Origin of the sequence: Nocardioides sp. (genome assembly GCF_004803405.1) — a bacterium.
GTDB lineage: Bacteria > Actinomycetota > Actinomycetes > Propionibacteriales > Nocardioidaceae > Nocardioides > Nocardioides vastitatis.
In genome coordinates this window covers 1-54,812 of record NZ_SSXI01000180.1, presented here as the reverse complement: position 1 = coordinate 54,812, position 54,812 = coordinate 1, and the positions used below count along the sequence as shown (strand labels likewise).

The 54,812-nt window shown below is 70.5% G+C and carries 58 protein-coding genes, 1 pseudogene and 1 riboswitch (1 of these 60 running past the window's edge); of the genes and pseudogenes, 10 read left to right on the top strand and 49 right to left on the bottom strand.

All coding sequences use genetic code 11. The features are described 5' to 3' along the window. The 12 genes from argB to E7Z54_RS12735 all read right to left on the bottom strand — a co-directional run. Positions 1-518: the 5' portion of an acetylglutamate kinase gene (gene argB, locus E7Z54_RS12790; RefSeq protein WP_206056184.1), read on the bottom strand. Its footprint begins 418 nt before the window's first position; only the first 518 of its 936 coding nucleotides appear in the window; it begins with the start codon at positions 516-518; the stop codon falls past the left edge of the window. Positions 519-547: 29 nt separating this feature from the next. Further along, on the bottom strand, positions 548-1,699 hold the full coding sequence (argJ, locus tag E7Z54_RS12785) for a bifunctional glutamate N-acetyltransferase/amino-acid acetyltransferase ArgJ (RefSeq protein ID WP_136434247.1): 1,152 nt from the start codon (positions 1,697-1,699) through the stop codon (positions 548-550). A 29-nt stretch (positions 1,700-1,728) separates the two neighbouring features. Next, the gene (locus tag E7Z54_RS12780) at positions 1,729-2,130 is read right to left on the bottom strand and encodes an ACT domain-containing protein (RefSeq protein ID WP_136434246.1); all 402 of its coding nucleotides are present in this window, start codon (positions 2,128-2,130) and stop codon (positions 1,729-1,731) included. Continuing rightward, positions 2,127-3,182: an N-acetyl-gamma-glutamyl-phosphate reductase gene (argC, locus tag E7Z54_RS12775; protein ID WP_136434244.1), complete on the bottom strand. Its 1,056-nt coding sequence runs from the start codon at positions 3,180-3,182 to the stop codon at positions 2,127-2,129. The genes E7Z54_RS12780 and argC overlap by 4 nt, the downstream gene beginning before the upstream one ends. Before the next feature lie 55 nt (positions 3,183-3,237). After that, positions 3,238-5,721, bottom strand: coding sequence for a phenylalanine--tRNA ligase subunit beta (gene pheT, locus E7Z54_RS12770; protein WP_136434242.1), 2,484 nt, complete (start codon positions 5,719-5,721; stop codon positions 3,238-3,240). Positions 5,722-5,739: 18 nt separating this feature from the next. Beyond that, positions 5,740-6,852, bottom strand: a complete 1,113-nt coding sequence (gene pheS / locus E7Z54_RS12765) for a phenylalanine--tRNA ligase subunit alpha (protein ID WP_136434241.1) — start codon at positions 6,850-6,852, stop codon at positions 5,740-5,742. A 42-nt stretch (positions 6,853-6,894) separates the two neighbouring features. Next, positions 6,895-7,938, bottom strand: coding sequence for a sensor histidine kinase (locus tag E7Z54_RS12760; RefSeq protein WP_136434239.1), 1,044 nt, complete (start codon positions 7,936-7,938; stop codon positions 6,895-6,897). A 61-nt stretch (positions 7,939-7,999) separates the two neighbouring features. Continuing rightward, positions 8,000-8,815 (bottom strand): TrmH family RNA methyltransferase, encoded by an 816-nt coding sequence (locus E7Z54_RS12755; protein ID WP_136434237.1) that lies wholly within the window; start codon positions 8,813-8,815, stop codon positions 8,000-8,002. A 2-nt stretch (positions 8,816-8,817) separates the two neighbouring features. Further along, positions 8,818-9,204, bottom strand: coding sequence for a 50S ribosomal protein L20 (rplT, locus tag E7Z54_RS12750; protein ID WP_136434235.1), 387 nt, complete (start codon positions 9,202-9,204; stop codon positions 8,818-8,820). 26 nt (positions 9,205-9,230) lie between these two features. Further along, on the bottom strand, positions 9,231-9,425 hold the full coding sequence (rpmI, locus tag E7Z54_RS12745; protein ID WP_136434233.1) for a 50S ribosomal protein L35: 195 nt from the start codon (positions 9,423-9,425) through the stop codon (positions 9,231-9,233). Positions 9,426-9,446: 21 nt separating this feature from the next. Further along, positions 9,447-10,076, bottom strand: a complete 630-nt coding sequence (gene infC / locus E7Z54_RS12740; RefSeq protein ID WP_240769662.1) for a translation initiation factor IF-3 — start codon at positions 10,074-10,076, stop codon at positions 9,447-9,449. 365 nt (positions 10,077-10,441) lie between these two features. After that, positions 10,442-10,987 (bottom strand): SseB family protein, encoded by a 546-nt coding sequence (locus E7Z54_RS12735; protein ID WP_136434231.1) that lies wholly within the window; start codon positions 10,985-10,987, stop codon positions 10,442-10,444. Between the two features lie 35 nt (positions 10,988-11,022). Here E7Z54_RS12735 and E7Z54_RS12730 point away from each other — a divergent pair, with 35 nt between their 5' ends. Genes E7Z54_RS12730 through E7Z54_RS12720 form a run of 3 tightly spaced genes read left to right on the top strand, consistent with a single transcriptional unit; the run spans position 11,023 to position 13,730 of the window. Beyond that, positions 11,023-12,258 (top strand): amino acid deaminase/aldolase, encoded by a 1,236-nt coding sequence (locus E7Z54_RS12730; RefSeq protein ID WP_240769661.1) that lies wholly within the window; start codon positions 11,023-11,025, stop codon positions 12,256-12,258. 4 nt (positions 12,259-12,262) lie between these two features. Then, the gene (locus E7Z54_RS12725) at positions 12,263-12,814 is read left to right on the top strand and encodes a uridine kinase family protein (RefSeq protein WP_240769660.1); all 552 of its coding nucleotides are present in this window, start codon (positions 12,263-12,265) and stop codon (positions 12,812-12,814) included. Positions 12,815-12,827: 13 nt separating this feature from the next. Beyond that, positions 12,828-13,730, top strand: coding sequence for an aldose 1-epimerase family protein (locus E7Z54_RS12720; protein ID WP_136434228.1), 903 nt, complete (start codon positions 12,828-12,830; stop codon positions 13,728-13,730). 25 nt (positions 13,731-13,755) lie between these two features. Here E7Z54_RS12720 and E7Z54_RS12715 read toward each other — a convergent pair whose 3' ends face one another. Genes E7Z54_RS12715 through ribD form a run of 7 tightly spaced genes read right to left on the bottom strand, consistent with a single transcriptional unit; the run spans position 13,756 to position 18,701 of the window. Next, positions 13,756-14,208, bottom strand: a complete 453-nt coding sequence (locus E7Z54_RS12715; protein WP_136434226.1) for a PH domain-containing protein — start codon at positions 14,206-14,208, stop codon at positions 13,756-13,758. After that, complete coding sequence (gene hisG, locus E7Z54_RS12710) at positions 14,192-15,034, bottom strand: ATP phosphoribosyltransferase (protein ID WP_136434224.1); 843 nt, start codon at positions 15,032-15,034, stop codon at positions 14,192-14,194. The genes E7Z54_RS12715 and hisG overlap by 17 nt, the downstream gene beginning before the upstream one ends. Before the next feature lie 11 nt (positions 15,035-15,045). After that, positions 15,046-15,309 (bottom strand): phosphoribosyl-ATP diphosphatase, encoded by a 264-nt coding sequence (locus E7Z54_RS12705; protein WP_136434222.1) that lies wholly within the window; start codon positions 15,307-15,309, stop codon positions 15,046-15,048. 53 nt (positions 15,310-15,362) lie between these two features. Beyond that, positions 15,363-15,848: a 6,7-dimethyl-8-ribityllumazine synthase gene (gene ribH / locus E7Z54_RS12700; protein ID WP_136434220.1), complete on the bottom strand. Its 486-nt coding sequence runs from the start codon at positions 15,846-15,848 to the stop codon at positions 15,363-15,365. After that, positions 15,848-17,086, bottom strand: a complete 1,239-nt coding sequence (locus E7Z54_RS12695; protein ID WP_136434218.1) for a bifunctional 3,4-dihydroxy-2-butanone-4-phosphate synthase/GTP cyclohydrolase II — start codon at positions 17,084-17,086, stop codon at positions 15,848-15,850. Before E7Z54_RS12695 ends, ribH begins: the two co-directional genes overlap by 1 nt. Further along, on the bottom strand, positions 17,083-17,691 hold the full coding sequence (locus tag E7Z54_RS12690; protein WP_136434216.1) for a riboflavin synthase: 609 nt from the start codon (positions 17,689-17,691) through the stop codon (positions 17,083-17,085). Before E7Z54_RS12690 ends, E7Z54_RS12695 begins: the two co-directional genes overlap by 4 nt. After that, positions 17,691-18,701: a bifunctional diaminohydroxyphosphoribosylaminopyrimidine deaminase/5-amino-6-(5-phosphoribosylamino)uracil reductase RibD gene (gene ribD / locus E7Z54_RS12685; protein ID WP_136434270.1), complete on the bottom strand. Its 1,011-nt coding sequence runs from the start codon at positions 18,699-18,701 to the stop codon at positions 17,691-17,693. The genes E7Z54_RS12690 and ribD overlap by 1 nt, the downstream gene beginning before the upstream one ends. Positions 18,702-18,838: 137 nt before the next feature. Beyond that, a riboswitch (FMN riboswitch) is annotated at positions 18,839-18,967 on the bottom strand. Positions 18,968-19,066: 99 nt separating this feature from the next. Between ribD and E7Z54_RS23255 the strand changes: the two genes are divergently transcribed. Beyond that, positions 19,067-19,210 carry a hypothetical protein gene (locus E7Z54_RS23255; protein ID WP_168798303.1) on the top strand — a complete coding sequence of 48 codons (144 nt, stop codon included), beginning with the start codon at positions 19,067-19,069 and terminating at the stop codon, positions 19,208-19,210. 14 nt (positions 19,211-19,224) lie between these two features. Here the strand turns inward: E7Z54_RS23255 and E7Z54_RS12680 are convergent, their stop codons facing one another. From E7Z54_RS12680 to E7Z54_RS12665, 5 genes are read right to left on the bottom strand one after another with little or no spacing between them, the layout of a single operon-like run. After that, a complete protein-coding gene (locus tag E7Z54_RS12680; RefSeq protein ID WP_136434214.1) occupies positions 19,225-20,397 on the bottom strand; it encodes a lipid-transfer protein in 1,173 nt (390 codons plus the stop codon). Then, complete coding sequence (locus tag E7Z54_RS12675; RefSeq protein ID WP_136434212.1) at positions 20,394-20,792, bottom strand: MaoC family dehydratase; 399 nt, start codon at positions 20,790-20,792, stop codon at positions 20,394-20,396. Before E7Z54_RS12675 ends, E7Z54_RS12680 begins: the two co-directional genes overlap by 4 nt. Continuing rightward, positions 20,789-21,211, bottom strand: coding sequence for a Zn-ribbon domain-containing OB-fold protein (locus E7Z54_RS23250; RefSeq protein ID WP_168798302.1), 423 nt, complete (start codon positions 21,209-21,211; stop codon positions 20,789-20,791). The genes E7Z54_RS12675 and E7Z54_RS23250 overlap by 4 nt, the downstream gene beginning before the upstream one ends. Then, positions 21,208-21,774 (bottom strand): FAS1-like dehydratase domain-containing protein, encoded by a 567-nt coding sequence (locus tag E7Z54_RS23245; RefSeq protein WP_240769659.1) that lies wholly within the window; start codon positions 21,772-21,774, stop codon positions 21,208-21,210. The genes E7Z54_RS23250 and E7Z54_RS23245 overlap by 4 nt, the downstream gene beginning before the upstream one ends. Beyond that, positions 21,771-23,942, bottom strand: coding sequence for an acyl-CoA dehydrogenase (locus tag E7Z54_RS12665; protein ID WP_136434210.1), 2,172 nt, complete (start codon positions 23,940-23,942; stop codon positions 21,771-21,773). Before E7Z54_RS12665 ends, E7Z54_RS23245 begins: the two co-directional genes overlap by 4 nt. A 74-nt stretch (positions 23,943-24,016) precedes the next feature. On the opposite strand from E7Z54_RS12665, the gene E7Z54_RS12660 reads away from it, so the two are divergent. After that, positions 24,017-24,358 carry a hypothetical protein gene (locus E7Z54_RS12660; protein ID WP_136434208.1) on the top strand — a complete coding sequence of 114 codons (342 nt, stop codon included), beginning with the start codon at positions 24,017-24,019 and terminating at the stop codon, positions 24,356-24,358. Here the strand turns inward: E7Z54_RS12660 and E7Z54_RS12655 are convergent. Then, positions 24,333-25,739 carry a WS/DGAT/MGAT family O-acyltransferase gene (locus E7Z54_RS12655; RefSeq protein ID WP_136434206.1) on the bottom strand — a complete coding sequence of 469 codons (1,407 nt, stop codon included), beginning with the start codon at positions 25,737-25,739 and terminating at the stop codon, positions 24,333-24,335. The two genes, E7Z54_RS12660 and E7Z54_RS12655, sit on opposite strands and share 26 nt — an antisense overlap. An 81-nt stretch (positions 25,740-25,820) precedes the next feature. Here E7Z54_RS12655 and E7Z54_RS12650 point away from each other — a divergent pair, with 81 nt between their 5' ends. Beyond that, positions 25,821-27,098, top strand: a complete 1,278-nt coding sequence (locus E7Z54_RS12650) for an alpha/beta hydrolase (RefSeq protein WP_136434204.1) — start codon at positions 25,821-25,823, stop codon at positions 27,096-27,098. On the opposite strand, the gene E7Z54_RS12645 is transcribed toward E7Z54_RS12650, so the two are convergent. Beyond that, entirely contained in the window at positions 27,084-29,129 is a 2,046-nt protein-coding gene (locus E7Z54_RS12645) for an acyl-CoA dehydrogenase family protein (protein WP_136434202.1), read from the bottom strand. The genes E7Z54_RS12650 and E7Z54_RS12645 overlap by 15 nt on opposite strands. Before the next feature lie 56 nt (positions 29,130-29,185). Between E7Z54_RS12645 and E7Z54_RS12640 the strand changes: the two genes are divergently transcribed. After that, on the top strand, positions 29,186-29,863 hold the full coding sequence (locus tag E7Z54_RS12640) for a class I SAM-dependent methyltransferase (RefSeq protein WP_240769658.1): 678 nt from the start codon (positions 29,186-29,188) through the stop codon (positions 29,861-29,863). On the opposite strand, the gene E7Z54_RS12635 is transcribed toward E7Z54_RS12640, so the two are convergent. Genes E7Z54_RS12635 through E7Z54_RS12625 form a run of 3 tightly spaced genes read right to left on the bottom strand, consistent with a single transcriptional unit; the run spans position 29,840 to position 32,938 of the window. Continuing rightward, on the bottom strand, positions 29,840-30,979 hold the full coding sequence (locus E7Z54_RS12635) for a prenyltransferase (protein ID WP_136434200.1): 1,140 nt from the start codon (positions 30,977-30,979) through the stop codon (positions 29,840-29,842). The two genes, E7Z54_RS12640 and E7Z54_RS12635, sit on opposite strands and share 24 nt — an antisense overlap. Beyond that, a complete protein-coding gene (locus E7Z54_RS12630) occupies positions 30,976-31,695 on the bottom strand; it encodes a class I SAM-dependent methyltransferase (RefSeq protein ID WP_136434198.1) in 720 nt (239 codons plus the stop codon). The genes E7Z54_RS12635 and E7Z54_RS12630 overlap by 4 nt, the downstream gene beginning before the upstream one ends. Further along, on the bottom strand, positions 31,682-32,938 hold the full coding sequence (locus E7Z54_RS12625; protein WP_136434196.1) for a glycosyltransferase family 4 protein: 1,257 nt from the start codon (positions 32,936-32,938) through the stop codon (positions 31,682-31,684). The genes E7Z54_RS12630 and E7Z54_RS12625 overlap by 14 nt, the downstream gene beginning before the upstream one ends. A gap of 271 nt (positions 32,939-33,209) precedes the next feature. On the opposite strand from E7Z54_RS12625, the gene E7Z54_RS12620 reads away from it, so the two are divergent. Continuing rightward, complete coding sequence (locus tag E7Z54_RS12620) at positions 33,210-33,821, top strand: TetR family transcriptional regulator (RefSeq protein ID WP_240769657.1); 612 nt, start codon at positions 33,210-33,212, stop codon at positions 33,819-33,821. Between the two features lie 2 nt (positions 33,822-33,823). On the opposite strand, the gene E7Z54_RS12615 is transcribed toward E7Z54_RS12620, so the two are convergent. From E7Z54_RS12615 to E7Z54_RS12515, 20 genes are all read right to left on the bottom strand, one after another. Further along, positions 33,824-34,594 carry an SDR family NAD(P)-dependent oxidoreductase gene (locus tag E7Z54_RS12615; RefSeq protein ID WP_136434194.1) on the bottom strand — a complete coding sequence of 257 codons (771 nt, stop codon included), beginning with the start codon at positions 34,592-34,594 and terminating at the stop codon, positions 33,824-33,826. A gap of 13 nt (positions 34,595-34,607) precedes the next feature. After that, a complete protein-coding gene (locus E7Z54_RS12610) occupies positions 34,608-35,549 on the bottom strand; it encodes a 3-oxoacyl-ACP reductase (RefSeq protein ID WP_240769656.1) in 942 nt (313 codons plus the stop codon). Further along, positions 35,549-35,749, bottom strand: coding sequence for a ferredoxin (locus tag E7Z54_RS12605; RefSeq protein WP_206056183.1), 201 nt, complete (start codon positions 35,747-35,749; stop codon positions 35,549-35,551). The genes E7Z54_RS12610 and E7Z54_RS12605 overlap by 1 nt, the downstream gene beginning before the upstream one ends. Before the next feature lie 9 nt (positions 35,750-35,758). Next, the gene (locus E7Z54_RS12600) at positions 35,759-36,223 is read right to left on the bottom strand and encodes a pyridoxamine 5'-phosphate oxidase family protein (RefSeq protein ID WP_136434190.1); all 465 of its coding nucleotides are present in this window, start codon (positions 36,221-36,223) and stop codon (positions 35,759-35,761) included. Position 36,224: 1 nt separating this feature from the next. Further along, positions 36,225-37,229, bottom strand: coding sequence for an NAD(P)/FAD-dependent oxidoreductase (locus tag E7Z54_RS12595; protein WP_136434188.1), 1,005 nt, complete (start codon positions 37,227-37,229; stop codon positions 36,225-36,227). A gap of 46 nt (positions 37,230-37,275) precedes the next feature. Continuing rightward, positions 37,276-38,070, bottom strand: a complete 795-nt coding sequence (locus E7Z54_RS12590; protein ID WP_136434186.1) for a hypothetical protein — start codon at positions 38,068-38,070, stop codon at positions 37,276-37,278. Between the two features lie 10 nt (positions 38,071-38,080). After that, entirely contained in the window at positions 38,081-38,671 is a 591-nt protein-coding gene (locus tag E7Z54_RS12585) for a hypothetical protein (protein WP_136434185.1), read from the bottom strand. Continuing rightward, complete coding sequence (locus E7Z54_RS12580; protein WP_136434183.1) at positions 38,668-39,939, bottom strand: MlaD family protein; 1,272 nt, start codon at positions 39,937-39,939, stop codon at positions 38,668-38,670. Before E7Z54_RS12580 ends, E7Z54_RS12585 begins: the two co-directional genes overlap by 4 nt. Then, positions 39,936-41,267, bottom strand: a complete 1,332-nt coding sequence (locus E7Z54_RS12575; RefSeq protein ID WP_136434181.1) for an MCE family protein — start codon at positions 41,265-41,267, stop codon at positions 39,936-39,938. The genes E7Z54_RS12580 and E7Z54_RS12575 overlap by 4 nt, the downstream gene beginning before the upstream one ends. Next, positions 41,264-42,490 carry an MCE family protein gene (locus E7Z54_RS12570; RefSeq protein ID WP_136434179.1) on the bottom strand — a complete coding sequence of 409 codons (1,227 nt, stop codon included), beginning with the start codon at positions 42,488-42,490 and terminating at the stop codon, positions 41,264-41,266. Before E7Z54_RS12570 ends, E7Z54_RS12575 begins: the two co-directional genes overlap by 4 nt. Continuing rightward, positions 42,490-43,470 (bottom strand): MCE family protein, encoded by a 981-nt coding sequence (locus tag E7Z54_RS12565; RefSeq protein WP_136434177.1) that lies wholly within the window; start codon positions 43,468-43,470, stop codon positions 42,490-42,492. The genes E7Z54_RS12570 and E7Z54_RS12565 overlap by 1 nt, the downstream gene beginning before the upstream one ends. Then, positions 43,467-44,573 (bottom strand): MCE family protein, encoded by a 1,107-nt coding sequence (locus tag E7Z54_RS12560; protein WP_136434175.1) that lies wholly within the window; start codon positions 44,571-44,573, stop codon positions 43,467-43,469. Before E7Z54_RS12560 ends, E7Z54_RS12565 begins: the two co-directional genes overlap by 4 nt. Further along, the gene (locus tag E7Z54_RS12555; protein WP_136434173.1) at positions 44,570-45,886 is read right to left on the bottom strand and encodes an MCE family protein; all 1,317 of its coding nucleotides are present in this window, start codon (positions 45,884-45,886) and stop codon (positions 44,570-44,572) included. Before E7Z54_RS12555 ends, E7Z54_RS12560 begins: the two co-directional genes overlap by 4 nt. Positions 45,887-45,893: 7 nt before the next feature. Next, positions 45,894-46,733 carry an MlaE family ABC transporter permease gene (locus tag E7Z54_RS12550; RefSeq protein ID WP_136434171.1) on the bottom strand — a complete coding sequence of 280 codons (840 nt, stop codon included), beginning with the start codon at positions 46,731-46,733 and terminating at the stop codon, positions 45,894-45,896. Beyond that, the gene (locus tag E7Z54_RS12545; RefSeq protein ID WP_136434262.1) at positions 46,733-47,455 is read right to left on the bottom strand and encodes an MlaE family ABC transporter permease; all 723 of its coding nucleotides are present in this window, start codon (positions 47,453-47,455) and stop codon (positions 46,733-46,735) included. The genes E7Z54_RS12550 and E7Z54_RS12545 overlap by 1 nt, the downstream gene beginning before the upstream one ends. Before the next feature lie 372 nt (positions 47,456-47,827). Continuing rightward, positions 47,828-48,265: a VOC family protein gene (locus tag E7Z54_RS12535; protein ID WP_136434169.1), complete on the bottom strand. Its 438-nt coding sequence runs from the start codon at positions 48,263-48,265 to the stop codon at positions 47,828-47,830. An 82-nt stretch (positions 48,266-48,347) separates the two neighbouring features. Continuing rightward, positions 48,348-50,477, bottom strand: a complete 2,130-nt coding sequence (gene uvrB / locus E7Z54_RS12530; protein ID WP_136434167.1) for an excinuclease ABC subunit UvrB — start codon at positions 50,475-50,477, stop codon at positions 48,348-48,350. Positions 50,478-50,512: 35 nt separating this feature from the next. Next, entirely contained in the window at positions 50,513-51,229 is a 717-nt protein-coding gene (locus tag E7Z54_RS12525) for an SDR family NAD(P)-dependent oxidoreductase (protein ID WP_136434165.1), read from the bottom strand. 46 nt (positions 51,230-51,275) lie between these two features. Next, the gene (locus E7Z54_RS12520; protein ID WP_240769654.1) at positions 51,276-52,538 is read right to left on the bottom strand and encodes a phospholipase D-like domain-containing protein; all 1,263 of its coding nucleotides are present in this window, start codon (positions 52,536-52,538) and stop codon (positions 51,276-51,278) included. Between the two features lie 129 nt (positions 52,539-52,667). Further along, positions 52,668-53,606, bottom strand: coding sequence for a DNA-3-methyladenine glycosylase family protein (locus E7Z54_RS12515; protein ID WP_136434163.1), 939 nt, complete (start codon positions 53,604-53,606; stop codon positions 52,668-52,670). Positions 53,607-53,731: 125 nt separating this feature from the next. On the opposite strand from E7Z54_RS12515, the gene E7Z54_RS12510 reads away from it, so the two are divergent. Beyond that, positions 53,732-54,340 carry a TetR/AcrR family transcriptional regulator gene (locus E7Z54_RS12510; protein WP_168798301.1) on the top strand — a complete coding sequence of 203 codons (609 nt, stop codon included), beginning with the start codon at positions 53,732-53,734 and terminating at the stop codon, positions 54,338-54,340. A gap of 28 nt (positions 54,341-54,368) precedes the next feature. Next, positions 54,369-54,812: pseudogene (locus E7Z54_RS12505) on the top strand (ATP-dependent DNA ligase); the annotation flags it as partial.

Genomic DNA, 54,812 nt, shown 5'->3' with positions numbered 1-54,812 from the left:
ATCAGGTCGAGCACGGCCTCGGGCCGCACCTGCGCGACCTCGCCGACGAGGCCGAGGTCGACCTTCTCGCCGTCGACGACGGTGCCCGTCTGCTCGGCGGTGAACAGCCCGGCGTCCTCGCCGGACAGCCCGACCGCCAGCGGCCCGTGCTCGTTGATCAGGCCCACCAGCTCGCGCTGGACCTGGCCGACGAGCACCATCCGGACGACGTCCATCGCCTCCGGCGTGGTGACCCGCAGACCGCCGCGGAACTCCGACTCGATGCCGAGCCGGTCGAGCATCAAGGAGATCTGGGGGCCGCCGCCGTGCACGACGACGGGCCGGAAGCCGGCGAACCGCAGGAACGCGATGTCCTCGGCGAAGGCGCGCTTGAGCGTGTCGTCGGTCATGGCGTTGCCGCCGTACTTCACCACGACGACCTTGCCGTGGTAGGCCTTCAGCCACGGGAGCGCCGCCGCGAGGGTGGCTGCCTTGCCCGGGTCGGGCTTCCCCGGCTCGTGGGACTCGGTCTTGATCATCGTCGTCTGCTCCCGGCCCTCGTCCTGAGTCATGAGCTGTAGGCGCTGTTCTCGTGCACGTAGGCGTGGGTGAGGTCGTTGGTCCACACCGTCGCCCGGGCGTCACCGGCCTTGAGGTCGATGGTCACCGTGACCTGCCGCGGCGAGAGGTCCACCAGACCCGGGTCCTCGCCGGGTCCGCTGTTGCGGCAGACCCAGACGTCGTTCATCGCCACGTCGAGGTCGGCCGGGTCGAAGGCTGCCTTCGTGGTGCCGATCGACGCCAGGACCCGGCCCCAGTTGGGGTCCTTGCCGAAGACGGCGGCCTTGAACAGGTTGCTGCGCGCGACGCTGCGACCGACCTCCATGGCGTCTTCCTCGCTGGCGGCGTTGAGTGTGGTGATCGCGATCTCGTGGTCGGCGCCCTCGGCGTCGGCGAGCAGCTGCATCGCCAGCGACGTGCACGCCTCGACGAGCGCCGTGGTGAAGTCGGCGAGCGCGGGCTGGACGCCGGAGGCGCCACTGGCCATCACCGTGACCGTGTCGTTGGTCGACATGCAGCCGTCCGAGTCGAGCCGGTCGAAGCTGACCCGGGTCGCCGAGCGGAGCGCCTTGTCGAGATCCTCCGCGGGCACCACCGCGTCGGTGGTGAGCACGACCAGCATCGTGGCGAGCGCCGGCGCCAGCATGCCGGCGCCCTTCGCCATCCCGCCGATCGACCAGCCGTCACGCTCGACGACGACCTGCTTGCTCACCGAGTCGGTGGTCATGATCGCCTCGGCCGCGGCGTTGCCGCCGTCGGCCGACAGCAGGCCGTGCACGGTGTGCACACCGTCGATCAGCCGCTGGCGGTCGTTGGCGAGGCCGATCAGCCCCGTCGAGCACACCACGACGTCGACCGCCCCGAACCCGAGGACCGATCCGACCTCCTCGGCGACCCGGTGGGTGGTGACGAACCCGTCGGGACCGGTGTAGCAGTTCGCTCCGCCGGAGTTGAGGACGACGGCGCGAACGGTGCCGTCCTTGACGACCTGCTCGCTCCAGAGAACGGGGTTGGCCTTGCAGCGGTTGGCCGTGAAGACGGAGGCCGAGTCGAACCGCGGGCCCTCGTTGACCACGAGGGCGAGATCCGGGTTGCCGTTGCTCTTCAGGCCGATGGCGGCGCCGGCGGCGACGAAACCGGCGGGGTGGGTGACGCTCATGGGGGTGGTTCCTTCGAAGATGGGTCCGGTCAGGCGGGAACGGCGGGGGCGACGGTGTGCCCCGATCGTCGCCACGCCTCCTCGGCCCGGTCGGCGTCCGCGGTCCGCACCAGGATCCAGTCGGTGTCGAAGGTGGAGATCGTGAACACGCTGATGGCCTCCTCGGCCAGCGGGGTCAGCACCGCGACCAGCACGCCGGTCATGCCGAAGTCGAGCGGGCCGTCCACCGAGAACGCCGTGAAGGGCTTCTCGTGGCGTGCCTTCTTCGGGACGCTCCGGCCGGCGCACACCAGCGACGTCTCCTCCGCGGTCGCGGTGATCGAGAAGATCGAGGACGACTCGGCCCAGTCGGGGATCTCGGCACCGGGAGCCAGGCGCACGACGGCGAGGGTCTCGGGGAAGCGGAAGAGGCTGAAGGTCTGGTCGCTCATGGCGCGAGTCCCACCGTCGTCAGGCCAGCGGTCTCGTCGAGGCCGAGGGCGAGGTTCATGCACTGCACGGCGGCGCCGGCGGTGCCCTTCGCGAGATTGTCGATCGCGCCCACGGCGACGAGCCGGCCGGCAGTCTCGTCGATCGTGACCTGGAGGTGGACGGCGTTCGAGCCGAGCACCGCCTGGGTCTGCGGCCACCGACCGACCGGCAGGACGTGCACGAACGGCTCGTCGGCGTACGCCTTCTCGTAGGCGGCGTGGGCGTCCTCGGCCGTGATCGAGCCGGCCGGCCCCGCGAGCGGCGCCGAGCACGTGGCGAGGATGCCCCGCGACATCGGCACCAGCAGCGGCGTGAAGCTGACCCGCACGGTCTCGCTGGTGAGCCGGCCGAGGTTCTGGGTGATCTCGGGGGTGTGGCGGTGGACGCCGCCCACGCCGTACGCGCTGGTGTTGCCCATCACCTCGCTGCCGAGCAGGTGCGGCTTGGCGGCCTTGCCCGCGCCACTCGTGCCGGACGCGGCTACGACGACGACGTCGGGGACCACGATGCCCGCGGCCACCGCGGGCGCCATCGTCAGGGAGGAGATCGTCGGATAGCAGCCCGGCACCGCGACCCGGCGCGCGCCGCGGAGCGCCTCGCGGTGGCCGGGAAGCTCGGGCAGGCCGTACGGCCAGGTCCCGGCGTGCGGACTGCCGTAGAAGCGCGCCCACTCCCCCGCGTCCTCGAGCCGGAAATCGGCACCGCAGTCGATGACCACCACGGCGTCGTCGCGGGCCGCGAGCTCCTCCGCCAGCGCGCCGGACTGGCCGTGCGGCAGGCCGAGGAAGACGACGTCGTGGCCGGCGAGGACCTCGACGGTCGTCGGCTCGAGCACCCGGTCGGCCAACGGCAGGAGATGCGGCTGGAGCGAGCCCAGCGTCTCCCCCGCGTTGCTGCCCGCCGTCAGCGCGCCGATCTCGACGGTCGGGTGCCCGAGGAGCAGGCGCAGCACCTCACCGCCGGCGTATCCGCTGGCTCCGGCGACAGCGACCCGTACCTTGCTCATGTGCATGAATATACAGATGTCTGCATGTTCCTGCGAACTGGGGGCTGACCGAGCGCGCCGGTCAACGTTGGACGGCGCCCACTCGCTCGGCGGCGACCGCGACGGCCGCGTCCCGGGCGGCGCCCGCCTCGGCCTCGGTGAGCGTCCGGTCCAGGGCGCGGAACCGCAGCGCGAAGGCCAGCGACTTCTTCCCGCTGCCGATCTGCTCGCCCGTGTAGACGTCGAACAGCCGGACCGACTCCAGCAGGTCGCCGGCGCCCTCGCGGAGAGCTGCCTCCACCGCGGTGACCGGTACCCCGGCGTCGACGACGAGGGCGACGTCCTCCTTGGCGACGGGCATGGTCGAGAACACCGGCCCCGGGGGCACGTCGACCGCGGCGGCCATCAGGGCGTCGAGGTCGATCTCGGCCGCTGCGCTGCGGGCCGGCAGTCCGAACGCCTTGCACACGTTGGGGTGCAGCTCGCCGGCGTGCCCGATCTCGACATCCTCGATGGTGATCACGGCACAGCGTCCGGGGTGCCAGGGCATCCGGGCCGCCGCCGCGACGTCGACGGTCACGCCGAGGTCGTCGGCCAGGCGGCGTACGACGGCGAGCGCGTCGCTCCACCCGGCAGTCGTGCCGGGTCCCCACCAACCGGCACGGGTCCGTTCGCCGGCGAGGACCACACCGAGGTGCTGCGGCTGCACCGGCAGAGCCTCGACCAGCTTCTCCAGCTCGGCGTCGCTCGGGCGGGTGTGCACGCCGTAGATCGGTGCCGGCCCGTTGTCGGACGGGAACGCCACGGTGCCGGTCTCGAACAGCGCGACCCCCGGAGCACCGCGGCCGACGTTGCGACCCGCGGCCTCGAGCAGGCCCGGCAGCAGGGTGGTGGTGTAGGCCGGCTCCTCGGTGGAGAGCGGGTTCGCGAGGCCGATCGTCTTGCGCAGCGGGTCGTCGGCGGGCAGGCCGAGCCGGTCGAAGGTCGCCTCGCCGACGAACGGGAAGCTGATCACCTCCACGCAGCCGGCTCCGGACAGGACCCGGCCGATGCGCCGCCGGAGGCGCTGGGTGCGGGTCAGCCCACGGCCCGTGGCGCGGCGCGGGAGAACGCTCGGCACCTGGTCGTAGCCGACGATCCGGACGACCTCCTCGACGAGGTCGTAGGGCGCGTTGATGTCGGGCCGCCAGGTCGGTGGGACGACGTCGATCGAGCCCTGCTCGTGCTCGGTCACCGACGCGCCGATCGCGCGGAGCTGCTCGACGGTGGTCATCGCCGAGATGGCGATGCCACTCAGGCGAGCGGGCAGCTCGGTGGCGATGGTGATCGTCGGGCGCTCCGGAGCGGAGCCGACGAGGGTGAAGCCCGGCTCTGCGATCGCCCCGCCGTGCTGGACCAGGAGCTCGACGACGCGATCGGCCGCGACGCCCGGGAGCAGGGGGTCCACGCCGCGCTCGTTGCGCTTGCCGGCCTCGGAGATCAGCCGGTGGCGCTTGCCGGTGCGGAACATGGACACGGCGTCCCAGTGGGCGGCCTCGATCAGGATCCTGGTGGTGGTCGCCGACATCTCCGTCGTGGCCCCGCCCATCACGCCGGCGAGGCCGATCGGCCCGGAGTCGTCGGTGATCACGAGGTCCTCGGTGGACAGCTCACGGACGGTGTCGTCGAGGGTCGCGAGCCGCTCGCCATCGTGCGCGCGGCGGACGCCGAGCGCGCCGGCGACCCTGTCGGCGTCGTAGCCGTGGATCGGTTGGCCGAGCTCGAGCATCACGTAGTTGGTGATGTCGACGGCCAGCGAGATCGACCGCATGCCGGCCTGCTCGACGCGGTGCTTCATGAACTCGGGGGTGGGACGGGTGGGGTCGAACCCGCTCACCAGGCGGGCGGCGAAGACCGGGCAGCCGACCGGGTCGTCGACGTTGACCTCCCATGCCTTCCCGTCGACGTCGGGCAGCGGGCGGTCGGCCGGGTCCCGGAACGGGACGTCGAAACCAAGGGCAGCCTCACGGGCGATGCCGCGCAGGGACAGCGCGTAGGCGCGGTCGGGGTTGATCTCGAACTCGACGACCTCCTCGCCCAGGCCGAGCAGGTCGAAGGCGTCGTCCCCCGGGCGGCCGGCGTCGGGCGGCAGCACGATGATGCCGGCCCCGTCCCCGGTGAGGCCCAGCTCCGGGGCGGAACAGATCATGCCGGCGGAGACATGGCCGTAGGTCTTGCGCGCGGAGATCTCGAAGCCGCCGGGCAGCACACCGCCGGGGAGTACGACGACCACGAGGTCACCGGGCTCGAAGTTGTGGGCGCCGCACACGATGCCCTGCGGCTCACCCGTCCCGTTGGCGGCGCCGACGTCGACGGTGCACCAGTTGATGACCTTGCCGTTCTTCTGCGGCTCGGGCTCCTTGGTCAGCACCCGGCCGACCACCAGCGGGCCCTGGATCTCGGCTCCGGCGGCGACGATGCCCTCGAGCTTGAGCCCGAGCGCGGTCAGCCGGTCGGTGAGCGCCTCGGTCGAGACCTCGGCGGGCAGGTCGACGTACTCCCTGATCCAGGAGACGGGGGCCTTCATGTCGTTGCAGCTCCCTTTCTAGAGTTCGGAGCCGAAAGCGGTGGTGAACCGGACGTCGCCCTCGAACAGGGCACGCAGGTCCTCGAGTCCGTGCCGGAACATCAAGGTGCGGTCGATGCCCATCCCGAACGCGAATCCGGAGTAGCGCGACGAGTCCACGCCGCAGGCCTGCAGCACCCGCGGGTTGACGATGCCGCAGCCACCCCACTCGATCCAACCCTCGCCGCGGCAGGTCCGGCACGCACCGGACCGGTCGTCGTCGAGGCCGGAGCCGCGGCACACGAAGCAGATCAGGTCGACCTCGGCCGAGGGCTCGGTGAACGGGAAGAACGACGGCCGGAACCGGGTCGTGATGCCCTCGCCGAACATGCTGGTCGCGAAGTGGTCCAGGGTGCCCTTGAGATGGGCCATCGAGATGCCCTCGTCGATGGCGAGGCCCTCGACCTGGTGGAACATCGGCGAGTGGGTCGCGTCGTACTCGTCGGTGCGGAAGACCCGACCGGGGCAGACGACGTAGATCGGGGGCGTGCGCGTCAGCATGGTGCGCGCCTGCACGGGGCTGGTGTGGGTGCGCAGCACGATGTGGTTGTCGGCCGGCTCGGTCCAGAAGGTGTCCTGCATGGTGCGCGCCGGGTGGTCCGGGCCCAGGTTGAGGGCATCGAAGTTCAGCCACTCGGCCTCGATGACCGGGCCCTCGGCGACCTCCCAGCCCATCGCGACGAAGATGTCGGCGATCAGCTCGGCACCGGTGGTGAGCGGGTGCCGGGCGCCGACCGGGTCGCGGTCGGTCGGCAGCGTGACGTCGACGGACTCCTCGACGAGGATCCGCGCCTCGTGCTCGGCCTCGAGCTCGGCCTGGCGCTTCGCGAGAGCCTGGCTGACGGCGCCGCGGGCCTGGCCCACGCGCTGACCGGCCTCCTTGCGAGCCTGGGGCGGGAGCGCGCCGATCTCGCGGTTGGCGAGGGCGAGGGGCGAGCGGTCGCCGGCGTGCTGGGTTCGGACCGCCTTGAGCTGCTCCAGGTCGGCGGCAGCGGCGATCGCGGCCAGGGCAGCGTCGCGCGCCGCCTCGACCTCTGCAGGGCTCACGGCGGCGACCTCCACGGGGTCGTAGTCGGTGTTGGGGCCGGACATCGGGCTCAGTCTAGGAACCGACCGCCCCGACCGACGAACCGGTCAGCCTGTCGAGTCGGTGCCGGGTCCGTGCACGGGCCAGGTGGTGACGATGCGGGCGCCTCCTCCGGGCCGGTCGTCGACCATGACCGTCCCTCCGTGCGCCTTGACCAGCCCGTTGACGATGTAGAGCCCGAGGCCGGAGCCGCCCGCGCTCCCCGCGGTCCAGAACTTGGTGAAGATCCGCTTGCGCAGCTCGGCCGGGATGCCCTCCCCCTCGTCGGTCACCGTGACTGCCACGTACGACGGGTCGTCGGCCCAGATCCCGACCCGGACCCGCACCTCGCCGTCGCCGTGGCGCATCGCGTTCTCGACGACGTTGATCAGCACCTGGATCAGCTTGTCCGGATCCGCGTCGACCTTCGGGAGGTCCTCGTCGATCTCGAGCAGCACCGGGGTGGAGCTGACCACGGTCAACGACTCCACCACCCGGGTGGCCCTCAGCCCGACGTCGGTGGGGCGCTTGTGGAGCTGGAGGCGCCCGGTGTCGATGCGGGCCACGTCGAGGAGCTCGGTGATCAGCCGGCTCAGCCGGTCCGCGTCGGCACCGGCGGTGGTGAGCATCAGCTTCTTCTGCTCGTCGGTGAGCTTGTCCCAGCGGTTCAGCAGCGCGTGCACGAAGCCCTTCACGCCGGTCAGCGGCGACCGGAGCTCGTGGGCCAGGGTCGCCACCAGGTCGGAGCGGTCGCGGTCGAGGCGTGCCCTGCCGCGACCGGAGCGCAGCGAGATCGCCACGGTCTCGACCGGTCCCACGCGCTCGCCGCGGTGCAGCCGGGCGGTGACCAGCACCTCGGTGCCGTCCGGCAGGAGCCAGGTCTGCTCGGGGACCGCCGTCCGGGTCCGGAGTCCGACGTAGGGGTCGTTCGCCACGGTCCACGCCTCCCCGTCGTGGTCTGAGAGGGCGAGCACGTCGCCGAGGCGCTTGCCGAGCGCCTCGACCGGGTCGACGTCGAGCATCCGAGCGGCGACCGCGTTGACCGCGGTCACCCGGGCCTCGCCGTCCGCGACCACCACGCCGTCGGGCAGCAGGTCGATCGCGTCCGTCATACGGGCCCTCCACGGCCTCGGACAGCGATGCGCGGCAGAGGTGAGGAACGCTGCGGGGTGCTCACGCCCTCATCATGGCCCGCGCGCTGGCGTAGAGACAGAGCGCGGCCGCCGTGGCGAGATTGAGCGACTCGGCGCGGCCGAGGATCGGGATGGACACGACCCCGTCGGCCAGACCGGTGAGGCCCTCCGGGAGGCCGTGCGCCTCGTTGCCGAACAGCCACGCGGTGGGACGGGTGAGGACGTCGTCGGACTCGAACAGGTCGAGCTCTCCCCTGCCGTCCGCGGCCAGCACCTGGTAGCCGGCGGCCTGAGCCGCCCGGATCGCCGCGGCCGGGTCGCGCTCCACGGCGAACGGGAGGTGGAACAGGCTGCCGACCGAGGCCCGCACGGTCTTGGGGTTGTAGGCGTCCACCGAGTCCCCCGCCAGTACGACGCCGGCCGCGCCTGCCGCGTCGGCGCACCGGATGACGGTGCCGGCGTTGCCCGGATCGCGGATGTCTGCGCAGATGGCGAGCAGGCGGTGGTCTCCGGACCGGCTCTGCGCGACCGCATGGTCGGTGCGCATCAGTGCGTCCAGGGGGCGGTCGATGAAGCGGCAGACGGCGACGACCCCGGCCGGGGTCACACTGTCGCTGAGCCCGGCCATCGCGCGCTTTTCGACCAGGGTGACCGCGACCCCGGCCAGCAGGGCGTCGTACTCCTCCGCGGCGCGGGGGGTGGCGAAGACCTCGACGACCCGGTCGGGCGCCTCGAGGGCGCCCTCGACGGCCTTCGGGCCGTCGGCAAGGAAGAGCCGCCGCTCGGAACGGACCGAGCGGCGGCTGAGCTTCCTTGCTTCCTTGACCCTGGTGTTGCCAGCGGTCAGGGGGTCCATCGTCAGGCGCTGACCTTGGGCGCGTTGACGTCGTCCGGCAGCGCCTCCTTGGCGGTGGCGACGAGGGCCGAGAACGCGGCCGGCTCGTTGACGGCCAGGTCGGCGAGGATCTTCCGGTCGACCTCGACGCCAGCCAGGTTCAGGCCCTGGATGAAGCGGTTGTAGGTCATCCCCTCCGCGCGGGCGGCCGCGTTGATCCGCTGGATCCACAGGCGGCGGAAGTTGCCCTTGTTCTTCTTGCGGTCGTTGTACGAGTAGACCAGGGAGTGGGTGACCTGCTCCTTGGCCTTGCGGTACAGACGCGAGCGCTGGCCGCGGTACCCGCTGGCCCGCTCGAGGGTGGTACGACGCTTCTTCGCCGCGTTGACTGCGCGCTTGACGCGTGCCATCTCTTATCTCCTTCTAGCGCTGGGGCTCAGCGGCCCAGCAGCTTCTTCGCGCGGGGAACGTCGTTCTTCGCGACCTCGGTCGTGCCCGACAGGCGACGGGTGACCTTGGAGGCCTTCTTCTCGAGGTTGTGGCGCTTGCCGGCCTTCTCCCGGAGGATCTTGCCGGAGCCCGTGACCTTGAACCGCTTGCTGGCACCGGAGTGCGTCTTGTTCTTCGGCATCTGCTGCTCTCTCTCCTGTGCTCAGGCTTCGATCTCGGGGTCGAGGTTCTCGGAGCGACCCCGCTCCTTCTTCTGTGCCGCCGGCTTGACCGACGTGCGCTCCGCCTGGGCGGCGCGCTCCTCGGCTGCCTCGGCCTCGCGCTCGGCGCGACGCTCTTCCTTGGCTGCCTTGACCTCGGCCTTGGCCTCGGCCTTCTTCTTGTGCGGACCGAGGACCATGATCATGTTGCGGCCGTCCTGCTTCGGCGAGGACTCGACGAAGCCAAGCTCCTCGACGTCCTCCGCCAGCTTCTGCAGCAACCGGAAGCCGAGCTCGGGGCGGTGCTGCTCGCGACCACGGAACATGATGGTGATCTTGACCTTGTCGCCGGCCTTGAGGAAGCGCACCACGTGACCCTTCTTGGTCTCGTAGTCGTGCGCGTCGATCTTCGGGCGGAGCTTCATCTCCTTGATGACGACGTTGGTCTGGTTCCGTCGTGCTTCACGGGCCTTCTGGGCGTTCTCGTACTTGAACTTCCCGTAGTCCATGAGCTTGCAGACGGGGGGCTTCCCCATCGGCGCGATCTCCACCAGGTCCAGGTCGGCCTCCTGCGCGAGCTTGAGGGCCTGGTCGGTGGGGACGATGCCGACGGTCTCGCCGTTGGGTCCCACGAGCCGGACCTCGGGTACCCGGATCCGGTCGTTGATGCGCAGCTCGGTGCTGATGTGTCCTCCAAATTCGTCTGGTCGGGAGCCCGCCCCTTGCTCTGTCCGCGTGGCCTCGGCCTCGCGGGCCCAAAACGAGAAACGGCTCCCGCTGTCCAAGCGGAAGCCAGTCACGAGCCCCCCACCCGACGAATCCAACGTCAGGAGTCTGGCTCTCCATGGACCGGACCCGACGACCTGGCGGCCGATGCGGGTGGGAGACGATGGTGCCGGTCCCCGCTTGTGGGATCTGCCGGCCCGGCCCCCGCTGCGGCAGGCTGGTCCGACGGATCGGTCAACACCTGATCCTATCCCGACTGTTCCCGCGCGTGCTAATCGCCGGGCGAGTCATCCGGCGCGGCGCCGAGCCACGCCCAGCCGTCGTCCGCGAGGTGCACCGGGCGCCACCCCGCCGCGATCCGCGCCAGGTCCTCGTCGGCGACCACGAACGTGTGCGGACCGGCGACGTCGACGACCAAGGCGTCGGCGCCCTCCTGGACCGCAGTCGCCGCCGCCAGGTGCGCCGCGACCGGGACCGGACGCGCCTGGGGGTTCCACGCCGCGAGCGCCGCCTGGTCGGTGAACGCGAGGAGCGCGAGGCGGCCGTCGGCACCGGTGAGGAGCACGGCCGCCATGTCGCTGGTCTTGTCCCGGGCGAGACCGTCGTCACCGGTCTCGACCTCCCCCAGCACGGCGACCACAGGCACCAGCAGCCGGGATCCGGCGAGCTGCGCCAGCACGGCGGGGTACATCGCCGACCCCTCGTCGTACGCCCGGAGCGCCGCCGCGAGCGCCGGGTCCGCCGAGCCGTCGTCGTCGACGTACTCCGAACCTTCGAGGCGGCGCTGATCAGGTCGCTCCTGCGGCGGTTCGTTCACCGGACAAGCATGGCACCCGTGGAACGATGGCTCGCGTGCATCACTCGTCCATCGCGCGCAACCGCCTTGCCGCGCGGCTGAACGACGCGGTCCGATCGCACCCGGAGCCGCAGTCGACGCCGATCTTCGCGGTGGACCTCGACGCGTTCGACGCCAACGCCGAGGACCTGGCGCGCCGCGCCAACGGTGTCCCGATCCGGGTCGCCTCCAAGTCGATCCGGGTCCCCTCGCTGATCCGCCGTGCGCTGGGGATCGACGGCTTTGCCGGCGTCCTGGCCTACACGCTCGCCGAGGCGCTGTGGCTCGAGGAGCACGACGTGTCCGACGACATCGTGGTCGCCTACCCGACCGTCGACCGGGCCGCCCTCGCCGCTCTCGTGGCCTCGCCCCGCGCCGCGTCGAGGGTCACGATCATGGTCGACGACCTCGCACACCTCGACCTGGTCGACAGCCTCCGCGCCTCGACCGCCGTGCCGGTCCGGGTGGCGGTCGACATCGACGCCGGGCTGCGCTGGGGCGGCCAGCAGGTCGGCCCCAAGCGCTCGCCCCTCTACGACGTCGGGTCGGTCACCGAGCTCGCCCGCACCGCGATCGACCGCAAGGGCTTCCAGCTCGTCGGCGCGATGACCTACGAGGGCCAGGTCGCTGGCGTGCCCGACTCGGTGCCGCACCAGCGCGCGAGATCAGCGGTGGTTCGCCGGCTGAAGCAGATGTCGGTCGCCCAGCTCCAGGTCCGTCGCGCGTCGATCGCGGAGGCGCTGGCCGGGCTGCGCGGGTACGGCGACTTCGCGGGCCTGCAGTTCTGGAACGCAGGAGGCTCCGGCTCGATCGAGTCCTCGGCGGCAGACCCGGTCGTGACCGAGGTGACGGCCGGCTCCGGACTGCTGGCCCCGACGCTGTTCGACCACTACGAGTCCTTCACCCCCGTGCCGGCCGCCTTCTTCGGCCTGCCGGTGACGCGCAGGCCCTCGGCACAGGTCGCCACGGTGCACGGAGGCGGCCTCATCGCGTCCGGCCCGACGGGCAGCGACCGGGCCCCCACGCCGTGGGCGCCCGCGGGCCTCGGCCTCACCGGACTGGAGGGCGCGGGCGAGGTGCAGACGCCGCTCACCGGCAGCAACGCGGCGACGTTGGCGATCGGCGACCTCGTGTGGTTCCGGCATGCCAAGTCCGGGGAGCCCTTCGAGCACGGCAACGAGGTGCTCCTGGTGGAAGGTGACCGCGTGGTGGAGACGGCGCTGACCTACCGGGGCCATGGCCTCGCCTTCTGACCCGGTGGCCGGTCCGGCCGCGATCGCACGACGGGTGCTCGCCGAGACCCTGGAGCGCCCCGCGACCCTCGGCGACGGCCGGCTGGTCTGCATCGACGGTCTCGCCGGCGCCGGGAAGACGAGCGTCGCCCGCGAGCTGGCGCGGCTCGCCCCGGAGGCGGTGGTGATCGGCACCGACGAGATGCTGGAGGGCTGGCGCGGGCTGCCCGGCCTCGGCAGCAGCGTCGAGGCACTGCTCCGACCGCTCGCCGAGGGCCGCCCGGGCCGCTGGCGTCGCTGGGACTGGCTCGCGGACGGTTGGGCCGAGGAGCGCGAGGTCGCGCCGGGCCCGTTGCTGGTGCTCGAGGGCGTGGGGTCCGCCGCGGCGTCGTACGACGAGCTGGTGACGTACCTGGTGTGGGTGGAGGCGGACCGCGACGTCCGGTTGGCTCGCGGGCTCGCCCGGGACGGCGAGCAGATGCGCAGGCACTGGCTGACCTGGCTCGACGACGAGGCGGCGCTGCACGAGCGCGAGGACTCCCGCGGACGGGCCGACCTGATCGTCCGAACCTCCTGACTAGGGTGAGGACGTGAGCGCTCCCAGCGGGAAGCAACACGTCATCGAGGCCGGAGGCTACCGCGCCGTCGTCACCCAGGGCGGCGGTGCGCTGAGGGAGCTGAGCCACCAGGGGCGGCCCCTCCTGCACGGCTTCGCCGAGGACGCGATGCCGGACGGCGGGCGTGGCCAGCTGCTGATGCCGTGGCCAAACCGGATCGGCGACGGCCGCTACCAGCGCGACGGCAGGACCCACCAGCTGGCGCTCACGGAGCCCTCGCGGGGCAACGCCTCCCACGGCCTGGTCCGCTGGGTCTCGTGGTCGCTGGTGGCCCAGCGCGCCGACCGCGTCGAGCTGTCGTACTTCCTGCCGGCGCAGACCGGTTACCCCTGGGCACTCGACCTCACCGTCACCTACGAGGTCGGCGCGAGCGGGCTCCGGGTGACCCAGTCGGCGACCAACCTGGCCGCCGCCGAGGCGCCCTACGCCTCGGGCGCACATCCCTACCTTCTCGCTGGGGTCGGTCCCTGCGACCGCTGGGAGCTCGGCCTTCCTGCGGCCACGCGGCTCCTGACGGACGAGCAGCGGCTGCTTCCGATCGGACGCGAGGACGTCGGCGGGACGGAGTGGGACTTCCGCACGCCGCACGACATCGGACCCGCCGTCCTCAACCACGCGTTCACCGACCTCGAGCGCGACGGCCGGGGCGTGGCGACGACGACGCTGGTCGGACACGGGGGCGCGGTGGCGCTCTGGGTCGACGAGCACCACCGGTGGCTGCAGGTCTACACCGGCGACGACACCGGCACGCCGCGCGCCTCGTTGGCGGTCGAGCCGATGACCGCTCCGCCCGACGCCTTCCGGTCCGGCGAGGACCTGGTGGTGCTCGACCCCGGACAGTCGTTCACGGCGAGCTGGGGCATCCGCGACCTGTAGCCGCCCGGGTCCCGCTCGAACCGGGTCAGCCGCTGCGCGCCGCGACCAGCGCCTTGAGAGCGAGGACCGCGTGCTTGGCCCGGGCGCCGTCGGAGGCGTGGATCCCCATCACCGGCACCGTCGTGCCGTCGCTGATGTCGAGCGAGGGCCACGGCGCGCCGACCGGCATCCGCAGCGCGATCACCTCCGCCCATTCATAGGACCGCGTGCGATAGCCGTTGACCACGGTCAGGCCCTGGGCGGTGGCGACCACCCGGGACCGGGCGAGCGCGTTGAGCAGAGCCAGCCCGAGCAGGACGAACCCGATCACCGTCGCCTTCTGCAGGAAGCCCACCGAGTCCTTGGTCTGCTGGTCGAAGGTCATCCAGAGCCACGCGAATGCTCCGACCAGCAGGGCACCGAACACCATGGCCGCCATCCGGGGGCCGAACGGGCGGTAGGTCTGAGGCAGCTCGGGGAGCTCAGAGCCGGCAGGCATGGATATCCGTGGTGAGGATGCCTCGGGCACCGAGGTCGTAGAGCTCGTCCATCACCCGCTGGGCCCGCGCCCGCGGGACCATCGAGCGCACGGCGACCCACCCCTCGCGATGAAGCGGGCTCACGGTGGGACTCTCGATGCCGGGCGTCAGCGCGACGGCCTCCTCGACCCTCTCGGCACGGATGTCGTAGTCCATCATCACGTAGGTGCGGGCGACCAGGACGCCCTGCAGCCGGCGGGTGAAGATCTCGAGCCCTGCGGGATCGCTGCCGTTGCGGGTGATCATTACTCCCTCCGACTCCAGGATCACCTCGCCGAAGACCTCGAGACCGGCGCTGCGCAGGGTGCTCCCGGTCTCCACGACGTCGGCGATCACGTCGGCGACGCCGAGCTGAATGCTGGTCTCCACCGCGCCGTCGAGGCGCACCACCGAGGCCTCGATGCCGCGGTCGGCGAGGTACCGGGCCACGACGCCGTCGTACGACGTCGCGATCCGCTTGCCGGCGAGGTCCTCGACGGTGGTGGCCGTGCCGGGACGTGCCGCGAATCGGAACTTGGAGCGACCGAAGCCGAGCCGAAGCGACTCCGTCGCGGTCGCCTCGGAGTCGAGGAGCAGGTCTCGTCCGGTGATGCCGGCATCGAGGGTCCCCTCGCCGACGTACAGCGCGATGTCGCGGGGGCGCAGGTAGAAGAACTCGACGTCGTTGTCCGGGTCGAGCTTGGTGAGCTGCTTGGAGTCCGTGCGCTGCGCATAGCCGGCCTCGCGCAGGATCGTCGAGGCGGCCTCGGACAGTGCCCCCTTGTTGGGGACGGCGATCTTCAGCATGGGTGCGTCTTTCAGAGGTGGGCGTAGACGTCCTCGAGCGTGAGTCCGCTCGCGATCATGAGGACCTGGGCGTGGTAGAGCAGCTGGCTGATCTCCAGGGCCGTGGCCTCGGGACCTTCGTGCTCCGCGGCCATCCACGACTCCGCGGCCTCCTCGATCAGCTTCTTGCCGATCGCATGGACGCCGGCGTCGAGCGCGCGGACGGTGCCGGAGCCCTCAGGACGGGTCCGCGCCTTCTCGCTGAGCTCGGTGAACAGCTCGTCGAACGTCTTCACGGGGGGTCAGCCTACGGCGTGACCACGGCAGGACCCGCGCCGGTCTCACCCGATCAGGTGGCGTAGCCGCGCCGGATGCGCTTGAGGGTCGCTGCCGTCTGCAACGCCGCGGCCGCCGCCTCGTAGCCCTTGTCCTCCTTCGAGCCCTCCAGCCCCGCCCGGTCCAGCGCCTGCTGCTCGTCGTCGCAGGTGAGCACGCCGAACCCGATCGGCACCTGGTGGTCGAGCGCCACCCGGGTGAGTCCGTCGGTCGCGGCGTTGCAGACGTAGTCGAAGTGCGGCGTGCCGCCGCGGATGACCACACCCAGCGCGATCACGGCGTCGTACGACGGCGCGAGGGCCGCGGCCGTCACCGGTAGCTCGAACGTGCCGGGCACCCGGACGATGACCGGCGCCTCGACCTTGTGGTCGGCGAACGCCCGCTGGGCGCCGGCGATCAGCCCGTCCATCACCGGGATGTGCCAGCTCGCGGCGACGACCGCAACCCGCAGGTCGTGGCAGTCGACGGGCTCGATGTCGGGAGCGCCGTGCCCAGCCATCAGTTCACTCCTTCGAGGTTCGGGAGGTGGTGGCCCATCCGGTCCCGCTTGGTGAGCAGGTAGGCCAGGTTGTGGTCGTTGGGGTGCGGAGTCAGGGAGACCCGCTCGGTCACCTTGATGCCGTAGTCCTCGAGGTCGCTGACCTTCGTCGGGTTGTTGGTCAGCAGCCGCACCTCGGTCACGCCCAGGTCCTTGAGGATCTGCGTCGCCGCGCCGTAGTGGCGAGCGTCGGCCGGCAGCCCGAGGTCGAGGTTGGCGTCGACGGTGTCTCGGCCGCCGTCCTGCAGCTGGTAGGCCTGCAGCTTCGCGACCAGCCCGATCCCCCGGCCCTCGTGTCCGCGGAGGTAGACCACCACCCCGCGGCCCTCCTCGACGATCCGGCCGAGCGCCTCGTTGAGCTGCGGACCGCAGTCGCACCGATCGCTGCCGAACACGTCGCCGGTGAGGCACTCGGAGTGGACGCGCGTCAGCACCGGCCCCTCCTCGGACAGCGTCGCCGGGTCGCCGTACACGAGAGCGACATGCTCGCTGTCGTCGACCGTGATCGTGTAGCCGATGGCGGTGAACTCACCGTGCCTGGTGGGCAGCCGGGTCTCCGCCTCGCGCAGGACGTGTCGTTCGGTGCGGCGGCGGTAGCGCACCAGGTCCTCGATGGAGATCATGGCCAGCCCGTGCTCGTCGGCGAACGCGCGCAGCTGCGGGGCACGCTTCATGGTGCCGTCGTCGTTGACCACCTCGACCAGCACACCGGCCGGCGTCAGCCCGGCCATCCGGCACAGGTCGACCGCGGCCTCGGTGTGACCGCGGCGGACGAGCACGCCGCCCTCGCGGTAGCGCAGAGGGAAGACGTGCCCGGGGCGGGTCAGCTCCCACGGCTCGGTCGCCGAGTCCGCGAGCACCCGCACCGTGTGGGCGCGATCCGCCGCGGAGATCCCGGTCGTCACGCCGTCACGAGCGTCGACCGAGATCGTGTACGCCGTGCGCATCTTGTCGCGGTTGTGCGGGGTCATCAGCGGGATCTCGAGCCGGTCGAGCATCGGTCCCGGCATCGGCGCGCAGATCACGCCGCTGGAGTGTCGGATGGTCCAGGCCATCAGCTCCGGCGTCGCCTTGCTCGCGGCGAAGATGATGTCGCCCTCGTTCTCTCGGTCCTCGTCGTCGACGACGACCACAGCCCTGCCCGCCGCGATGTCGGCCACGGCGCGCTCGACGGGGTCCAGACGGACCTTCTCGGTCATTGCTTCTCCTGCTGTGTGTAGGCCCGTACGAGCTTCTCGACGTGCTTGGCGATGACGTCGACCTCGAGGTTCACCCGGTCGCCGGGGGCTCGGGAGCCGAGCGTGGTCCGGACGAGGGTCTCCGGGATGAGGCTGACGGTGAACGTGTCGTCCCTGGCCTCCACGACGGTCAGCGAGGTGCCGTCGACCGTGATCGATCCCTTGTCGACCAGGTAGCGGCCGAGCTCGGGAGGCATCGCAATCTCGACCACCTCCCAGTGCTCGCTGGGGGTGCGGGCGACGACCTCCCCGACGGCGTCGACGTGACCCTGGACGATGTGTCCTCCGAGGCGCTTGTCGACGGTGACCGCGCGCTCGAGGTTGACCCGGTCACCGACGGCGAGGCCGCCGAGGCTGGTCTTGGCGAGCGTCTCGGCCATCACGTCGGCCGTCCAGGTGGAGTCGGTGCGCTCCGCGACGGTCAGGCAGCAGCCGTTGACGGCGATCGAGTCGCCGAGGCCGGCGTCGGTCAGCGCGATCTCGCAGCCGATCGTGAGCCGGATCGCGTCACCCTGGTCCTCGATGGCGGCGACGGTGCCGAGCTCCTCGACGATGCCGGTGAACATCAGCTCTCCTTCCGGGGCGTGAGGACCAGGCGCACGTTGGCCTCGGGACCCTTCCCGATCACGGTCGTGTCGACGAGGTCGAAGCGCAACGCCTGGTCGATGCTCTGGATTCCGAGCTGCCCGACGGCCGTCCTGCCGTCACCGAGCAGAGCCGGCGCGACATAGGCGACGACCTCGTCCACCAAGCCGGCCTTGAGGAAGGCGGCGGCGAGCGTGGGCCCGCCCTCGAGGAAGACGTGGTGGCGCTCGTGGTCGTGATAGAGCGTCGCGAGCGCCTGTGCTGGGTCGCGGGTGCGAAGGTGCACGGTCGGCGCCTGGTCGTCGAGGATCCGGCGATCCTCGGGCAGGTCGCGCTCCCCCATCACCGCGCGAAGCGGCTGCACGGGCAAGGGCTGGTCGTCATCGTCGCGGACCGTGAGCTGCGGATCGTCGACCTCGACGGTGTTGGTGCCGACCAGCATGGTGTCGCACAGGCCGCGCAGCAGGTGGGCGTCGCGACGCGCCGGCGCGGAGGAGACCCAGCGCGACGAGCCGTCCGCTGCGGCGCTCCGGCCGTCCAGGGTGGAGGCGAACTTCCAGGTCACGAACGGCCGGCCGTGCACGTGCGCGAAGGTCCACGACCGGTTGAGCGCCACCGCGTCGTCCACGAGCATGCCGGCGTCGACCTGGATCCCCGCCTCGGCCAGTGCCTCCAGTCCGCCGCCGGCGATGGGATTCGGGTCGCGCTGGGCGACCACCACACGTCGTATCCCGGCGGCGATGAGGGCCTGCACGCACGGACCGGTGCGGCCGGTGTGGTTGCAGGGCTCGAGCGTGACGACGGCCGTCGCGCCCAGGGCACGGTCGCCCGCGGCCGCGAGCGCTTCGACCTCCGCGTGCGGCGAGCCCGCGCCGCGGTGGTAGCCCTCCCCGACCACGGTGCCGTCCGGTGCGAGGAGCACGCAGCCGACGCGCGGATTCGGGTGGAGAGGCACCCCGGGGCTCGCCGCTAGCGCGAGGGCACGCCGCATCGCGTCGTAATCATGGGTGAAGGCCCCCCTGCTGTCGCTCACCGTCGTCCTTTCGTCCTGGCGCGGACTCCGGGGTCGTACGGCGGCGGGGATGCGGCGCCGTCGACGTCGAGACGTCGCAGCCGCACCACCGACGCACGCGTGCACTTCCCATCCGGACTTTGACCGTCGGTCCAGGAGTTCCACCTGGTCAACCGCCCCCTTGCGGGGGCGGGTCGCGGACTGTCACCGCCGGTTCGGAGTTTCACCGACCCCAGAGCACGCGAGCTCTTGGTGTCATCTTCGCACAGGGGCCGGGAGGATCCGCTGTGGTACCGCTCACTTTCCGGACAGCCGTCCGGCTCACCCCGGGTTATCGTCGAGAGGTGAGCGCCGCGTGGTTCGCCGTCCCTGCTGGACTGGGCGTGCTGCTGTGGCTTGCGACCGACCAGTTCATCTTCCTCGTCGTCGGCGCGCTGATCGGGGCGGCCCTGGCGTTCGGGTTCCAGGCGAAACGCGGAGGCGAGTGACCCGACCGCCCCCTTCAGGCGGAGAGGATCAGCCCGCTCGTCGGAACGCCCGTGCCGGCGGTGACGAGGACATGGTGCGCGTCGTCCACCGGGTTGACCGAGCTGCCGCGGATCTGGCGGACGCCCTCGGCGATGCCGTTCATGCCGTGGATGTAGGCCTCGCCCAGCTGACCGCCGTGCGTGTTGATCGGGAGGCGGCCGCCGACCTCGATCGCACCGTCCCTGACGAAGTCCTTCGCCTCACCGCGACCGCAGAAGCCGAGCTCCTCCAGCTGCATGAGGACGTACGGCGTGAAGTGGTCGTACAGGATCGCCATCGGCACGTCGTCAGGGGTGAGACCGGACTGCTTCCACAGCTCGCGACCGACCACGCCGATCTCCGGGATCCCGATGTCGTCGCGGTAGTAGGACGTCATCACGAACTGGTCGCGCCCGGACCCCTGCGCGGCCGCGGCGATGTAGGCGGGCTTCTGCGGCAGGTCCGCGGCCCGCTCGGCCGAGACCACCACGATCGCGACCGCCCCATCGGACTCCTGGCAGCAGTCGAGCAGATGCAGCGGGTCGGCGATCATCCGTGACGCCTGGTGCTCCTCGAGCGTGATCGGCCGGCCGAAGAAGAACGCGGCCGGGTTGGTCGCGGCATGCCGGCGGCCGGCCACGGCCACCCGCCCGAAGTCCTCGGACGTGGCGCCGTACTCGTGCATGTACCGGCGGGCCTGCATCGCCACCGTCGCTGCGGGGGTGGAGAGGCCCAGCGGGTAGGTCCACGCGTTGTCCAGGCCGTTGGTGTTGACCTGCGCGGCCGCCCATCTCGACACCTGCCCGAAACGGTCACCGGAGCGCTCGTTGAAGCCTCGGTACGCGACGACCACGTCGGCCACGCCGGTCGCCACCGCCATGGCCGCCTGCTGGATCGTCGCGCAGGCGGCGCCGCCGCCGTAGTTGATCCGGCTGAAGAAGCGCAGCTCGGGGATGCCGAGCTCGCGGGCGACCGCGATCTCGGCGGAGCTGTCCATGGTGAAGGTGGTCAGGCCGTCGACGTCGGCCGGCGTCAGGCCGCAGTCGGCCAGTGCGTGCTGGACCGCCTCGACGGAGAGCTGGAGCTCGGAGCGGCCGGACTCCTTCGAGAACTCGGTCGCCCCGATGCCGACGATGGCGGCCCTGCCTGCCAGCGTGCGCGAGCTCATGCTGCGATCCTCACGGTGCCGATGACGTGGTCGCCCAGCGACACCCTGCCGACCACCTTGATCGTGGCCACCCCGTCGGTGATCTCGGTGACCTCGCCGCCGAAGGTGAGCGTGTCGTAGGGGTAGGCGGGCGCTCCCAGGCGGATCGCGATGCCCTCGATCTGCACCTCCGGGCCTGCCCAGTCGGTGACGAAGCGCTCGCAGAGCGCGGTGGAGGTGAGGATGTTGACGAAGATGTCCTTCGACCCGGCGGCCTGCGCGACGTCCCGGTCGTGGTGCACGTCTTGGAAGTCGCGGGTCGCGATCGCGGTCGAGACGACCAGTGTGGGCGTGATCGGCAGCGTCCACTCGGGGATCCGCTGTCCGACCTCGAGACCGGTGAGTACGCCGCTCATTGACGCTCCCCTTCCGGCCGCCGCCAGATCGGCAGCGTCAGCTCGTCGTCGATCACGTTCCAGTCCACGACCAGCCGCTCCCCGATCCTCAGCCCGTCAGGACCGTCGGCCGGGACCCCGGTCACCTCCGCGACCATCCGGACCCCCTCCTCGAGGTCGAGCAGCGCGATCACCAGCGGCAGCTGCTTGCCCGGCACCTGCGGCGCGCGGTGCACGACGTAGGAGTAGACGGTGCCCTCGCCCTTCGCCACCACCCAGCCGCGGTCCAGGGCGCCGCAGTTCGGACACGCCGGGCCGGGCGGATGGCGGAGCACGCCGCAGGCGTTGCACCGCTGGATGCGCAGCTCGCGGCTGGCCGTGCCCTCGAAGAAGTAGGAGTTGTCGCGGCTGACGACCGGCCGCACGACGTCGGTGCTCATGTGTCCTCCCTGGTGTCGCGACGGTCGCCGGGGCGATCTCCGGGATCGGAGGCCGGGACGAACTTGAGCACCCGGAACAGCATGGTGGCGACCCGCTCGGACGTCCCGTCGTCGTGCTCGACGTACCAGGTGCTGCGCGAGGTGACGAAGTAGCCGACACCCATGGCGGTCGCCTTGGGGCCGACCACGGAGTCGAGGGCGGTGGTGACCCGAAGCTGCTCCCCCACCCTCAGGTAGCGCTCGTAGGTCTGCTCGCAGTTGGTGCCGAGCACGGCCGTGAAGCCGGCATCGGTCAGCACGGTCATCATCGTATGCAGCGGGTCGTCCTCGCTGGGCCTGCCGCCGAGGCCGTACATCGTCCAGACCTGCGCCATCGACGGCGGCGCCTCACCGGCGGTGAACCGCGGGCTGTCGAGGCCGATCGCCTCGAGCCAGTTGTTGATCGTCGGCTGGTTGACCGGGTCGCGCGCGAACCGCTCGGCGGCCTCGCCCCACGACTTGATGCGCTCGGCCTCGGCCATGACCTTCTCGTGGACGGCGGGGTCCACCAGCTCCTCGCTCACCGGGGCACCCTCGGCAGGCCCAGGCCGAACATCGAGATCAGCTCGCGCTGCACCTCCTGGACGCCGCCACCGAAGGTGAGCACCAGGTTCCGCTTGGACTGGGCGTCGAGATAGTCGAGCAGCCTCCTGGTCTCCGGTTCCCCGGGGTCGCCGTGGCGGTGCACCAGGGAGATCAGGTCGGCCAGCAGGTGCTGCACCTGGTCGGCCGCGAAGACCTTCGAGGAGGACGCGTCCGCAACCTCGAGCTCACCCGACGCGGCGGCGTGCGCGACCTCCCAGTTGAGGAGCTCGTTGATCCGGAACACCGCCGTGGCCTTGCCGATCAGGTCGGCCACGTCGGGCTCGGCGCGTACGCCGGCGCGGTCGGCCCACCGGATCACCCGGTCCCGCAGGCCCTCGATCCGGCCGGCGGGGCCGAGCATCACCCGCTCGTGGTTGAGCTGGGTCGTGATCAGCTTCCAGCCCTCGTTCTCCTCCCCCACGAGCATGTCGACGGGCACCCGCACGTCGTTGTAGTAGGTCGCGTTCACGTGGTGCGACCCGTCGGCCGTGATGATCGGCGTCCAGCTGTAGCCCGGATCGGAGGTGTCGACGATCAGGATCGAGATGCCCTTGTGCTTCGGGGCGTCCGGGTCGGTGCGGCAGGCGAGCCAGATGTAGTCGGCCTGGTGGCCACCGGTGGTCCAGAGCTTCTGGCCGTTGACCACGTAGTGGTCCCCGTCCCGCCGCGCGACGGTCCGCAGCGATGCGAGGTCGGTGCCGGCGTCCGGCTCGCTGTAGCCGATCGCGAAGTGGACCTCGCCCGCGAGGATCCTGGGCAGGAACATCTGCTTCTGCTTCTCGGTGCCGTAGCGGATCAGCGTCGGCCCGACGGTCTGCAGCGTCACTGCGGGCAGGTGCACGTCGTGGTACTGCGCCTCGTTGCCGAAGATGGTCTGCTCGACCTCGCCGAGTCCGTGGCCGCCGTACTCCTTCGGCCAGCCGACGCCCATCCAGCCGTCGTCACCGAGCTGCTTGATGAGCTTCTGGTACGACGGCCCGTGGCGGTCCCACGTGCCCTCGACCACGCCGGGGTCGGCCGGCTCGTCGTGCACGCGGCTGCCGAAGTAGCTGCGCAGCTCGGCTTTGAGTGCCCGCTGCTCCACGGTGAGCTCGAGGTTCTTGGTCGCGGGGTCCTCGACCGGGACCTGCGCAGCACTGGTGTCGCAGGCATGGGCGAGGTCGGTGCCCCAGGTCGTGTAGCCGACCAGGGGGTAGGTGATATCGACCCCCATGCCGCCGTGCAGGTGGTGGCAGGTCCGGAAGGCGTGCGGCGCCACCTGGCTCACCCAGTAGCCCGCGACCCGCAGGTCGTCGTCGGCCGGGAGAGCCTGGGCGACCCGCCACACCGCGTTGTCGGCGGCCAGGTCGAGGGTGCGTGAGGCGACGTAGACGTCGGCCATCTGCAGCGAGACGGCCTGGAACTCGGCCAGCGAGCGTCCGAACTGGGTGCGCCCCTTGACGTACTCGGCCGTCAGGTCGCGGGCTCCGGCCAGCACGCCGGCCGCCGTGGTGGCCAGGCCGGCCCGGGCGAGATCGGCGAGTCGGTCGGCAGCCCCCTCCTCGAGCAGCTCCGCCGGAGCGCCGTCGAGGACCACGGTGTGCTGCGGCGTGCCGCTGGACGCACTGGCCGCGTGGAGCGTGACCCCCGGTCCGTTCGGGTCGACCAGGGCGACGACCTCGCTCTCGCCGTCGAGGGCGGTGACCAGCAGCCGGGTGGCGGACTCCGCGTAGGTGACGCCGACCTTGCGGCCGGTCACCGCGCCGTTCGTGACGGTGGTCCGGATCGGGCCGGTGCCGGGCTCGCGCATCGCCGGCGTGAGCAGCACCTCGCCGGAGACGACACCGGGCAGCAGCTCCTTGCGCTGGGTCTCGGTGCCGTGCGCCGCCAGCGTGAGCGCGCCGCAGCACAGCGTCTCCCATGCCGGGACCTGCACGGCCCGCCGTCCCGACTCCCGCAGCAGCACGGCTACCTCGGGCAGCCCGAGCCCGTCGCCGCCGTACTCCTCGGGGACCGGGAGGGAGGTCAGCCCAGCCGCCGCCCAGGCGGCCCACTCGCCCGCGTCCGACTCCCGGCCCAGCACCTCGCCGACGACGGCGCGGACTGCGTTGATCGCCTCAGCATCCACGGTCCAAACTGTAACGTGTTCTAGTCTGAGGCGCACCGTCCATCCGCCAGCCGCATGGTGACGAAGTGTTCGTGATGACTCAGGACACCCAGCTCCGCCTTCGCGCCCACGTCGACCGACTGGCGGACGACCACCCGCCACTCCGCCTGGCCGACGCGGACTTCACGATGCGCGACCCGCGGGCGCTCGACCGGCGATTCGGCCGCGTTCTCGATTACATGGCGCGGGTGGAGCTCGGGGTCGACCGCACCATGCTCGAGCTGACGACCATGCTCCCGGATCCCCCGGAGGTCGACCGCCGCTTCTACGCCGACGCCTGGCGGCCGCCGGAGATCCAGCACGGGGTGATCCTGGACCGGCTCCAGATCCTCGCCGAGGAGCGGTCGCGCGTCACCGGCCCGCCACGGCATCCTTGAGCCGCTCCAGCTCGGCCGGGAAGTGCCGCGCCAACGCGTCGGTGTCGGGCATCGACTCGCGGCACGCGATCACGCCCACATGGACCTTGCCGTCGTTCGACATCACGGTGATGTTGAGGCCGGCTCCATGGAACACCGGGCCCAGCGGACACAGCACGTCGATCCGGGCTCCCACGAAGTAGAGCGGGATCGGCGGGCCGGGGACGTTGGAGATGACCAGGTTGTGCACGACCGGGTGCTTCTCGGCGAGCCGGAGGTTGGCGTAGGTCCGCACCGCGAGGCCGAAGGTCCGGGGCGCGGCGAACTCCGCCCAGTCCTGCAGCGCGTCGGCACTGATCGCGTTGTGGTGCTCCTTGGCGTGCCTGTTGCGCTCGGCGAGCATGGCCAGCCTCTCGACCGGGTCCTCGACGTCGGTACCCAGCTTCGTGAACAGCGCCGAGATCTTGTTGGCGCCGCTGGACCGCTTCGAGCTGTCTCGCACACTCACCGGGACCGTTGCCAGCAGGGACGTCTCCGGCAGCTCGTCCCGCTCCTCGAGGTAGGCGCGCAGCGCACCCCCGGCGACGGTCAGCACCACGTCGTTGACGGTCGCGCCGGTCGCCTGCTTGACCTCGCGGATGTCGCCGAGCGGCAGGTCGACGATCGCGATCGAGCGGTGCCCGGTGATGGTGCCGTTGAAGGAGGTGCGAGGCGCCGAGAAGGGTGCGGCCATCGCCGTACCCTGCCGCGCGCGGCCGATCGTCTTGGTCACCAGCTCGGCAGACGGCTTGAGCATCTTGGCGAGGGCGAGCGGCCTGGTCGCCGTGCCGGCGACGGCGCGGCCGAGCAGCTCGCCCTTGCCCGGGTCGCGGGGGTGACGGAGCGACGGGTCGGGTACGAGCGGCGGCGCCTCCGGCTCGATCGAGCACAGGTGCGAGAGCAGGTTGGCGCCCGAGACGCCGTCGACCGTCGCGTGGTGCATCTTGGCGAACACCACGACCCGCTCGTCGCCCTCCTCGGTCCGGTAGCCCTCGATCACCCACATCTCCCACAGCGGGCGCGAACGGTCCAGCGGCAGCGAGGCGAGGTGCGCGCACAGGTCCATCAGCTCGCGGTAGCCACCCGGGCTCGGCACGGCGAGCCGGTGCACATGACGCTCGATGTCGAAGTTCTGGTCCCACACCCAGACCGGGTGGTCGAGGCCGAGCGGCACCGCCCGGATCTTGCGGGTGAACTCGGGCACGTCGTGGACACGCTCGTCGATGGCGGCCTGGAGCCGGTCGAAGGTGTAGGGCTCCGGCATCGTGCTCGGGTCGAGGACGATCACCCCGCACACGTGCATGAGCTGCGAGGGCGTCTCCAGATAGAGGAAGCTCGCGTCCAGTCCCGACAGTCGATCCATGCCCAGCTCCCGTCTCGACGCCCCATGGCGAACATAGAACACGTATCAGTTCCGGACAACGAGCCGGATAAGGTTCTGGTCATGGGGTTCGTACGGCGACAGGTGGTCACCGCGGCACTGACGGCCAACGCGATCCGTCCGATCCCCGGCGCCGGCGCCGGCATCCCCGCGTTCTTCGCGGGCTGGGTCACCGGCGAGCTCGCCCCGCACGTCCTCGGCTTGACCGCTGCCGACGCGGCGGCCAACGCGTTCGGGCCGCGCCGCGATCCGCGGGGGCTGGTGCTCGCCGGGCTCTCCGCCGCCGGTCTGGTCTACCTGGTCAGGCAGAGCAGGAAGGCCGTCGAGCACGCAGAGGATGCACTCGTCGAGGGCCTCGGCGTCGACTACGTCGAGCAGCTCGACGCCAAGCCCTCCCCGGCGGACCGCGCGATCCCCTGGGGGCGGATCGCGAACCCCTTCGCGTTCGGCCGCGCGGCGCGCAAGGCCGGGGTCGAGGTGCACAAGAACATCCGGTTCGCGCCGTACGGCCGACGGGGACTGCTCGACGTCTACACCTCGGAGGTCACGCCCGCGAAGGGGGCGCCGGTCCTGCTGCAGGTGCATGGCGGAGGGTGGACGATCGGGAACAAGGACCAGCAGGGGCTCCCGCTGATGCAGCACATGGCTGCGCGAGGCTGGGTCTGCGTGGCGCCGAACTACCGGCTCGCGCCTCGCGACCCCTGGCCCGCCCAGATCGTCGACGTGAAGGCCGCGATCGCGTGGATCAAGGACAATATCGCGGAGTACGGCGGGGACCCGGAGTACGTCGCCATCACCGGGGGCTCGGCCGGCGGGCACCTGACGGCGCTGGCCGCGGTGACGCCCAACGCCCCCGAGTACCAGCCGGGCTTCGAGAGCGCCGACACCTCGGTGCAGGCCGCGGTTCCCTACTACGGGATCTACGACCTCGCCGGGGCCAGCGGCCTGAAGTCCGCGCTCGTGCTGCGGGACCGGTTCCTGTCCGGCTGGGTGATCAAGGAGCGCTTCGAGGACCACCCGGAGATCTACGAGCTGGCCTCGCCGCTGCTGCGGGTGACCCCTGACGACCCGGACTTCTTCATCATTCACGGCTCGCGCGACACCCTGGTCGACCCCAGGCAGGCGCGTGCCTTCGCCGAGGCGCTGCGGGCCACATCCAAGCGGACGGTCGTCTACGCCGAGCTCCCCGGAGCCCAGCACGCCTTCGACGTCTTCCCCTCGATCCGCTCCCAGCACCTGGTGCGGGCGACCGAGCGGTTCCTGACCTGGCACTGGAACACCTGGCGCCGCGAGCGCGCCGGCGAGCTGACCGACCGCGCCGGCGGCCTAGGAACGCGGTAGTCCCAGGATCCGCTCGCCTGCGACGTTGCGCAGGATCTGGGTGGTGCCACCGGCGATCGAGAGGCAGCGGGTGTTGAGCGCCTCCCAGACGTCCGCGGCGACCGGGTCGCCGTCGCGCTCGAGCTCGCCGAGCACCGCGATGCCGTCCCCCTGCAGCTGGAGAGCCAGCTCCGAGGAGTCCTGACGGCTGCGGACGCCGAGCAGCTTGGCGACGCTCGACTCGGCGCCCGGCCCGTGGCCGGCGAGTGCCCGCAGCGTGGTCCGGACGCCGAGCAGGCCGCAGACCGTCGCCAGGGCCACCTGGTGGCCGATCCTGTTGCGCTCGACGGCGCCCAGCTCGCGCTCCGTTGCGATCTGCACGATGCGCTCGACGCTCTTGGTGAGCCGAGCGCTGGCCATCGCCACCCGCTCGTTGGCGAGGGTCGTGCGGGCGAGCCTCCAGCCGTCGCCCGGCGCTGCCACGACGTTCTCGTCGGGCACGAAGACCGCGTCGAGGAACACCTCGTTGAACAGCGCCTCGCCGGTGATCTCGCGCAGCGGCCGTACTTCTATCCCGGGCGACCTCATGTCGACCAGGAAGTAGGTGATGCCCTTGTGTGGCGGGGCGTCGGGATCGGTGCGAGCCAGGCAGATCCCCCAGTCGGCCCGCTCGGCGACGCTGGTCCACACCTTCTGTCCCGAGATCGACCAGCCGGCGCGTCCTGCCGGGTCGGTGGCGGGCTCGACCCGGATCGCCTTCGTCCGGAGTGACGCCAGGTCCGAGCCGGAGCCGGGCTCGGAGAACAGCTGGCACCAGACCAGCTCACCCATCAGCGAGGGCCGCACGAATCGCGCGCACTGCTCCTCGGTGCCGTGAGCGAGGATCGTCGGCAGCGCCCAGCCTGCGATCACGAGGTCGGGACGATCCACTCCGGCCCGCGCGAGCTCCTGGTCGATCACGATCTGGAGGGTCGGATCGGCTGCCAGGCCGTACGGCTTCGGCCAGTGCGGGGTCAGGAAGCCGGTCTCGACGAGTGCCGCGCGCCGCTCTTCCGGGGGCAGTGCCGCGATCGCGTCGGCGGTCGCGGCGACCTCCGGCCGGATCGCCTCGTCACGGCCGCCGAGGTCGACGTCGACCCGGCGTCGTACCCCGGCGACGGCGGCAGCCGTGAGCCGCTCCGCCGCGGCGTCGGACGGGCCCACCAGTGCCCGGAGCGAGTGAGCCCGACGGAGATAGAGGTGGGCGTCGTGCTCGAAGGTGAAGCCGATGCCGCCCAGCACCTGGATGCAGCCCTTGGCGACCTCGACCGCTCCGTCGAAGCAGATCAGGTGGGCCACGTCGGCGGCGAACGCCCACTGCGCCGGATCCTCCCCGTCCGCACAGGCGGCAGCGTCCCACGCGGCGGCGGTGACCGCCTCGACCGTCTCCAGCATCTCGGCGCAGAGGTGCTTGATCGCCTGGAAGGACCCGATCTTCTTGCCGAACTGCTCGCGCACCTTCGCGTACTCGACCGCCGTCTCCAGGCACCAGCGCGCCACGCCGGCCGACTCGGCGGCCGCCAGCGTCACCGCGACGCGACGACGCCGGTCGTCGACCGCGGAGCCGGGAACACCGGTCGCGGCGGCGTGACGGGCGGTCAGGTCCAGGCCCGCCGACGGCGAGACGTCGCCGCCGTCGAGCAGAAGGGCCTCCGCGGCGGTGCCGCCGTCCCACACGACCCCCGCGGGGTGCACCTGCACGCCGTACCGACCCGGACGACCCGTGAGGATGCTCCCGATCGCAGCCCCGAGCAGCCCACCGGGCAGCAGTTCGTGGGCGCAGGCCTCGAGCGCGACGGCCTGGTCGAGGACCGTGCCGCCGCCACCCCCTGCCGACTCGGGTACGGCGATCGCCGCGATACCCATCTCCTCGGCGGCCGCCCAGACCTCGTCGAAGGTGGCGCCTGGGTCGTGCTCGGCCTCGCGCGCGGCCTCGATGCCGCCGAGGCTCGCCGCCCGCTTGCGCAAGCTTCCGGCCAGCTCGACCTGCTCGTCGCTGATTGCGATGGACATGCTGCTCCTTGGCGCGCCAGAACTAGAACGTGTTCCACTCTACTAGAGTCCAGCGCGTGAACGACGCCATACCCGCAGACCTCCTCATGCACGCCCGCAGCGCGAAGGGGTTCATGCCGGAGGACGAGGGCGACCTGCTCTACCGCGTCGCGCGCGATCGGCTGCGGTTCGGACCAGCGCTCGAGGTCGGGACCTACTGCGGGAGGTCCGGCATCTACCTCGGGGCCGCCGCCCGCGAGGTCAGCGAGGCGAGCGGCGATCTCGCAGTCGCCTTCACCGTCGACCATCACCGCGGCTCGGAGGAGAACCAGTCGGGCTGGGAGCACCACGACGCGTCCCTCGTCGACGACGAGTTCGGCCGGATGGACACGCTTCCCGTCTTCCGCAGGACGATCGCCCGGGCGGGGCTCGAGGACCACGTGATCGCGGTCGTCGGGCGCTCCACCACGGTCGCCGCCCACTGGCGGACTCCGCTGTCGCTGCTGTTCATCGACGGCGGCCACGGGGAGCAGCCCGCACGCGACGACTTCCTCGGCTGGTCGCGGTGGGTCGCGGCGGGCGGCTATCTCGCCATCCACGACGTGTTCCCCGACCCGGCCGACGGCGGACGGCCGCCGTACGAGCAGATCTATCTGCCGGCGCTCGCCAGTGGTCAGTTCACCGAGGTCGACGCCGTCGGCTCGATGCGGGTCCTGGCGCGGACCTCGGGATCAGCGGGCGACCCGGTCGCCTGAGGGGCACTCGCACTCGAGCGCGATCTCGTCGAAGTGCGGCGCCAGGGAGGTGCCGCGCATGATCCCCGAGCCCGGCGTCGCGTGACCGTAGGTCTCCCCCAGGGCGTCGACGGCGAGCAGCACCGCGGCAGCGGTGTACGTCGTGTGCTCGACCGGCCAGTGCACGTCCCGCGGCTCGCCCTCGGCGCGGCGTCTCGGGTCGTCGTAGACCCAGCCGGTCCAGTAGCGGCCGTCCTCCTCACGGAGGTGCTGCATGTCGGCGAGCAGGCTGCGGGCTCGGCGTGGGTCCCCCACGACGTCCAGGGCCATCGCGAGCTCACAGGTCTCGGCGCCGGTGACCCATGGGTTGGTGTCGACGCAGTGGATGCCCAGCCCCGGCACGACGAAGTCGTCCCACCGGCTCTCGAGCAGCTCACGCCCCGCCTCGCCGCGGACGGCACCACCGAGAACCGGGTAGTACCAGTCCATGGAGTAGGTCGACTTGTCGGCGAACAGGTCCCGGTGCGCGCGGACCGCGTGGCCGAGCCGGCCACCCGCGAGCTCCCACTCCGGCTGGGGGTCGTCCATCAGGTCTGCGAGCGCCACGCCGGCACGCAGCGAGTGGTAGATGCTCGAGTTGCCGGTGAGCAGGCAGAACTCGTCCACGGGCGTCCACTGGATGCCACCGAACGACTGCTGGAGCGAGACCACGAAGTCGAGGCCGGCCCGAACCGACGGCCAGAAGCGCTCGATGAAGCGGATGTCGCGGCGGACCAGCCAGTGGTGCCACAGCCCGACCGCGAAGTACGCGGACATGTTGACCTCGCCGCGCTCGTCGTCCGCCTTGCCGCCGACGATCTTCATCGGCCACGATCCGTCGGCACGCTGCATCGTGGGCACCCACGCGTAGGCGCGCTCGGCCGCCTCGACCTGGCCGCCGACGAGCATCGCCATCGCCGCCTCGACGTGGTTCCAGATGTCGACGTGCTCCCCGGACGTCCACGGCACCGCACCCCAGGGCTCCTGCATCGCCGCGATCGCGGCGGCGGTGTCGGCCACCTGGGCGGCGTTCAACACCCCGTCGACGTACGGCAGGCGGCTGAGCGAGACCTCGGACGGCGAGCCGGCCTCCGTCATGCCGTCTCCGGCTTGTGGAAGTACAGCACCATGCTCTTGCCGATCAGCGGGTCGAGCACCTTGCCGGCCAGCCGGAGGACGGTCGGCTGCTTCATGATCTCCCAGACCAGCAGCTTGTGGTATCCCTTGGCCAGCGGGTGCTCGTCGTTGTCGACGCCCACCGCGCACTTGATCCACCAGTACGGCGAGTGCAGGCCGTGGGCGTAGTCGACGCCGACGAACTCCAGGCCCCGCTTCGTGACCTTGTCGACCAGCTCTTCCTTCGTGTAGATCCGGATGTGGCCGCCCTCGACGTTGTGGTAGTCCACGGAGAGCTTCCAGTTCACGACCTCGGGGAACCAGCGCGGGACCGACACGGCCAGCGTCCCGCCCGGCCGCAGGACGCGGACGAGCTCCTCGATGGCCTGGATATCCGCCGGGATGTGCTCGAGCACCTCCGCCGCCACGATCCGGTCGAACTCGCCGTCTCCGAAGGGCAGCGCGAGGGCGTCGCCCTGCTTGACGTCGGCCTCCGCACCCACGGGCACCTCGCCCGCCTGCTCCATCGCGACGAAGAGGTCCTTCACGTGGGACAGCTCGTCGGCATCCATGTCGAAGGCGATCACGTCCGCGCCGCGGCGGTACATCTCGAAGCTGTGGCGACCGGCCCCCGCGCCCATGTCGAGGACCCGGTCGCCGGGCTCGAGGCCCAGCCGGTCGAAGTCAACGGTCAGCATCTGCTTGCTCCTTCTCGAAGTCCTCGATGACCTTCTCGTACGCCTCGGCGACCTTCACGGCCACCGCCCGCCAGCTGAACTGCTCATCGACGCGCTTGCGACCGGCCGCACCCATCCGGGCGCGGCGCTCGGGGTCGTCGAGCATCCGCTCGAGTGCCAGCAGCAGCTCGCCCACGTCACCGGGCGTGACCAGGTCGGCGCACTCGCCGTCCTCGCCGACGACCTCCGGGATCGCGCCCGCGCGGGAGACGATCAGCGGTGTCGCGCAGGCCATCATCTCCGCGGTGGGCAGCGAGAACCCCTCGTAGAGGGACGGCACGCAGGCCACCTCGGCGGAGCCCATCAGCTGCACGAGCTCCTCGTCGGTGAGCCCGTGTGCGAAACGCACCGCGTCGCCGATCCCGAGCTTCTCGATGAGCTTCTCGGTGCGGCCCCCGGCGGCGGGACGGGTGACCAGGACCAGCTCGACGTCGCGTTCGGTGCGGAGCTTGGCGAACGCCTCCAGGAGCGTCGCGATGCCCTTCATGGGCGCGTCCGCGCTCGCCATGGCCATGATCCGGCCCGGCACACGAGGCTTGGTCGGCGGGACGAAGGAGTCGTCGACGCCGAGCAGGATCACCTGCATCCTTCCCGGGTCGACGCCGAAGTCGCGCGCGATGTCGCGCTTGGACGCCTCGGACGGGGTCAGGATCCAGCGGGCCCGCTTGGCGACGTAGGCCTGCATCCGGAGGAAGCCGTACCACCGGCGCAGGGTGATCTTGCGCCACGGGTTCCGGGTCTGTGCCAGCTCGATCCGCCGGTCGAAGGTGATCGGGTGGTGGATCGTGGTGATCATCGGGATGCCGGCGGCCCGCTCCACGTCGAGCATCCCGTGCGCGAGCACCTGGTTGTCGTGGGCGATGTCGAAGTCGCTCCCGCGCTCGGCGAGGATCCTGGCCACCCGCTTCGCGAACGTCCGCGGCTCCGGGAACCCGGCGGTGCACATGATGGCGAATTCCTGGACGTCGACCAGGTCGCGGAACTCCCTCAGCTTCGGCACCCGGAAGGGGTCCGGCTCGCGGTAGAGGTCCAGGCTCGGCACCTTGGTGAGCGCCACGCCCTCGTCGAGCTCGGGATAGGGCTGGCCGGAGAACACCTCGACGGTGTGTCCCAGCCGGGTGAGCTCGCGGCTCAGGTGCCGCAGGTAGACCCCTTGTCCACCGACATGGGTCTTGCTGCGGTATGACAGCATCGCGATCCGCATTTCGAAACTTCCTCCCCTGGGCGCTTGGCTCATGGCCGCTGAGTCACGGCGCCGAGCTCCCAGGAGCAGGGCCGAAACAAACTGGAACGTGTTTCTAATTATGCGCTACGTGCCAGTAGCCTATCCGTGCGGGTCCTTCCGGAGCCCGGGCGCGCAACGCCCGGACACCGTGCGGACCCGCGGAAACCATAGGATTCCCGGCTCGGGTGCGCATTCCAGCGACGTGACGCACACTCCGCCGTGATCTGCGCACGGAGACACAGGAGAGACTGTGACGATCGCGAACACGCCGACGTCCGAGGACATGGGCTCGGCCGCACAGCGGGACCGCCGCAAGCGGATCCTCGACGCGACCTACGACCTCGCCAAGGAGGGCGGCTTCGAAGCCGTCCAGATGCGGGCCGTCGCCGAGCAGGCCGACGTCGCCCTCGGCACGCTCTACCGCTACTTCCCCTCGAAGATCCACCTGCTCGTGTCCGCACTGGGCCGCCAGTTCGACGAGGCGGCCAGACGGCTCCATGAGCGCGAGATCCCCGGTGAGACCCAGGCCGACCGCGTCCTCTACGTGCTCAAGCGGATGGCGCGGGGCATGCAGGGCGATGCCAAGCTCACCGAGGCGCTCACCCGCGCGTTCATGTTCGCGGACAGCAGCGTCGCGAAGGAGATCCACGTCGTGGGCATGGCGATGACCTCCATCGTCACCCACGCCATGCACGGGGGCGTGCCCGACGAGGCGGAGATCACCGAGCACGACGTGGCCGTCGCGCGCGTCATCGGCGACGTGTGGCTCTCCGCGCTGGTCGCCTGGGTGACCGGCCGGTCCACGGCTGCCGAGACCGCGCAGCACATGGAGACCGCCGTCCACCTGATCCTTCGCGACTGACCTCACCCGCCGAAGGCGTGGGTCGAGGTCACGCCACCGTCGACCGCGATCTCCGCGCCGTTGATGTACGACGACTCGTCGCTGCCCAGGAACACGTAGACCGGAGCGATGTCCTCCGGGTGGCCGACCCTGCCGAGCGGCACCTTGCTGGCGCCGAACTCCATCGCGACGTCGCCGCCGTGCACGCGGGTCATCGGGGTGTCGATCATGCCGGGATGCACGGAGTTGACCCGGATCTGCTGCGGGCCCAGCTCCATCGCCGCGCACTTGGTCATGCCGCGGATCGCCCACTTGGTGGCGGCGTAAGCGGTGCAGGACGCCATGCCCGCCAGTCCCTCGACCGACGATGCGTTGATGATCGAGCCGCCGCCGTTCGCCTTCATGGTCGGCACCACCGCCTGCATGCCGAGGAAGCAGCCGAGCTGGTTCACCCGCCACAGCAGCTCGACCTCTTCGGCCGGCATCGACTCGATCGCGCCGAAGCGCAGGATGCCCGCGTTGTTGGCGAGGATGCCGACCGGACCGAACCGGGTGCCGGTGTCCTCCACCAGCGTCGCCCAGGACGCCGCGTCGCTGACGTCGTGGTGCACGAAGTGCACGAGCCCGGGGCCGAAATCGGCGGTGAGCTCGTCCTGGAGGGCCTGGCCGGCCTCCTTCGCCACGTCGGCGACGACCACCCGGGCGCCCTCGGCGACGTACGCGCGGGCGATGCCGGCGCCCTGCCCCTGGGCGCCGCCGGTGACGATCGCGACCTTGTTGTCCAGACGTCCCATTGCTGTCCTGCTCCTAAGCCTTCAACTGCATGATGGAGTCGGCGGCGAAGCCGACGTTCGGGTCGCGGTCGGCGAAGAACCCACCGAGCTGCTTGTCCAGGTCGTCCGGGGTCCAGAGGTCGCCCGACGCGTCGAACCGCTGCTCCACGACGGGTGCGGCCACCACGGCGACCATGCCGCCGTACACGACGAGCACCTGGCCGGTGATCCGCTCGGCGGCCGGCGACGCGAGGTAGGCGACGAGCGGCGCGACGTGGTCCGGTGAGTACGGGTCGACCCCGTCGGCCGGGCCGTCCTCGCCGAAGACCCCCGCGGTCATCGCGGTGCGGGCACGAGGGCAGATCGCGTTGGCCCGGACGCCGATCCTCGCCATGCCGCGGGCGGTCGAGAGGGTCAGCGCGGCGATGCCGGCCTTGGCCGCGGCGTAGTTCGCCTGCCCCGGCGAGCCGCTGAGGAACGCCTCGGACGCGGTGTTCACGACGCTGCCGTAGACGGTCCCGGTCTCGCTCTGCTTGGCCTTCTGCCGCCAGTACGACGCCGCGTTCCGTGAGAGCAGGAAGTGCCCGCGCAGGTGGACCGCGATCACCGCGTCCCACTCCTCGTCGGACAGGTTGAACAGCATCCGGTCTCGGGTCATGCCCGCGTTGTTCACGACGATGTCGAGTCCGCCGAAGCCGTCGACCGCGGCCGCGACCATCGCGTCGGCCGTGGACCGCTCGCTGACGTCGCCTGCGACGACGGTGGCCCTCCCGCCGAGCGACCGGATCTCCTCGGCGGCATCGTCACCGGCACCCGGCAGGTCGTTGATGACCACGCGAGCGCCCGCCCGTGCCAGCGCCACCGCCTCGGCGCGGCCGAGACCGGCGCCGGCCCCGGTCACGATCGCGACCCTGCCGTCCAGACTCGTGTCCCGCGGACTGTGGTCGGGCATCTCGCTCCCCTGCGGGCTCGCCATCACTCGTCGTCCTCCACCAGCGAGATCGCGGCGCGCGGGCAGGCGGCCACGGCGCGCTTGACGTTCTCGATGTTCTCGTCGGTCGTCTGCTCGGTGTGCAGCTGCAGGAAGTCGTCGTCGTCGAGCTCGAAAACCTCGGGCGCCATCGCCTCACAGAGCCCGTTGGACTCGCACAGGTCGAAGTCCACCTTGATCTTCATGGTCACCTCTCAGGTCATCTTCCGGTGGTCCCAGGACGCGACCTTCTCGGGGTGGATGATCACGCCCACCCGCTTGGTCGCCTGCTTCTCGACGGTCTGCCGACCGATGTCACCCAGCGACTCGAACGACTCCGCGCCGAACATCCGGGTGGCGACGGCGGAGCCGATGTCGAGGATCTGGTCGTAGTCGCGCACGATCTCGGCGCGGCCCTCGATCGAGACCCCGCGCAGCTCGAAGTAGTCGACCCCGTCCTCCACCAGGGCCGTCACCCTCGGGTCGCGCTCGAGGTTCCTGATCTTCTGGCTGCGGCCGTAGGTCCAGAAGGCGATCCTGCCGTCGCGCACGATGTAGAACAGCGTGGTCAGGTGCGGGAAGCCGTCGTGCCCGTTGGCTGCCACCTGCACCTTGAGGTTCTCACCGAGGAGGGCGAGGATCTCCTCCTCGCTGAGCTTGACCTGGTCACGACTGCTCATCTCAGCTGCCCTCCGAGGAATGTCCGGGGAACACGTGCGCAGTCGGGTCGATCACGACGGCTGCGTTGTTGACGGCCGTTGCGGCCTCCCCGAAGCCGACCGCGATCAGCCGGACCTTCCCGGGGTACTCGGTGATGTCGCCGGCCGCGAAGACCCGGGCCAGGCTGGTGCGCATCGAGGTGTCGACGACGATGTGCCGGCGCTGCGTCTCCAGGCCCCACTGCTGGAGCGGGCCGAGGTCGGCGATGAACCCGAGCGCCGCGACCACGGCCTGGGCCGGGCGGACCTCGGGAACCCCGTCGACCGTGATCTCGACCTTGGCCAGCGCTCCGGCACTGCCGCCGTCCTCGCCCAGAAGCGCGGTCACCTCGGCCTTCGTGACGATCTCGACAGCAGATGCGCGGACCTGTTCCACGGTGCGCTGGTGGGCGCGGAACGCGTCACGACGGTGCACCAGGGTCACCGAGCGCGCGATCGGCGCGAGGTGCAGCGCCCAGTCGAACGCGCTGTCCCCGCCGCCGACGATGATCACGTCCCGGTCGGCGTACGGCTCGAAGGTCGGCACGAAGAACTCCACGCCTCGACCGACCCAGCCCTCGGCGGCCGGCAGCGGCCTCGGGCTGAACTTGCCGATGCCGGCGGTGACGATCATCGCCTTGGCCCGGACCACGGTGCCGTCGTCCAGGGTGAGCGTGACACCGGTGGCGTCGTCGACGTCCAGCCCGGTCGCCGTACGCCCGAGGAGCTGGACCGGGTGGGCGGTCCCCGCCTGGGCGACCAGTCCGTCGACGAGGTCACGGCCCTTGACCGCAGGGAAGCCGCCGACGTCGAAGATCTGCTTCTCGGGGTACATCGCCGTGATCTGCCCGCCGAGCTCCGGCAGCGAGTCGACGAGCGCGACCCGTATGCCGCGGAATCCGGCGTAGTACGTGGCGAACAGGCCGGTGGGGCCGGCACCGACGATGACGAGGTCGCATTCGACGAGCGAGCCGGAGACCACGGGCATGATTGCTCCGCTCCCAGGGGTAACCACCCCTGAACTGTAACGTGTTCTAGTTCTTCTTGTCTTCCGCCGCGTCCGTGTCGAGATCGTCGACGAGCCACCCCTGGTCGGTGTGGACCATGGTCACCAGCATCCGGTACGGCGTCACGACCGTCTCGGGCTTCCCGTCCCGGGTGCGCTGCGAGACCTGGTTCAGGAAGACCAGCGCTTCGAGCCGCGTGCGGTTGGCGCGGACCACACTCTGCGCGACGACGTTCGACTGGACGACGAGCTGCTGGGCGACCGCATCCTCCTTCACGTCCCCGATGGTCGTGCGGTACTCCTTCTCGTAGCTGTCGGTCATCAAGTCGACCGCCCGGTCGAGCTCCTCGTCGTACTTGGCGTAGTCGACCGAGAAGAGCTCCTGGGCGGCCTTGGCCGCGGCGTCCACACCTTCGAGCACCGCGAGCTCGTCCGCCACCACCGGGCGGCCCGAGGGCACCTCGACGCCCGCGTCGTCGACGGCGGTGCGTTCCGGATCGTCGGACGCGACCCACCAGCTGCCCTGCACGACCAGGACCACGGCGAGGGCAGCGAGCACCGTGATCAGGACCCGGGTGACCGTCGGGCTCGCGAGCAGCCCGGGTGGTCCCTCCTCGGGCCACGACTCGCGCTGCGTCGCGGTGGCTTCCTCGACCAGGGTCGCGTGGACGAGCTCGGGGCCCTCGACCTCGTGCGTCTCCTCGACCTCGTGTGCCTGCTCGACCGAGTCGCTGCGGGCCGGGGCGGACTGTCCCGCGATCTTGCGCGGACGCGGCGTCGCGCCGCGGGAGCTCGCGGGTCGTCGGGGCTTGGGACTGCTCATCTCGGTCTCCTCAGCCCAACATCACGTACTGGAGGTCGCGGGTCAGCCAACGGCCGTCCTCGAGCACGAGCTCGACCTGGATCCGGTAGTTGCGAGCCTCCTCCTCGAACTTGGTGGTCTCGTTCTTCACCGTGCCGGACGTCGCGACGATCACCGTCGCGGAGTCCTCGTCACCCGCGACCAGCCCGGCCCACACCACGCCGGCGACCATCTCCGACTTCGCCCGGGTGGCGATCTTCTTGAGGTCCGCTGCGCCCTTGGTGTACTGCTGGAGGAAGGTCCCGGTCGACATCGACTTCACCGCCTCGATGGTCGCGTCCGCATCGTCGTACCGGAAGTTCACGAAGGCGTTGACCATCTTCGAGGCGGCCTCGATCTGCGCCGCGACCCGCTTCTGCTCCTCCTCGCTGGCCAGAGGCACGGCCTGGACGGTGCCCCGCCCGACGTCCTCTCCGGCGCCAAGCGCCACCTCGGTGCCCTGGACCCGGTCGCCGCTGGCGTCCCACATCAGGACGCCGAGCAGGATCGCGGCGCACGCACACAGCACGGTGGCGGCGTAGAGGGCGATGTTGAGCCGTACGCGACTGCCCGTCTCCGTCACCGGCTCGCCACCGGACCGACCAACAGCCACTTCCACGCATCCCCTCCCAGGACGGACAGGTTCTCCGGCGCTCGAAGCTTCACCGGAGTCCCCTCTGTGTCGACCAGCCCCGGCACCTCGCCGGTGGACGGGTCGTACGTGCCACTGTAGACGCGACCAGGAGAGGCGCTGTTGCGCCGGTTGGCGGGGACGTACTGGTGGCCGCGCATGGCGTACGGCGGCCCGGCCGTGCAGTTCACGTCGGCCGGCTCGGTGTCCGTCAGGTCCTGCGTCGAGCGCCACTTGCTCGGCGGCAGGTACCCCTGCGTGCACGGCGGCACCGCGTTGTCGAACTGGAGGTTCACGTGGCCGTAGCCGTCGGCGGTGCTGCCGGTGGGACCGCCCGAGATCAGCGCGGGATACGTCACCAGCAGCTGCTCGAGGCCGTCGAGCTCGGTCGCCATGATCTGGCCCACGCTGATCAGGTCCCCGAGCAGGATCGGCAGGGTCGGCTCGAGCTCCCTGAGCATCCGGTCCAGGGCGCGCGCTGCGCCGGGCGTCGCGCTGAGCACCGTGCGCAGGTTGCCGTCGTTGCGCCGGAACATCGTGGTCACCGTGTTCAGGTCGCGTGCGAACCTGCGGATGTTCTCCTTCTGGCCGCGCTGGGTGCGCAGCACGGTGAGCCCGTTGTCGAGCAGCTGGATCGTCTCGTCGGTGTGCGCCTCGGCCTCGGCGATGAACGTGGAGCCGCCGTCGAGCAGCCGCTGCAGGTCGTCGCCGCTGTCGTTGAACATCAGGCCGAGCTCCTTGACGACCTTCTGCAGGCTCTCCTTGTCCACCGAGCTCACGAACTGGTTGAGGTCGACCAGCAGGTCTCCCTCGTCGACCGGCAGGGACCTCTCGTCACCCTGGAACCGCGAACCGTTCTCGGCGTAGGGGCCGTCCTCGTCCGGAGGCTGGAAGTCGAGGTACTGCTCGCCGACCGCGGACAGGTTGTGCACGTAGATCTTCGAGTCCAGGGGCAGCCTGGTCTCGTCCTCGAGCTGGACGGTGACGTCGACGCCCTCCTCCGTCGCGTCCATCCGCGAGACCTTGCCGATCTTCACGCCGCGATAGGTGACCTCGCTGCCCTCGTACAGGCCGCCGGAGCCGGGCAGGCTCGCTGTGACGGTGATCCCGCGGCCGAGCACGCGGTCCACCACGCCGAGGTAGCTGGCGGTGATGTAGGTGATGCCCACCGCGCTGAGCACGACGAAGGCCATCAGCCGGATCCGGACCGCGCGACTCATGCCGGGGCTCCGAGCAGGCTCTTGGTGGACTGGTCGTGGTACGACGGCTCGGCACCGCTCAGCCCGCGCGACAGCCCCGACAGCGGGCCGCTGGACGAGCCGCCCTGGCCGAGGACTCCGCCGAGGTCGACGTCGGGCACGGCGTTCAGCAGCTTGCAGACGGGGCTGTCACGCAACGCCTTGGTCGCGCACTGCCGCTGGAGGTTCTTGAGCAGGTTCACGTCGTCGAGCACCTTCGCGCAGGCGGCACTGGTGAGGCTGCCGCTGCGCAGGCAGCGGACGACCTGGTTCGGGACGCCCTCGAGGTCCGGCAGCTGGACTTCGGGGATGTCGAGCGACTTGTAGAGGTTCACGAAGTCGAAGTCGGCCTTGATCCTGGTGTCGGCGTAGTCGCCCTGGACGATCTTGTTGGCCGACTGCGGGAAGGGGAAGCTGACCATCAGGTTGAGACCGGGCGCGAGCTGCTCGTCGGCCTCGCGCAGCTTGCGCAGCACCGGACCGATGTCCTTGAGGATCTTCAGCACGTCCTCCTTGCTCGCATTGATCACTCGGGTGCCGACCTTGCCCAGCCGGTCCAGCGCGCTGAGCATCGAGATCAGCTCGTCGTGCTGTGCGGCGAGCACCTCGATGGCTGGTCCGGTCGCGTCGAGCGCCTCGCCGATGGTGTCCTTCTCGGCGTTGAGGGTCGCGGTCAGGTTGTTGAGCGACTCGAGGGCGTTGATGATGTCGGCCTTCTGCTGGTCGAGGGTGCCCACGACGGAGTTCAGCGACGTGAGCAGGCTCTTCAACCGGTCCTCGCGGCCCGACATCACCAGGTTGGCCTCCTCGGTGATCGTGCCGAGCTGGGCGACGCCGCCGCCGCTGAGCAGGAACGACAGGGCGCCGAGGACCTCCTCCACCTCCGGGTTGCGACCGGTCGCCGCCAGCTCGATCCGGTCCCCGTCGCCCAGTCGCCCAGTGGGCGCCTGCTCCTCGGGCGCCTCGAGCGCGACGTACTTCTCACCGAGCAGCGAGACCTGCCGGATGTCGGCGATCGTGTTGTCGGGCAGCACGACGTCGTCCCGCAGGAGGATCTTGACCTCGGCGTTCCAGCCGGCCCGCTCGACCTCCGTCACCTCGCCGACGACAACGTCGTCGACCATGACCGGCGAGCGGGGCACGACGTTGAGGACGTCACGGAAGTACGCGGTGATCTCGAAGGCCTCGTCCGCGTCGACTGGGTGGCCGGGCAGGGGCAGGTCGTAAGCACCGTCGAAGTCACTGCAGCCGCCGAGCAGCACGGCACCGGCGACGAGCACCGCGGCCCGGCGGATCAGTGCGCGCCTCATGACCCACCTCCCAGCAGCGACTCGACCGAGGCGTCGTCGCCGGTCGAGTAGGAGATCTCCCGGACCTCGGGCAGCTCGATGCCCTTGGTCCTCGCCTGCCTGGAGGACGCGTGCTCGGGCGGGATGTTGGGCAGGTTGGCGACGATCGGCTCGATCAGGCGCTTGATGATCGTGCACGCGGTGTTCCGGAGCGGCCGGGGCATGTCCTTGTTCTGCTGGATGATCGCGCAGATGAGCCCGTCGGCGTCCCAGACGTTCGGAGCGATGCCGACCCGCGAGTTCTGGGAGCCGCTCGCGTGGTCGAAGCCCATGTGCAGGTTGCCCATCGCGACCGGGGCGATCTCCATCGCGGTCTCGATGTTGTCCCTCTCCGAGGCGATGGTGCGCATGACCCGGGTCAGCTTCCTCACATCGGTGACCAGCGCCTCGCGGTTGTCCTTGACGAAACCCTCGACGCTGCCGACGGCCCGCGCCACCGCGGCGACCGCCTGCTCCAGCTCGTCGCTCTCCTCGGCGAGCATCGCGGAGACTCCGGTCAGGTCCTCCATGAAGGCGCGCACCAGGGTGTCGTTCTCGGCCAGGGCCTTGGTGAACTCGGCCAGGTAGGTCACGGTCTCGAACAGCGGACCCGCACCCTCCCCGAACGTCTCGGCGGCCCGGGCGAGGTCGCGGATCATCTGGTTGCCCTTCGCGCCCTGGCCGTCGAAGGCCTTCTCCCCCGCCTTCAGCAGGTTGTCGAGGGTGCCGTCGGCGTTGACGCCGTTGGGGCCCAGTGCCCGGGTGAGGGTCTGCAGGCTTGCGTAGATCCGGTCCAGCTCGACCGGCACCCCGGTGTCCGGTAGCGCGATCTCGGCCCCGTTCGCCAGCACCGCGCCGCCGTCGTACACCGGCGTGAGCTGCACGAAGCGGTCCGCGACCAGCGTCGGCGTCACGATCACCGCCTGCGCGTCCGCGGGGATCTTGTACGACGCGTCGTACTCCATCTCGACACGGACCGAGTTCCCCGCCGGGATCACCGCGGTCACCTTGCCGATGTTGACGCCCAGCACCCGAACATCGGTGTTCTCGTAGACGCTGACCGCGCGCGGGAAGTGCGCCGTCACCGTCTTCATGTCCTTCGGCGAGCTGAGCACGTTGACCAGCACGCCGGCGAGCAGCACGACAGCGAGCCCGAGGAGGAGCCGTCGGTCGATGCGCTTGAGGATCGTGGAGACCATCGTCATCACTCCCCGGCCGCCGGAACGAACTCACCGGTGGGCAGCGCGAGCATGTTCGACGCGTAGGCGTCGAACCAGGGGCCGGTTCCGATGATGTTGCTGAGGATGGACACGTACGGGCCGAGAGCGGCGAGAGTCTCCTTGAGCTTCTTCTCCTTGGAGACCAGGAACGACAGCAGGCCGTCCACCTCCGCGAGGGCCGGGGATATCTGCGCCTCGTTGTCCTTCACGAGACCGCGCAGCTCGTTGGCGAGCGATCGCGCGTTGACCAGGAGGGCATGGACCGCCTGCTTCCGTCGGGTGAGCTCCTTGAACACCAGGTCGCTGCTCTCCATGAGCTTGACGATGTCGCCGCTCCGCTCCGCGAGCACCTTGCTCACCTTCTGCGAGCTCTGGAAGAGGGTCTGGATCTCCTCGTCGCGCGAGGCCACGCTGCGCGAGAGGCGGGCGATCCCGTCGAAGGACGCCTGGATCTCCGGCGCGGACACCTCGAGGGTCTCCGCGACGGTGCTCAGCGCCCGCGACAGCTGCTCGGTGTCGATCTGCTCCGTCGTCGTGGTGAGGTCGCCGAACACCCCGACGATGTCGTAGGCCGCCTCCGTGCGCTCGAGCGGGATCGTGCCGCCATCGGCGAGCTGACCCTCACCCACCGGCTGGAGGTCGAGGAACTTCTCGCCGAGCAGGTTGAGCACCTCGATCGAGGCCTTGCTCTCGGCCCCGAACTCGACGTCGCCGTCGACCTCGAACCGGACCCTGACCCGGTCCTCGTCCAGCGTCACGTCGGTCACCCGCCCGGCCCGGATGCCGCCGACCTGGACGATGTTGCCCTTGTGGATGCCGCTGGCGTCGCTGAACTCGGCGTAGTAGGTCGTCCCCCGGAACCCGGGGAACTTGCCGAGGTTGAAGGTGGCGGCGGAGACCAGCGCCATCAGCACGAGCGTGATCACGCCGAGACGGATGACGCGGGCGTCGTTGGTGCGGCTCATCTGTCCTGACACCTCGGCGCGGTCGAATCGAACGAGAAGTCCTCGACGTACTTCTGGATCTCCTTGATGATCGGCAGGTTCGCGATCACCGGAAGGCGGATCCGGGCCGAGACGCCGCAGACGTAGTACTGGTACCAGGACCCGTAGGTGCCGGTCCGGGTCTGGTCCTGCATCGTCTCCGGCATCCGGTCGAGCAGCTCGGACAGGTTCTGCCGGTTCTCCTTCTTGTTGAGGAGGGCCGCGAGCGACCGCAGGGCGGCGATGTCCTCCTTCAGCAGAGGACGGCCACGGCGAAGCAGGTCGGCGACGACCACGGTGAGCTCGGAGATGCTGTCGAGGGACGAGCCGATCGTGTCGCGGTCCCGGGCGAGGTCGGTCATCCAGTTCTTGAGCTCGATCACCAGAGTGCTGAGCTGCTGGTGCCGGTCGTCGACGGTCTTGAGCGTCTCGCTGAGGTTGGTGACCACCTCACCGATCAGCTGATCCCGGTCGGCCAGGGCTGTGGTGAGGGACGCGGTGTGCGCGAGCAGGCTCCGGACGGTGCCGCCCTCGCCCTGCAGGACCTGGACCAGGTTCATGCTCAGCTCGTTGACCTGGTCCGGCGTCAGCGCGGCGAAGAGGGGCTTGAAGCCGTTGAAGAGCACGGTCAGGTCGAGGGCAGGCTTGGTCCGCTCGACGGGGATCGTGCCGCCGTCCTCGAGCGGCTCGGCGTCCGCGGCGTCCGAGCCCTGCACGAGCGCCATGTATCGGTGGCCGACGAGGTTGAGGAACCGGATCTCGGCCCGGGATGCGGTCGTCATCTCGACGTCGGAGTCGATGCGGAACGTCACCTTCGCCATCGAGCGCTGGTAGTGCTCGACGTCCTTGACCTCGCCGACGCTGACACCGGCGACCCGCACGTCGTCGCCCTCCTCGAGCATCGTCGCGTTGGTGAAGATCGCTTGGTACTCCGCGCGGTCTCCGAAGCCGATGTTCCCCATGATCACGGCGAGCAGGCCGGTCACGAGCAGGGAGACCACAGTGAACACCCCGAGCTTGATGCCGGCGGAGATGGTGGCGGCGTTGCGGCGGCGGCGCAGCTGGCCGGAGGTGCTCAGGCTCATCCGGCTGCCCTCCCCTCGCGCACGACGGGGCCGTAGAGCAGGGAGCCGAGCGAGCCGTAGTCGTCCGGGTCCCTGCCGGACTCGCCGGCGAGCATGGCGTTGACGACAGCCTGCTCGGCCCGGGTGCCGGCATGGCCGCTGTCGATGTCACCGCTCAGCTGGAACTGTCCGCCGCCGGGGGCGGGCGAGGCGCCACCCTTCTCGTCGATGTCGGAGCCCTGGTCGAGTGCGTGCGGCGTGGCGGGCACCTTGAAGTTCGGCAGCCCCGCGCACCACGGGCCGTGCCCGACCTCGCCGTACTCGGGAAGGTCGCGCTCGTCGAAGTGTCGGTACTGAGGGGTGAAGAACTCGATGTACTGCTTCACGACATTGCCCTCGAACGTCTTGGACAGGATCGGCTCGTAGTTGGCCGCGCCGCGGATCAGGCACGGGAACTCCGGGGAGTACTCCGCGAGCAGCGCGACCACGGGTTCGGTCACCTGGCCCATCCGGATCAGGTTCTGCTCGTTGTCGCCGAGCAGACGGTTTGTGGTGCGGGCGAGACCGGTCAGGTCGGAGAAGAACACGTCGAGGTCCCTGGCCTTCTCGGTGATCGTCTTGCTGGTGACCGTGACGTTGTCCAGCACGTCGAGCAGGTCCGGCGCGGCGATGTCGTAGGCGTCGGCGACCTCGGCGAGCGCGATCAGGTCCTGCCGCAGGGTGGGCAGGTGCTCGTCGATCTCGCCGACGTACCGCCCGAGCTGGTCCATCGTCCTGCCGATCTGGTCCCCGCGGCCCTCGAGCGCGGTCGCGAGCGCGGTCAGGGTGGCGTTGAGGTCGGCGGGCCGCACCGCTCGCAGCAGCGGGAACAGGTCTGCGAGGACCTGGCTGAGCTCGACGTTCGTCACGACACGGTCGGAGGGGATGACGTCCCCGTCCTGCAGCGACCTGTCGTCGGGCTCGTCGGGGCGCATGAAGGCGACGAACTTCTGGCCGAACAGAGTCGTCGGCACGATGTGCACGCCGACGTTGGCCGGGATCTCCTCCGCCGCGTCCGGCTCGAGAGCGAGGGTGATCTCGGCCTCCTCGCCGTCCTGGTCGATCTTGACCACGCGCCCGACGAGCACGCCGTTGATCCGTACGTCGCCGAACTTGGCGAGCTGGAGACCGGCGCGGTCCGCCTTGACGGTCACCGTCGTCACGTTGTCGAAGGTCTTGTTGTAGATCGCGATCGACAGCCACACCAGCAGCGCGATCACCGTCAGGAACACGACGCCGGCGACGAGGAGCCGGTTGTGCTCTCTCGCGCTGTCGCGGTGGATGTTGACCATCATCAGCGGCTCACCCCGTGATCCTCACCGTGGTGGTCGAGCCCCAGATGGCGAAGCTCAGGAAGAAGTCCGCGACCACGATCGTCACGATGCTGGTGCGGATCGCGGTGCCGACCGCACGGCCGACGCCGGCCGGTCCACCCGAGGCGGTGTAGCCGTAGTAGCAGTGGATGAGGATCACCGCGATCGCGAGGAACAGCAGCTTGAAGAACGACCAGAGGATGTCGATCGGCGGCAGGAACTGCAGGAAGTACTGGTCGTAGGTGCCCGCGGACTGGCCGTAGATGTAGACCACGATCAGCCGTGGCGAGAGGTACGACGCGCAGAGCGCGACGATGTAGAGCGGGATCACCGCGATGAACGCGGCGATCATCCGGGTCGTCACGAGGAACGGCAGCGAGGGGATGCCCATCACCTCGAGGGCGTCGATCTCCTCCGAGATCCGCATCGCGCCGAGCCGGGCGGTGTAGCCGCAGCCCACGGTCGCCGCGAGGGCGATCGCCGAGACCAGCGGGGCCACCTCACGGGTGTTGAAGTAGGCGGAGATGAACGCGCTGAACTTGGCGACGCCGATCTGGCTCAGCGAGGCGTAGCCCTGGATGCCCACCTCGGTGCCGGCGAAGAAGGCCATGAACGCGATGACGCCGACCGAGCCGGCGATCAGGCTCAGCCCGCCCTTGCCCCACACGACCTCCGCGAGCGTGTTGTTGATCTCGCGCGGGTAGCGACGGATGGCGCGGGGCACCCACCCCAGAGCCTTCACGTAGAAGAGCAGCTGGTCGCCGTACACCTCCAGGGCGGCGCGGCGGCCGCGGACGGCGTCGGAGACGAACTCGCTGACGGCGGACATCACAACCCCACCGGCGGTGCGACCTGGAAGTAGATCGCGGTGATCACGGCGTTCAGGAAGAACAGCGCCATGAAGGCGATGATCACCGACTCGTTCACGGCCTGACCCACCCCGCTCGGCCCGCCACCGGCGTTGAGCCCCTTGTAGGCCCCGATGATCGCCGCCAGCCAGCCGAAGATCAGGGCCTTGACCATCGCGATGTAGAGATCGGGCAGCGAGGCGAGGGCGGTGAACGAGGACAGGAACGCGCCCGCCGAGCCGCCCTGGACGATCACGGTGAAGAAGTATCCGCCGCCGATGCCGGCCGCGATCACGATCCCGTTGATCATCACCGCGACGAACATGGTCGCGACCACCCGTGGCGCGACGAGCCGCTCGAGCGGGTTGATGCCGAGCACCTCCATCGCGTCGATCTCCTCGCGGATCTTGCGCGCGCCGAGGTCGGAGCAGATCGCGGACCCCGCGGCGCCGGCGATGATCATCGCGGCGGCGATCGGCGCCGCCTCCCTGACCGTTGCCAGCACGGCTGTCGCTCCGGCGAAGGACTGTGCGCCCAGCTGCCCGGTGAGGTTGCCGACCTGCAGTGAGATCACGGCCCCGAACGGGATCGAGACCATGATCGTCGGCAGCAGGGTGACGCTGGTGATGAACCAGGCCTGCTCGAGGAACTCCCGGAACTGGAAGGGCCGGGTGAAGATCAGCCTGGTGACCTGGACCACCATGAGGGCGATCTCGCCGGGGCCGCGCACGACCGAGACGGCGTTGAACGCCACGACTCCGTCACCTCTCCCCGTCCCTGGACTGCCCTTGGCCAGCAATAGTAGAACACGTTCTCATTCGGGTCGCCGAGCCGCCGCGCCCGTCTCACGGGTCATGAGGTACAACGGCCGCCCTACCGGGCAGGTCACGGCATTTCCACCTGCTCTACCTCTCGTTCACCACGCTCACCTGAGTCGGCCTCTCGGACGTCTGTCCCGTGCACGACCATGCCCGGTCGCTGGTGATGCTGGAGCAGGTCGCCGGGGTCTTCTACGTGGCGCTCGTGGTGTCCCGGCTCGTCGGCCTCATCGCCCGTCGGCGGGCGTGAGGGCGCATCAGTCGAGACAGAACTCGTTGCCCTCGGGGTCAGCCATGACGATGAAGCCACCGCTCAGCGGCGGGCGGGGCTCGTGGCGCTGCTGCCGAGCGGCGCCGAGCGCCACCAGCCGCTCGCACTCCGCCTCCAGCGCCGCCATCCTCTCCTCGCCCTCCAGGCCGGGCGCCGCGCGGACGTCGAGGTGCACCCGGTTCTTCGCCGACTTGCCCTCCGGCACCCGCTGGAAGAAGAGCCGCGGGCCGACCCCGGCAGGATCCACGCAGGCGGAGGCGGAGTTGCGCTGCTCGGGCGGCAGCGTGGCCGCGAACTCGTCCCACGACCCGAAGCCCGGCGGGGGCGGCGGCAGCTGGTAGCCGAGCACCTCGTTCCAGAACAGCGAGAGCGCCCGTGGGTCGGCGCAGTCGAAGGTCACCTGGACCTGGCGAACGTTGCTCATCTGGTCGCTTCCGCTCGCTGCGCTCGCGGGGCTCCGCGCTCGCGGCCAGCACTCGAGCTCGTTCCTCGCTCGGCGCTGCCGCTCACTTGGTCGCCTCCAACATCTGCCGGAGCTCCCGCTTCAGGTCGCTGATCTCGTCCCGCAGCCGGGCGGCGAGCTCGAACTGGAGCTCGGCGGCCGCGGCCTTCATCTGGTCGGTGAGCTCCTGGATGAGCCCGGCGAGGTCGGAGCTCGGCAGACCCGCGAGATCGGCCGCGTGCTGTCCGGACTCGCTCCCACGCAAGGTGGGGACCGGAGCCTTCTTCGCTCTCACCCCGCCTGCGCGGCCCTTGACCCCGGCGTCGGCCCAGGTCTGCAGCAGCTCCTGCGTCGTCTCGTCCTCGCGCGCCAGCATCTCGGTGATGTCGGCGATCTTCTTGCGCAGCGGCTGCGGGTCCACACCGTTGGCCACGTTGTAGGCGACCTGCTTCGCCCGACGACGGTTCGTCTCCTCGATCGCCGACTCCATCGAGGGGGTGATCCGGTCGGCGTACATGTGGACCTGGCCCGAGACGTTGCGCGCCGCGCGGCCGATCGTCTGGATCAGGGACTTGTCGGAGCGCAGGAAGCCCTCCTTGTCGGCGTCGAGGATCGCGACGAGGGAGACCTCCGGCAGGTCGAGACCCTCGCGCAGCAGGTTGATGCCGACGAGCACGTCGTACAGCCCCAGGCGGAGGTCGCGGAGCAGCTCGATCCGCTTGAGCGTGTCGACCTCGGAGTGGAGGTAGCGGGTCCGGATGCCGGCGTCGAGGAGGTAGTCGGTCAGGTCCTCCGACATCTTCTTCGTGAGCGTGGTGACCAGCACCCGCTCCTGCTTGTCGGTGCGGAGCCGAATCTCGTGGATCAGGTCGTCGATCTGCCCCTTGGTCGGCTTGACCACGACCTCGGGATCGACCAGGCCGGTCGGGCGGATGATCTGCTCGACCACGTCGCCCTTGACCTTGTCGAGCTCGTAGTCGCCGGGTGTCGCGGAGAGGTAGATCGTCTGACCGATGCGGTCCAGGAACTCCTCCCAGCGGAGTGGCCGGTTGTCCATCGCGCTCGGCAGACGGAAGCCGTGCTCGACGAGGTTGCGCTTGCGGGACATGTCGCCTTCGTACATGCCGCCGATCTGGGGCACCGCGACGTGCGACTCGTCGACGACCAGGAGGAAGTCCTCGGGGAAATAGTCGAGCAGGCAGTTGGGCGCGGAGCCGCGGCTGCGGCCGTCGATGTGCATCGAGTAGTTCTCGATGCCCGAGCAGGAGCCGACCTGCCGCATCATCTCGATGTCGTACGTCGTGCGCATCCGGAGCCGCTGCGCCTCGAGCATCTTGCCCTGCCGCTCGAACGTCTCCAGCTGCTCGGCCAGCTCGGCCTCGATGCCGGCGATCGCGCGCTCCATCCGCTGCGGACCGGCGACGTAGTGGCTCGCCGGGAAGATGTAGAGCTCCTCGTCCTCGGTGAGCACCTCGCCGGTCACCGGGTGGAGCGTCATCAGCCGCTCGATCTCGTCGCCGAAGAACTCGATGCGGACCGCCATCTCCTCATAGACCGGGAACACCTCCAGGGTGTCGCCCCGCACCCGGAACGTGCCGCGCGTGAACGAGAGGTCGTTGCGGGTGTACTGGATCTCGACGAGCCGCCGCAGGATCGAGTCCCGGTCGTGCTCCTGCCCGACGCGCAGCCGGACCATCCGGTCGACGTACTCCTGGGGGGTACCGAGACCGTAGATGCAGGAGACCGTCGAGACCACGATCACGTCACGGCGGGTCAGCAGGCTGTTGGTCGCGGAGTGGCGCAGCCGCTCGACCTCCTCGTTGATCGAGGAGTCCTTCTCGATGTAGGTGTCGGTCTGCGGGACGTAGGCCTCGGGCTGGTAGTAGTCGTAGTAGGAGACGAAGTACTCGACCGCGTTGTTCGGGAAGAGCTGCCGGAGCTCGTTGGCGAACTGAGCGGCCAGCGTCTTGTTGGGCTGCATGACGAGCATCGGACGTTGCACCTGCTCGGCCACCCAGGCGATCGTCGCGGTCTTTCCGGTGCCGGTCGCGCCGAGGAGGACGACGTCCTGCTCCCCCGCGCCGATCCGCCGGGTGATCTCCTTGATGGCGGCCGGCTGGTCGCCTGACGGGACGTAGTCGGACTCCACCCGGAACGGGGCGACACGGCGCTCGAGATCGGTGACGGGGCGCATGGATTCAGCCTACGGGCGGCCACCGACAGCCCAGGTCAGCTCATCCCGGCGTCGAAGGCGAAGACCGCCCCGGTGACCATCCGAGCCTCGGGCGAGGACAGGTAGACGATCGCCGAGCCCAGCTCGGCCGGCGTGATCGGAGGGCCGGGCAGCATGCCGAACAGCCGCTCGGACACACGCCGGTCCAGGTCGGTCGGGAACGTCTGGGCCACTCCGGCGACCAGCGGGGTGTCGACCGTGCCGGGGCAGACCGCGTTCACCCGGATGCCCTCCGGGGCGAGCTCGAGGGCCAACGCCCTGGTGAGCATCGTCAGCCCGCCCTTGGCCGCGGCGTAGGCGGCGGAGTAGGGCTGCGCGACGTTGCCGGCCACCGAAGAGACGTTCACGACGCACCCGGTGCTCGCACGCAGGAACGGCAGCGCCGCCTGCATGGTGAGGAACGGGCCCTTCAGGTCCACGGCGTGGGTGCGGTCGAACTGCTCCTCCGAGATTCCCTCGAACCGGCCGAACTGCACGATGCCCGCGACGTTCGCGAGCACGTCGATCCGCCCGTGTCTCGCGCCGATCGTCTCGATCACGGTGACGACCGACGCCTTGGAGGAGACGTCGCACTCGAGGAACTCCACCCCCTCGGGTACGCCGGGCGTGATGTCGAGGCCGTAGACGACCTCACCGAGGTCGCGGAACAGGGCGGAGGTGGCATGTCCGATTCCGGACGCGGCACCGGTGACGACGACGACTCGCTCGGTCATGCGCGGACCCTAGCAGCGCAGTAGAACGCGTTCTACCTGGCGCGGGTCAGAGCAGGGGCCTCAACGGGGAGAGCACGAGCTCGGTGAACCTGCGGTGGAGGTCGCGAGCCTCCCACTCCCCGCTGGTCAGCTCCAGGCAGTGGGACTGGTCCACCTCGAAGATCGCCTCCAGCTCCTTCGCGAAGCCCTCGTCGATGATCTCGACGTTGATCTCGAAGTTGCCCTGCAGGCTGAGCCGGTCGACGTTGGCGGTGCCGACCGTCGCCCAGGTGCCGTCGACGGTCGCCGTCTTCGCGTGCACCATGGCGTCGCGGTAGCGCAGGACCCGCACCCCGGCGTCGAGCAGCTGGCCGAAGTAGCCGCGGGAGATCCAGTCGGCCACGATGTGGTTCGACTTCAGCGGCAGCAGCAGCCGGACGTCGACCCCGCGCCGGGAGGCGTCCTTCATCGCGTCGACGAAGTCCTGGTCGGGGAGGAAGTAGGCCTGTGTCATCCAGATGTTCCGGCTCGCGCGGTTGATCGCCTCGAGGTACATCGAACGGATGGGGAACATCCACAGCCGCGGCACGTTCCGCTGGACCCGGACCCGGGGCTCCCAGGTCGACGCGGTCTCCAGCAGCAGCGGACGCTCCGGGCCCCGGATCCGGCGTCGCCGGTTGAGGTTCCAGAAGTCCGCGAACGCCCGCTTGAGGTCCCAGACCGCCGGGCCGGTGATCCGCACGTGCGTGTCACGCCACTCCGTCTCGTACGCGGAGCCGATGTTGTACCCACCGATGAACCCGACCCGGTCGTCGACCACGAGGATCTTGCGGTGGTCCCGGCCGTACCGGCGCAGGTCGAAGAAGCGCCAGCCCGCCGAGTACACCGGGAAGCGGAGCACCTTCACGTTCGGCGGGAAGCGCTTGAACGCCGGCGAGACCACCAGGTTCGCGAACGCGTCGTAGATGCAGTACACCTCCACGCCCCGGTCGGCGGCCTCGCTGAGGGCGCGCTTGAACCGCTCACCGGTCGCGTCGCCCTTCCAGATGTAGGTCTCGAAGAGGATCTGTCGCTGGGCGCCCTCGATCGCCGCGAGCATGTCGTCGTACAGGTCGCGGCCGAACGTGTACGTCGTCACCTCGCCATCGCCGACGCCGACCGTGTTCGGCGGGCGGGTCGGGAACGGCTTGGGCTTCTTGCCGCGGCGCCGGTAGGAGTCGACCAGCGACATCGCGATCGCGACGACGAACGGAACGCCGACGACGGTCAGCAGCGTCCGGCGCAGGACGGTCCTCAGCCGGGCGTACGGGTCCGTGTCGTGCTGCGCCACGCGCGTCAATCTAGAGCATCCACCCGCGCGTCACGGCGCACCGGAGACCGGATCGGCCCGTCGGTGCGACACGCTCCCCGCCCGATGATCCCTGGCCGGCAGCTGGTCGATCCACCGTGACGCGCCGGCTCACCCAACCGGGTCACGCCACTTCAGGTGATCGCGGGGCGCCATCCGCGGCCCTCTCCGTGGGCGGTGCAGACCCGCGGCGGCGACGAGGAACGGGACCCTGCCGCGGTGCCCGCGCCACGGCTCGAGGAACCGCGCCATCTGGGCGTCGTCGAACTCCTCGCCGGTGAGCGCCCAGCCCACGTCCCTGGCCACGTGGTAGTCACCGAAGGAGACGGCGTCCGGGTCGCCCAGGGCACGCTGCCGGACCTCCGCACTGGTCCACACCCCGACGCCCGGCAGGCTTCGCAGCCGCCGGTCGGCCTCGTCGCCGGACAGCCCGACGATCCGCTCCAGCGCATCGGCGTGTCGGGCGGCGGTGACCACGGCGCGGGAGCGGGCGGGGTCGACATGGAGCCGCAACCACTCCCACGAGGGGATCCGCCGCAACGTGGCGGCGTCCGGCTGGACCATCAGGCCGACCGCGGCCGCAGGCCCCGGCGCTGGCTCGCCGTGGCGGCGAACCAGGTCGCGGAATCCGGCGAACGCCTCCTGTCCGGTGACCTTCTGCTCGATGATGCTCGGCACGATCGCCTCGAGGACGCGGCCGGTGCGTCCCAGCCGCAGGTGGGGATGGCGCCGTCGCGCCTCGGCCAGTACCGGATGGCCGGGCTCGAAGCCGGTCCAGTCGTCGGCCTCGCCGAGGAGCGCGGGCAGCTGCTCGAGCGCCCACCGGGATCCAGGACCCCACGCCTCGGCATGGATCACGCCCTCGGCGTCCTGGCTGCCGATCGCGAGGGCGACCGGTCCCTCCGGGGTGCGGCTCGCGCGCCAGTGCCGGCCCGCCGCATCGATTCGCAGCGTCGGGTCGCCGCCACCACGCCGGCTCTGGCGAAGCAGGGCGGCCACGGGAACGGGCCGTCCCGGCCGCCAGCTGCTGACCGCGTCCGGGGAGCTCACCCCAGCACTGTAGGACCGGACCCGGACACCCGCCGCCTTACCGCCGCCTTACCGCCGCTGCACCGACACCACAGACTAGGGTGTCTCGTGCAGGCACGAATCACCTTCAGGTTCCCGGAGGGCAGTTGACCATCGACACCAGCCACGGCCGCCGCGCCCGTCTCGACCAGGAGGCGGTGCTGCAGGCAGCGGAGGCACTCGTGGACCGAGACGGCTACGACGCGCTCACGATGACCTCGCTCGCCGCCGAGCTCGACGCACGGGTGTCGTCGCTGTACAACCACGTGGCGAACCTCGAGGATCTGCGCGCGCTGATCCAGGTCCGGGCGATGCGCACCCTGGGCGAGCACGTTCGCTCGGCCGCGATGGGCCACGCCGGCGCCGACGGGCTCCGCACCCTCAGCCACGAGTTCCGCGCCTACGCCCGGAGCAACCCGCACCGCTACGCCGCACTGACCCGACCGCCGATCGACCCCGAGGCGTTCTACGCCGCCGCACTGACCGCCATCGAGGCGCTGGCCGTCATGGTCCGGTCGGCCGGGCTCGCCGAGGAGCAGCTGCTCCGCACCGGGATGTCGATCTTCGCGGCGCTGCACGGGTTCGTGTCGCTGGAGGTCGCCGGCTACTTCGGCGACATGTCGGGGGTGAACACGCCGGGGGTCGACCTCGACGCCGTGTACGAGCAGGTGATCGACGGAGCCGTCACGGCAGCGGTGCCCGAGGCCGCACACTGACGGGCTGACGGGCTGACCGGGGGGACTCGTGCTGCTGGGTGACCTGGTGGACGTCTCCGCCGCCGTCTCGACGACATCCTCGCGCAAGGAGAAGACCCGGCTGATCGCCGCGCTCCTGCTGGCCGCCGAGCCCGAGCAACGACAGCTGGCAGCGCGGTACCTGAGCGGCAGGCTCCGGCAGCGCCGCACCGGCCTCGGGTGGCGCAGCCTCCAGGCGCTCCCCGCTCCGGCCTCCGAGCCGTCGCTGACCGTGGCCCAGGTCGACGCGGCGTTCGACGCCATGTCCCGGTTGGCCGGCGCCGGCTCCGCCGGGACGCGGGCGATGTTCGCTGCCGACCTTTTCGGCCGGGCCACCGAGGTCGAGCAGCGGTGGCTCCGCGCGGTCGCCGTCGGTGAGGTCCGCCAGGGGGCCCTCGAGGCCGTGGTGACCGAGGCACTCGCCCTCGCGGCCGACGTGCCGCTGGCCGCGGTT

Coding starts and splice junctions, on each gene's coding strand:
- argJ (WP_136434247.1), bottom strand. CDS start 1,699: ATGAGCGTCACCCACCCCGCCGGTTTCGTCGCCGCCGGCGCCGCCATC.
- E7Z54_RS12780 (WP_136434246.1), bottom strand. CDS start 2,130: ATGAGCGACCAGACCTTCAGCCTCTTCCGCTTCCCCGAGACCCTCGCC.
- argC (WP_136434244.1), bottom strand. CDS start 3,182: ATGCACATGAGCAAGGTACGGGTCGCTGTCGCCGGAGCCAGCGGATAC.
- pheT (WP_136434242.1), bottom strand. CDS start 5,721: ATGAAGGCCCCCGTCTCCTGGATCAGGGAGTACGTCGACCTGCCCGCC.
- pheS (WP_136434241.1), bottom strand. CDS start 6,852: ATGTCCGGCCCCAACACCGACTACGACCCCGTGGAGGTCGCCGCCGTG.
- E7Z54_RS12760 (WP_136434239.1), bottom strand. CDS start 7,938: ATGACGGACGCGATCGACCTGCTGCCCGACGGCGTGGTGGTCGCGGAC.
- E7Z54_RS12755 (WP_136434237.1), bottom strand. CDS start 8,815: ATGGACCCCCTGACCGCTGGCAACACCAGGGTCAAGGAAGCAAGGAAG.
- rplT (WP_136434235.1), bottom strand. CDS start 9,204: ATGGCACGCGTCAAGCGCGCAGTCAACGCGGCGAAGAAGCGTCGTACC.
- rpmI (WP_136434233.1), bottom strand. CDS start 9,425: ATGCCGAAGAACAAGACGCACTCCGGTGCCAGCAAGCGGTTCAAGGTC.
- E7Z54_RS12715 (WP_136434226.1), bottom strand. CDS start 14,208: ATGCCTGCCGGCTCTGAGCTCCCCGAGCTGCCTCAGACCTACCGCCCG.
- hisG (WP_136434224.1), bottom strand. CDS start 15,034: ATGCTGAAGATCGCCGTCCCCAACAAGGGGGCACTGTCCGAGGCCGCC.
- ribH (WP_136434220.1), bottom strand. CDS start 15,848: ATGGCTGGGCACGGCGCTCCCGACATCGAGCCCGTCGACTGCCACGAC.
- E7Z54_RS12695 (WP_136434218.1), bottom strand. CDS start 17,086: ATGACCGAGAAGGTCCGTCTGGACCCCGTCGAGCGCGCCGTGGCCGAC.
- E7Z54_RS12690 (WP_136434216.1), bottom strand. CDS start 17,691: ATGTTCACCGGCATCGTCGAGGAGCTCGGCACCGTCGCCGCCATCGAG.
- ribD (WP_136434270.1), bottom strand. CDS start 18,701: ATGCGGCGTGCCCTCGCGCTAGCGGCGAGCCCCGGGGTGCCTCTCCAC.
- E7Z54_RS12680 (WP_136434214.1), bottom strand. CDS start 20,397: ATGAGCTCGCGCACGCTGGCAGGCAGGGCCGCCATCGTCGGCATCGGG.
- E7Z54_RS12675 (WP_136434212.1), bottom strand. CDS start 20,792: ATGAGCGGCGTACTCACCGGTCTCGAGGTCGGACAGCGGATCCCCGAG.
- E7Z54_RS23250 (WP_168798302.1), bottom strand. CDS start 21,211: ATGAGCACCGACGTCGTGCGGCCGGTCGTCAGCCGCGACAACTCCTAC.
- E7Z54_RS12660 (WP_136434208.1), top strand. CDS start 24,017: ATGACTCAGGACACCCAGCTCCGCCTTCGCGCCCACGTCGACCGACTG.
- E7Z54_RS12655 (WP_136434206.1), bottom strand. CDS start 25,739: ATGGATCGACTGTCGGGACTGGACGCGAGCTTCCTCTATCTGGAGACG.
- E7Z54_RS12650 (WP_136434204.1), top strand. CDS start 25,821: ATGGGGTTCGTACGGCGACAGGTGGTCACCGCGGCACTGACGGCCAAC.
- E7Z54_RS12645 (WP_136434202.1), bottom strand. CDS start 29,129: ATGTCCATCGCAATCAGCGACGAGCAGGTCGAGCTGGCCGGAAGCTTG.
- E7Z54_RS12635 (WP_136434200.1), bottom strand. CDS start 30,979: ATGACGGAGGCCGGCTCGCCGTCCGAGGTCTCGCTCAGCCGCCTGCCG.
- E7Z54_RS12630 (WP_136434198.1), bottom strand. CDS start 31,695: ATGCTGACCGTTGACTTCGACCGGCTGGGCCTCGAGCCCGGCGACCGG.
- E7Z54_RS12625 (WP_136434196.1), bottom strand. CDS start 32,938: ATGCGGATCGCGATGCTGTCATACCGCAGCAAGACCCATGTCGGTGGA.
- E7Z54_RS12615 (WP_136434194.1), bottom strand. CDS start 34,594: ATGGGACGTCTGGACAACAAGGTCGCGATCGTCACCGGCGGCGCCCAG.
- E7Z54_RS12610 (WP_240769656.1), bottom strand. CDS start 35,549: ATGGCGAGCCCGCAGGGGAGCGAGATGCCCGACCACAGTCCGCGGGAC.
- E7Z54_RS12605 (WP_206056183.1), bottom strand. CDS start 35,749: ATGAAGATCAAGGTGGACTTCGACCTGTGCGAGTCCAACGGGCTCTGT.
- E7Z54_RS12600 (WP_136434190.1), bottom strand. CDS start 36,223: ATGAGCAGTCGTGACCAGGTCAAGCTCAGCGAGGAGGAGATCCTCGCC.
- E7Z54_RS12595 (WP_136434188.1), bottom strand. CDS start 37,229: ATGCCCGTGGTCTCCGGCTCGCTCGTCGAATGCGACCTCGTCATCGTC.
- E7Z54_RS12590 (WP_136434186.1), bottom strand. CDS start 38,070: ATGAGCAGTCCCAAGCCCCGACGACCCGCGAGCTCCCGCGGCGCGACG.
- E7Z54_RS12580 (WP_136434183.1), bottom strand. CDS start 39,939: ATGAGTCGCGCGGTCCGGATCCGGCTGATGGCCTTCGTCGTGCTCAGC.
- E7Z54_RS12575 (WP_136434181.1), bottom strand. CDS start 41,267: ATGAGGCGCGCACTGATCCGCCGGGCCGCGGTGCTCGTCGCCGGTGCC.
- E7Z54_RS12570 (WP_136434179.1), bottom strand. CDS start 42,490: ATGACGATGGTCTCCACGATCCTCAAGCGCATCGACCGACGGCTCCTC.
- E7Z54_RS12565 (WP_136434177.1), bottom strand. CDS start 43,470: ATGAGCCGCACCAACGACGCCCGCGTCATCCGTCTCGGCGTGATCACG.
- E7Z54_RS12560 (WP_136434175.1), bottom strand. CDS start 44,573: ATGAGCCTGAGCACCTCCGGCCAGCTGCGCCGCCGCCGCAACGCCGCC.
- E7Z54_RS12555 (WP_136434173.1), bottom strand. CDS start 45,886: ATGATGGTCAACATCCACCGCGACAGCGCGAGAGAGCACAACCGGCTC.
- E7Z54_RS12550 (WP_136434171.1), bottom strand. CDS start 46,733: ATGTCCGCCGTCAGCGAGTTCGTCTCCGACGCCGTCCGCGGCCGCCGC.
- E7Z54_RS12545 (WP_136434262.1), bottom strand. CDS start 47,455: ATGGTGGTCCAGGTCACCAGGCTGATCTTCACCCGGCCCTTCCAGTTC.
- E7Z54_RS12535 (WP_136434169.1), bottom strand. CDS start 48,265: ATGAGCAACGTTCGCCAGGTCCAGGTGACCTTCGACTGCGCCGACCCA.
- uvrB (WP_136434167.1), bottom strand. CDS start 50,477: ATGCGCCCCGTCACCGATCTCGAGCGCCGTGTCGCCCCGTTCCGGGTG.
- E7Z54_RS12525 (WP_136434165.1), bottom strand. CDS start 51,229: ATGACCGAGCGAGTCGTCGTCGTCACCGGTGCCGCGTCCGGAATCGGA.